Source organism: Staphylococcus sp. ACRSN (assembly GCF_022346615.1).
Classification (GTDB): Bacteria; Bacillota; Bacilli; order Staphylococcales; family Staphylococcaceae; genus Staphylococcus.
The window spans coordinates 115,344-173,014 of record NZ_JAKRNS010000001.1 but is presented as its reverse complement, the minus strand read 5'-3'; the positions used below and the strand labels follow the sequence as shown (position 1 = coordinate 173,014).

General features: G+C 31.5%; 53 protein-coding genes (1 of these 53 only partly in view). 22 read left to right on the top strand and 31 right to left on the bottom strand.

Features of this window, described 5'->3' with window-relative positions; translation table 11 throughout:
• The 6 genes from srlE to MHZ36_RS00810 all read right to left on the bottom strand — a co-directional run.
• On the bottom strand, positions 1–336 hold the beginning of the coding sequence (srlE, locus tag MHZ36_RS00835) for a PTS glucitol/sorbitol transporter subunit IIB (RefSeq protein WP_239228992.1). The gene continues 672 nt to the left of window position 1, outside the view; only the first 336 of its 1,008 coding nucleotides appear in the window; its start codon is at positions 334–336; its stop codon lies off the left edge, out of view.
• 10 nt (positions 337–346) lie between these two features.
• Entirely contained in the window at positions 347–898 is a 552-nt protein-coding gene (gene srlA, locus MHZ36_RS00830) for a PTS glucitol/sorbitol transporter subunit IIC (protein ID WP_239228991.1), read from the bottom strand.
• The gene (locus tag MHZ36_RS00825; RefSeq protein WP_239228990.1) at positions 882–1,355 is read right to left on the bottom strand and encodes a transcriptional regulator GutM; all 474 of its coding nucleotides are present in this window, start codon (positions 1,353–1,355) and stop codon (positions 882–884) included. Before MHZ36_RS00825 ends, srlA begins: the two co-directional genes overlap by 17 nt.
• 1 nt (position 1,356) lies before the next feature.
• Positions 1,357–3,231: a BglG family transcription antiterminator gene (locus MHZ36_RS00820; RefSeq protein ID WP_239228988.1), complete on the bottom strand. Its 1,875-nt coding sequence runs from the start codon at positions 3,229–3,231 to the stop codon at positions 1,357–1,359.
• Between the two features lie 23 nt (positions 3,232–3,254).
• A complete protein-coding gene (locus MHZ36_RS00815) occupies positions 3,255–4,049 on the bottom strand; it encodes an SDR family oxidoreductase (protein ID WP_239228987.1) in 795 nt (264 codons plus the stop codon).
• 890 nt (positions 4,050–4,939) lie between these two features.
• Positions 4,940–5,857, bottom strand: a complete 918-nt coding sequence (locus MHZ36_RS00810) for a ketopantoate reductase family protein (RefSeq protein WP_239228986.1) — start codon at positions 5,855–5,857, stop codon at positions 4,940–4,942.
• A gap of 142 nt (positions 5,858–5,999) precedes the next feature.
• Between MHZ36_RS00810 and MHZ36_RS00805 the strand changes: the two genes are divergently transcribed.
• Positions 6,000–6,518: a TetR/AcrR family transcriptional regulator gene (locus MHZ36_RS00805; RefSeq protein WP_239228985.1), complete on the top strand. Its 519-nt coding sequence runs from the start codon at positions 6,000–6,002 to the stop codon at positions 6,516–6,518.
• 229 nt (positions 6,519–6,747) lie between these two features.
• Here the strand turns inward: MHZ36_RS00805 and MHZ36_RS00800 are convergent, their stop codons facing one another.
• Entirely contained in the window at positions 6,748–7,425 is a 678-nt protein-coding gene (locus MHZ36_RS00800; RefSeq protein WP_239228984.1) for an SDR family NAD(P)-dependent oxidoreductase, read from the bottom strand.
• A gap of 152 nt (positions 7,426–7,577) precedes the next feature.
• On the opposite strand from MHZ36_RS00800, the gene MHZ36_RS00795 reads away from it, so the two are divergent.
• Positions 7,578–8,126: a TetR/AcrR family transcriptional regulator gene (locus tag MHZ36_RS00795; RefSeq protein WP_239228983.1), complete on the top strand. Its 549-nt coding sequence runs from the start codon at positions 7,578–7,580 to the stop codon at positions 8,124–8,126.
• 188 nt (positions 8,127–8,314) lie between these two features.
• On the opposite strand, the gene MHZ36_RS00790 is transcribed toward MHZ36_RS00795, so the two are convergent.
• Together MHZ36_RS00790 and MHZ36_RS00785 are read right to left on the bottom strand one after the other, a co-directional pair.
• Complete coding sequence (locus MHZ36_RS00790) at positions 8,315–10,123, bottom strand: solute:sodium symporter family transporter (protein WP_239228982.1); 1,809 nt, start codon at positions 10,121–10,123, stop codon at positions 8,315–8,317.
• A gap of 102 nt (positions 10,124–10,225) precedes the next feature.
• The gene (locus tag MHZ36_RS00785) at positions 10,226–11,527 is read right to left on the bottom strand and encodes an LLM class flavin-dependent oxidoreductase (protein WP_343237194.1); all 1,302 of its coding nucleotides are present in this window, start codon (positions 11,525–11,527) and stop codon (positions 10,226–10,228) included.
• A 277-nt stretch (positions 11,528–11,804) separates the two neighbouring features.
• On the opposite strand from MHZ36_RS00785, the gene MHZ36_RS00780 reads away from it, so the two are divergent.
• Entirely contained in the window at positions 11,805–11,900 is a 96-nt protein-coding gene (locus tag MHZ36_RS00780; RefSeq protein WP_239228980.1) for a type I toxin-antitoxin system Fst family toxin, read from the top strand.
• A gap of 371 nt (positions 11,901–12,271) precedes the next feature.
• Here MHZ36_RS00780 and isaB read toward each other — a convergent pair whose 3' ends face one another.
• From isaB to MHZ36_RS00765, 3 genes are all read right to left on the bottom strand, one after another.
• Positions 12,272–12,856 carry an immunodominant staphylococcal antigen IsaB family protein gene (isaB, locus tag MHZ36_RS00775; protein WP_239228979.1) on the bottom strand — a complete coding sequence of 195 codons (585 nt, stop codon included), beginning with the start codon at positions 12,854–12,856 and terminating at the stop codon, positions 12,272–12,274.
• A 212-nt stretch (positions 12,857–13,068) separates the two neighbouring features.
• Entirely contained in the window at positions 13,069–13,272 is a 204-nt protein-coding gene (locus MHZ36_RS00770) for an XRE family transcriptional regulator (RefSeq protein WP_239228978.1), read from the bottom strand.
• Between the two features lie 249 nt (positions 13,273–13,521).
• Positions 13,522–14,139 (bottom strand): aggregation-promoting factor C-terminal-like domain-containing protein, encoded by a 618-nt coding sequence (locus MHZ36_RS00765; RefSeq protein WP_343237184.1) that lies wholly within the window; start codon positions 14,137–14,139, stop codon positions 13,522–13,524.
• Positions 14,140–14,725: 586 nt separating this feature from the next.
• On the opposite strand from MHZ36_RS00765, the gene glpT reads away from it, so the two are divergent.
• Positions 14,726–16,087 (top strand): glycerol-3-phosphate transporter, encoded by a 1,362-nt coding sequence (gene glpT / locus MHZ36_RS00760; RefSeq protein WP_239228977.1) that lies wholly within the window; start codon positions 14,726–14,728, stop codon positions 16,085–16,087.
• A 93-nt stretch (positions 16,088–16,180) separates the two neighbouring features.
• Positions 16,181–16,966 (top strand): arylamine N-acetyltransferase family protein, encoded by a 786-nt coding sequence (locus tag MHZ36_RS00755; protein WP_239228976.1) that lies wholly within the window; start codon positions 16,181–16,183, stop codon positions 16,964–16,966.
• Between the two features lie 90 nt (positions 16,967–17,056).
• Here MHZ36_RS00755 and MHZ36_RS00750 read toward each other — a convergent pair whose 3' ends face one another.
• On the bottom strand, positions 17,057–17,557 hold the full coding sequence (locus MHZ36_RS00750) for a GNAT family N-acetyltransferase (RefSeq protein ID WP_239228975.1): 501 nt from the start codon (positions 17,555–17,557) through the stop codon (positions 17,057–17,059).
• A 332-nt stretch (positions 17,558–17,889) separates the two neighbouring features.
• Here MHZ36_RS00750 and MHZ36_RS00745 point away from each other — a divergent pair, with 332 nt between their 5' ends.
• A complete protein-coding gene (locus MHZ36_RS00745; protein WP_239228974.1) occupies positions 17,890–18,807 on the top strand; it encodes an AEC family transporter in 918 nt (305 codons plus the stop codon).
• Positions 18,808–18,824: 17 nt separating this feature from the next.
• On the opposite strand, the gene MHZ36_RS00740 is transcribed toward MHZ36_RS00745, so the two are convergent.
• The 8 genes from MHZ36_RS00740 to MHZ36_RS00705 all read right to left on the bottom strand — a co-directional run bounded on the left by MHZ36_RS00740 (position 18,825) and on the right by MHZ36_RS00705 (position 28,019).
• Positions 18,825–19,571: an SDR family NAD(P)-dependent oxidoreductase gene (locus tag MHZ36_RS00740; RefSeq protein WP_239228973.1), complete on the bottom strand. Its 747-nt coding sequence runs from the start codon at positions 19,569–19,571 to the stop codon at positions 18,825–18,827.
• 279 nt (positions 19,572–19,850) lie between these two features.
• Entirely contained in the window at positions 19,851–20,834 is a 984-nt protein-coding gene (locus MHZ36_RS00735) for an aldo/keto reductase (protein ID WP_239228972.1), read from the bottom strand.
• A gap of 221 nt (positions 20,835–21,055) precedes the next feature.
• Positions 21,056–22,330, bottom strand: coding sequence for a hypothetical protein (locus MHZ36_RS00730; RefSeq protein WP_239228971.1), 1,275 nt, complete (start codon positions 22,328–22,330; stop codon positions 21,056–21,058).
• Between the two features lie 20 nt (positions 22,331–22,350).
• Positions 22,351–23,424, bottom strand: coding sequence for a hypothetical protein (locus MHZ36_RS00725; RefSeq protein WP_239228970.1), 1,074 nt, complete (start codon positions 23,422–23,424; stop codon positions 22,351–22,353).
• 245 nt (positions 23,425–23,669) lie between these two features.
• Positions 23,670–25,244, bottom strand: a complete 1,575-nt coding sequence (locus MHZ36_RS00720; protein ID WP_343237193.1) for a BCCT family transporter — start codon at positions 25,242–25,244, stop codon at positions 23,670–23,672.
• Positions 25,240–26,553, bottom strand: a complete 1,314-nt coding sequence (locus tag MHZ36_RS00715; RefSeq protein WP_239228968.1) for an NtaA/DmoA family FMN-dependent monooxygenase — start codon at positions 26,551–26,553, stop codon at positions 25,240–25,242. The genes MHZ36_RS00720 and MHZ36_RS00715 overlap by 5 nt, the downstream gene beginning before the upstream one ends.
• A gap of 657 nt (positions 26,554–27,210) precedes the next feature.
• The gene (locus tag MHZ36_RS00710; protein WP_239228967.1) at positions 27,211–27,480 is read right to left on the bottom strand and encodes a hypothetical protein; all 270 of its coding nucleotides are present in this window, start codon (positions 27,478–27,480) and stop codon (positions 27,211–27,213) included.
• A gap of 65 nt (positions 27,481–27,545) precedes the next feature.
• Entirely contained in the window at positions 27,546–28,019 is a 474-nt protein-coding gene (locus MHZ36_RS00705) for a DUF805 domain-containing protein (protein WP_239228966.1), read from the bottom strand.
• 196 nt (positions 28,020–28,215) lie between these two features.
• Between MHZ36_RS00705 and lepB the strand changes: the two genes are divergently transcribed.
• The 8 genes from lepB (at position 28,216) to MHZ36_RS00665 (ending at position 35,527) form a co-directional block, all read left to right on the top strand.
• A complete protein-coding gene (gene lepB / locus MHZ36_RS00700; RefSeq protein ID WP_239228965.1) occupies positions 28,216–28,800 on the top strand; it encodes a signal peptidase I in 585 nt (194 codons plus the stop codon).
• A gap of 242 nt (positions 28,801–29,042) precedes the next feature.
• Positions 29,043–30,551, top strand: a complete 1,509-nt coding sequence (locus MHZ36_RS00695; protein WP_239228964.1) for a flotillin family protein — start codon at positions 29,043–29,045, stop codon at positions 30,549–30,551.
• A 222-nt stretch (positions 30,552–30,773) separates the two neighbouring features.
• Complete coding sequence (locus MHZ36_RS00690; protein ID WP_239228963.1) at positions 30,774–31,967, top strand: GTP-binding protein; 1,194 nt, start codon at positions 30,774–30,776, stop codon at positions 31,965–31,967.
• Positions 31,968–32,262: 295 nt separating this feature from the next.
• The gene (locus MHZ36_RS00685; protein WP_239228962.1) at positions 32,263–32,544 is read left to right on the top strand and encodes a hypothetical protein; all 282 of its coding nucleotides are present in this window, start codon (positions 32,263–32,265) and stop codon (positions 32,542–32,544) included.
• Between the two features lie 26 nt (positions 32,545–32,570).
• A complete protein-coding gene (locus MHZ36_RS00680; protein WP_239228960.1) occupies positions 32,571–33,905 on the top strand; it encodes a hypothetical protein in 1,335 nt (444 codons plus the stop codon).
• Positions 33,898–34,512 (top strand): ATP-binding cassette domain-containing protein, encoded by a 615-nt coding sequence (locus MHZ36_RS00675; protein WP_239228958.1) that lies wholly within the window; start codon positions 33,898–33,900, stop codon positions 34,510–34,512. The genes MHZ36_RS00680 and MHZ36_RS00675 overlap by 8 nt, the downstream gene beginning before the upstream one ends.
• A complete protein-coding gene (locus MHZ36_RS00670) occupies positions 34,509–35,018 on the top strand; it encodes a hypothetical protein (RefSeq protein ID WP_239228956.1) in 510 nt (169 codons plus the stop codon). Before MHZ36_RS00675 ends, MHZ36_RS00670 begins: the two co-directional genes overlap by 4 nt.
• Positions 35,015–35,527: a hypothetical protein gene (locus MHZ36_RS00665; protein ID WP_239228955.1), complete on the top strand. Its 513-nt coding sequence runs from the start codon at positions 35,015–35,017 to the stop codon at positions 35,525–35,527. The genes MHZ36_RS00670 and MHZ36_RS00665 overlap by 4 nt, the downstream gene beginning before the upstream one ends.
• Positions 35,528–35,637: 110 nt before the next feature.
• Here the strand turns inward: MHZ36_RS00665 and MHZ36_RS00660 are convergent, their stop codons facing one another.
• Both MHZ36_RS00660 and MHZ36_RS00655 read right to left on the bottom strand, forming a co-directional pair.
• Entirely contained in the window at positions 35,638–36,312 is a 675-nt protein-coding gene (locus MHZ36_RS00660; protein ID WP_239228954.1) for an MFS transporter, read from the bottom strand.
• Between the two features lie 139 nt (positions 36,313–36,451).
• Complete coding sequence (locus MHZ36_RS00655; protein ID WP_239228953.1) at positions 36,452–36,805, bottom strand: zinc ribbon domain-containing protein YjdM; 354 nt, start codon at positions 36,803–36,805, stop codon at positions 36,452–36,454.
• A gap of 281 nt (positions 36,806–37,086) precedes the next feature.
• On the opposite strand from MHZ36_RS00655, the gene MHZ36_RS00650 reads away from it, so the two are divergent.
• Entirely contained in the window at positions 37,087–38,382 is a 1,296-nt protein-coding gene (locus tag MHZ36_RS00650) for an oligosaccharide MFS transporter (RefSeq protein WP_239228952.1), read from the top strand.
• Between the two features lie 28 nt (positions 38,383–38,410).
• Positions 38,411–39,835, top strand: coding sequence for a glycoside hydrolase family 32 protein (locus tag MHZ36_RS00645; RefSeq protein ID WP_239228951.1), 1,425 nt, complete (start codon positions 38,411–38,413; stop codon positions 39,833–39,835).
• A gap of 306 nt (positions 39,836–40,141) precedes the next feature.
• Here the strand turns inward: MHZ36_RS00645 and MHZ36_RS00640 are convergent, their stop codons facing one another.
• The 3 genes from MHZ36_RS00640 to MHZ36_RS00630 all read right to left on the bottom strand — a co-directional run bounded on the left by MHZ36_RS00640 (position 40,142) and on the right by MHZ36_RS00630 (position 44,576).
• Positions 40,142–42,646: an MMPL family transporter gene (locus MHZ36_RS00640; protein ID WP_239228950.1), complete on the bottom strand. Its 2,505-nt coding sequence runs from the start codon at positions 42,644–42,646 to the stop codon at positions 40,142–40,144.
• Between the two features lie 103 nt (positions 42,647–42,749).
• The gene (locus MHZ36_RS00635) at positions 42,750–43,370 is read right to left on the bottom strand and encodes a response regulator (protein WP_343237192.1); all 621 of its coding nucleotides are present in this window, start codon (positions 43,368–43,370) and stop codon (positions 42,750–42,752) included.
• A 30-nt stretch (positions 43,371–43,400) separates the two neighbouring features.
• The gene (locus MHZ36_RS00630; protein WP_239228948.1) at positions 43,401–44,576 is read right to left on the bottom strand and encodes a sensor histidine kinase; all 1,176 of its coding nucleotides are present in this window, start codon (positions 44,574–44,576) and stop codon (positions 43,401–43,403) included.
• A gap of 235 nt (positions 44,577–44,811) precedes the next feature.
• Here MHZ36_RS00630 and MHZ36_RS00625 point away from each other — a divergent pair, with 235 nt between their 5' ends.
• Positions 44,812–45,789: a LacI family DNA-binding transcriptional regulator gene (locus MHZ36_RS00625; protein WP_239228947.1), complete on the top strand. Its 978-nt coding sequence runs from the start codon at positions 44,812–44,814 to the stop codon at positions 45,787–45,789.
• A gap of 154 nt (positions 45,790–45,943) precedes the next feature.
• Here the strand turns inward: MHZ36_RS00625 and MHZ36_RS00620 are convergent, their stop codons facing one another.
• Both MHZ36_RS00620 and MHZ36_RS00615 read right to left on the bottom strand, forming a co-directional pair.
• The gene (locus MHZ36_RS00620) at positions 45,944–47,440 is read right to left on the bottom strand and encodes an MFS transporter (protein ID WP_239228945.1); all 1,497 of its coding nucleotides are present in this window, start codon (positions 47,438–47,440) and stop codon (positions 45,944–45,946) included.
• A gap of 113 nt (positions 47,441–47,553) precedes the next feature.
• Positions 47,554–48,369: a MerR family transcriptional regulator gene (locus MHZ36_RS00615; protein ID WP_239228943.1), complete on the bottom strand. Its 816-nt coding sequence runs from the start codon at positions 48,367–48,369 to the stop codon at positions 47,554–47,556.
• 388 nt (positions 48,370–48,757) lie between these two features.
• Between MHZ36_RS00615 and dcuS the strand changes: the two genes are divergently transcribed.
• From dcuS to MHZ36_RS00590, 5 genes are all read left to right on the top strand, one after another.
• Positions 48,758–50,362, top strand: coding sequence for a DcuS/MalK family sensor histidine kinase (gene dcuS, locus MHZ36_RS00610; protein WP_239228942.1), 1,605 nt, complete (start codon positions 48,758–48,760; stop codon positions 50,360–50,362).
• On the top strand, positions 50,362–51,075 hold the full coding sequence (locus MHZ36_RS00605) for a response regulator (RefSeq protein ID WP_239229217.1): 714 nt from the start codon (positions 50,362–50,364) through the stop codon (positions 51,073–51,075). Before dcuS ends, MHZ36_RS00605 begins: the two co-directional genes overlap by 1 nt.
• Before the next feature lie 205 nt (positions 51,076–51,280).
• Positions 51,281–52,651 carry a 2-hydroxycarboxylate transporter family protein gene (locus MHZ36_RS00600; protein WP_481867118.1) on the top strand — a complete coding sequence of 457 codons (1,371 nt, stop codon included), beginning with the start codon at positions 51,281–51,283 and terminating at the stop codon, positions 52,649–52,651.
• Between the two features lie 43 nt (positions 52,652–52,694).
• A complete protein-coding gene (locus MHZ36_RS00595) occupies positions 52,695–53,879 on the top strand; it encodes an NAD(P)-dependent malic enzyme (RefSeq protein ID WP_239228940.1) in 1,185 nt (394 codons plus the stop codon).
• A 180-nt stretch (positions 53,880–54,059) separates the two neighbouring features.
• The gene (locus MHZ36_RS00590; RefSeq protein WP_239228939.1) at positions 54,060–54,533 is read left to right on the top strand and encodes a GNAT family N-acetyltransferase; all 474 of its coding nucleotides are present in this window, start codon (positions 54,060–54,062) and stop codon (positions 54,531–54,533) included.
• A gap of 52 nt (positions 54,534–54,585) precedes the next feature.
• On the opposite strand, the gene MHZ36_RS00585 is transcribed toward MHZ36_RS00590, so the two are convergent.
• The 3 genes from MHZ36_RS00585 to MHZ36_RS00575 all read right to left on the bottom strand — a co-directional run bounded on the left by MHZ36_RS00585 (position 54,586) and on the right by MHZ36_RS00575 (position 57,610).
• A complete protein-coding gene (locus MHZ36_RS00585) occupies positions 54,586–55,242 on the bottom strand; it encodes an HXXEE domain-containing protein (RefSeq protein ID WP_239228938.1) in 657 nt (218 codons plus the stop codon).
• A 218-nt stretch (positions 55,243–55,460) separates the two neighbouring features.
• Positions 55,461–56,357, bottom strand: a complete 897-nt coding sequence (locus MHZ36_RS00580) for a PhzF family phenazine biosynthesis protein (RefSeq protein WP_239228936.1) — start codon at positions 56,355–56,357, stop codon at positions 55,461–55,463.
• 41 nt (positions 56,358–56,398) lie between these two features.
• Entirely contained in the window at positions 56,399–57,610 is a 1,212-nt protein-coding gene (locus MHZ36_RS00575) for a CynX/NimT family MFS transporter (RefSeq protein ID WP_239228935.1), read from the bottom strand.
• Between the last annotated feature and the right edge of the window lie 61 nt (positions 57,611–57,671).

The following is a 57,671-nucleotide window of genomic DNA, read 5'->3' as shown; positions in this document are numbered from 1 at the left end:
TACATTTGATACGTAGATATCTTCAGTAATATATTGTCTTAATGGACCACTTTTTCCTGTTGCCATAATATTTATGGTTGGAATACGTTTTTTAGGATAAATACCACATCTTAATGTACCACCACAATCTATAATAATCGCCATCATTTCATCTTCAGGTACAGAAGTTTCAAATCCATTCACAGGTTCTGCCCCTGTAATTTCAGCTATTTTATCTACAATGGCTGGCTTATGGCCACCTGTAATATATACTAATTTTGTCTTATTTCCTTCTACACCAAAAGTTAATGGACCACCAAAACCACCTGATCCCTTAGATACTTTTACTTTCTTCATTTCTTTCACCTCAACCTTCTAATTTTATTTCTTTGCTCAATTTCACTTTTTGTTGTTTTTCTACAAAACTTGTTGTTAAATCAGTTATCCAACCACCGATAAAGTTCATTACTAGGCCAACCAATAAGTAACGTACTGCTAGATCTGTAGTTGGTAATCCTAATTTTTGTATGCCATTTGCTATACCTAAAAATACAAATAATTCAGCTGGATTTATATGTGGAAATATTCCATTACTTGTATGTGCAAATTGTGCAGCTGAAGCAAAATAACTCGGCTTATACTTTTCAGGCATAAATCGACCTAAGGAATGTACCATTGGATTCGCCAACATAAATGAACCTAAAAATGGTAATACTAAATAACGCATAAGTGGATTTTTAGCAGATTTTTGAGCTATTAAATTTATTCTATCTTCACCAATTAATTGTATTAATGTATTCATAGCAATTAACAGCATGAGTACTAAAGGAACGATTGTCCCCATCCATTCTATAAAAGTATCTGCACCAGTTTGGAAAAGTTTTATAAAGCCTTCGGCAAATTTAACGATGTAATCCATGTTTCATTCCCCTTTCATTTTTTATTAATTTATTTACTTTTTTAACCGCTTTCATCATAGGAGACGGAATTTTTTCAACTTCTCCTCCATTACTTACTACATTAAATGTATGTTGAGCATCTAATATTGCTTTTATCAGTAGCTTATTATAATTGTTAATTTCTTGATCTGTGATTTTGTTTATTTTCAATCCATTTAATCCGTCTAACTTTTTGAACTTACTAAAAACTGTAACACCTTGCATAAATCGCGCTTCTTCAATCTCATTTTTCCCATTCAATTGCAGTAAGACTAAAGTACCTGCTTTCAATATCGCAGGTCTCCTGCCTATCGCTACCTTACCTTGTCGTCGTAACTCAATATAATGTTTTGTAAAATTTTTAATTTGCAACCAACCTAATAAATGTTGTATTACAAATCCTACTGCTGCTAATATAATAAGTAATAATATGAACATTTTATCCCTTCATTTCTTGATTTAATAATTGCGCAAATGCTTGGAAATTAGTGTCTTTAGATAACTTACTAATTAAATATGCATTATTAGAGATTGCCAAAACTTCTTCATAGACTCTAATAAGCAATGTTTCATTCACCATTTCATCGGGTGTGGCAACCAATATAACTATTTTTAAATTCGGATAATCAATGCATCCTTCATCTAATAAACCCACTTTAATACTGATTGTCGTACCTGAATGTGATGTATGTGGAAACCCCAAATGCTTATCAATTGTTGATTTATCTTGTTCTCTGATCATCAGTCTTTGTTTAAATTCAGAATCAACTTTTTCTTCAATCACTAATTTGTCCGCTAAATTTTCAATCAATGATTTATATGACCATTTTTTATTATAATGTTCAAAATCTTCAGAATTAATAAGGTCTACAATGACACTTTTATTAAAAACATTGTTGTGTTTTAAATCTTTATATATTAAAAACTGTTCAATTTTCAGCTTAAGTTGCTGCTCATCAAATACATTTTCTAAATATATTATTTTATTAAATAACCTATTTAGTCGAATAGTAGAAATTATTATCTCAAAGTCATTTACTGCAAATTCATCAAAATTTGATTGTTCAATTATAATAATCTTTACATCAGATCCAAAAATTTTCATAATATTGTTTTGTAATAATTTTTGAATACTTAGACCGAAATCAGTAATAATAGCAATTTTAGATATTGATTTTACTTCCCTTTCTATTTTCTCAAGATAGATACTAAAATAAATGGTAAGATAACTTAACTCCTCTTCAGAAACTTGTATTTGTATATATTTTGTTATATTTTCTCCTAATATTTTTGATAACTCAAAGGCAAATGGAAATCTTTCTTTCATATCATTAATACTTTCGTCATTAATATTTATATTAAATATAATGCGATTTATTAAGTATTTAATGTGTAGTCTAATGTCTTTTGTAAACAATCCATCATCTAACTCTAAACCATAGTATTCGTATACATCACCTATTGTTTCATCAATAATTGTTTGTATGACAGTAGCTTCAGAAGAAGTAATTAACTCATCTAAAATGGAAGCGCGTCGTCCCAGTAATGCTATTACAACGAGAATCATTTCTTTATTTACATCTATGTCTGTAAAGTGGTTACTTAAATAAGTTTTTATAAATGCTATATTATTGTAATCTTTTGAACTATACACATGATTATCAATATTTATGTCATCATCGATTTTAGAACCTTTCTCTAACCGATCAATTGTAGCTTTTATAGTTAATATTAATCTCTTATACGACTGTTCATCTAATTTAAGTGCTACTTTCAGATTTTCTAACTGTACAAGTAATTCATTATCAATATCTGTAGTACTGTATTGTTGATTGAAGTATTCAATTATCAATTTTCTAATATCATATTCCTTACCATCAATATACAAACCTACATTGGGTTTCCCAACAATCGACACTTTATACTTCTCAATAATCTGCTTCATCTCTTTCAACAAATTATTGATACTTGTTTTACTCATAAAGTTAAATTCAGCTAAGTCATCAATAGTAATTACATTTTGATTCAAAATTTGAAAGAAAATGTTTTCCATTTTATTAATTACATCATTTTGCGTTGATTTTGTTAATATATCAAATAATTTTAGAAACTTATTTTCGTCTTCAACATGTAGTATTAAATTATGATGTTGTTTAATAATACTCATCGATTTACTAAAATAGTCATTTATTTGTTTAACATAATTAAGTAACGTTTTTTCAGAAATATTTAATAAAAATGATACTTTTTCGATTGAAGTATGTGATTCAAGCAATATTTTAATTATCTGTATATGTTTTTTATTAAGCTTCATTATACTCCCCTAACTTTATGGGATTATCCTCGAGATTTGCCTCCTGAGATATTGATAGTGGTTCCAGTAATATAGTTAGATTTACTAGAACTTAAATAACACACTAAATCGGCTATTTCACTTAGTTTCCCTACCCTTTTTAATGGTATCGATTTCGAATAATCCCCATTTAGTTGATCAACAGTTATATTTCTACTATAAGCTAATGCACTTTCATATTCTGGTGTACGCAACCCAGTCTCTTCTATAATACCTGGCGCAATTGCAGTTACATTAATATTATGTTTCCCAAGCTCCTTTGCCCAACTCCTCGTCAAACCAATTAATGCAGCTTTGGTTGCTGAATATAAACTTTGACCTTCAGATCCTTCTTGTCCAGCTTCACTTGAAATATTAATTATCTTACCTGCTTGTTGTTTGATAAAATATTTAGCAACAGCCTGGCTAAACCATATTGGACCTTTCAAGTTCACATTAAACATAAAGTCCAAATCACGTTCATTAATTTCATATTCTGGATGTGTACCTTGAGTGTCTGATAATAATCTTGGCAAATTCACTCCGGCATTATTAATTAAAATATCTATTCTTTTTTCGTTATCGTATATTGATTTCACTGCTTCTTGAACTCTATTTTTATCTGTAACATCCACTTCGATAAAATTGTAGTGTTCATGAATTTCATCACTATTTTTCAAATCAGCGTTATAAACGATAGTGCCATTTGCTAATAATGATTTAACAATAACACTCCCTATGCCTGAACTACCACCTGTAATAATTACAACTTTGCTATCTATATCCAACCAATTAGACATTGTCCATCCTCCTATTTAGATGTTTCATTTATTACATTGTATTTGTATTCGCTTACATAATTAATACAATATTTTATGGCATTTTACGAAATTTGGTGAATAATTGCCTACCTATAAATCAAAAACCCCTCAAACTATAATCGAATGAGGGGTTTTGATGCTATAGTATTTCCCAAGAAATAATTTGTACAAATGAAATTTGCTGAATCATTCTCATTTTGAACCTTGAAATTTTCTTTCAATATAAATATAAAGTCTGCTAAATAATGCATTAAAGTACCTGCCACGACGGCAAGTAATACAAGAAGCCTTAAGCTAAAGTGTTCATACATATTTGTCACACTCCAAATAATGCAACATAAGCCTACTAGAATTCCATTTAGTTTGCTGCTTTTTATCGTACATATTAAAATATTTCTTCTTTTACGGTTCAATGGAGAATATTTACTAATGCGACTTATCTTTGGTTAGATTTTTGGTGAAATATTGAAAACTTGCCATTATTACTGCAAATATCAATGTACTTAATAGTACTTGCACAACATTGAACCCGCCTAAAAATAGAATATAACTTATGCTAGATAATACAAAAAATATAATGAAGTTAAGTACAAAAAACTTTAAGAAATACATTTATATTCCCAACCTTTTTATTTTTAAAATATCAATAATTTATATTATTAGCAATGCGCTTTTCCACTTAAATATTCATTTGAGTTTCTATAAAACGCTAATTTCTTCCAATTTTTGCTCTGAATTTATTGCTCATTCGTTAAGCATTTTCAAAATATTTTCATGCAGTTGTTCTATTTCATAAGAACTTATTACCTCACTTTGATAATCATAATTGGGATTTTCCCCCTTTGATAACTAAAAAAATCATTTTCTTACTATTCACTCACACTCATTGTTTGTTGATACAATGAGTCCAAATTGACAGTTGAAATAGCCGTATTGTTACTTAATTTTTTGAAATCCAAATATAAAGCATCTAATTCTTTTGTGGATCCTTTGGCCTGATATAACAGTCCTGATTTAAACAGTAATTTAATTAGGATAGCTGAAGTTCGTTTAAAATGCTTAAATAAAAATGCTGGCGCTTTAGGAATAAGAGCATATCCATTATTTTCTATTAATCGATATATTTCGTTATATGCTGCCACAGTTTCTTTTAACAACTTATTGTTCATACCATTTTGTTCTCTTACAACAGTTGCCATATTTAAAGGTAAAATAAATGCAGCATGAGACAATAACCATTCATCAAATTGCTTTTGATATGTCAATTTCATGCTTACATTTTCAAATGTATGGTCTAATACTTGATTCAACGTTTTACTTTGTTTTGAAAATCCAACTTTAAATTCACCTTTATTAAATCTCAGTACCGTTGCATAGTCGTCTATTTTTTCGCCACCTGTCATCAGAAATCCAAATCCTATATTTTTAACTACTGTAGATTCCTCTTCAACAGATTTATATAATGCTTGAGGATTTGCATTATTGCCTACAAACACAATATTTTTACTGTTATTTTTCGACAAACTAGGCACAACATTATAAAAGTCCGAATATTTCATTGTTACAAAAATAACATCATAAATATCATTTTCCTCTAATGAGTCAATTAAGTTAAAGTGATCATGCGTTACTTTGTTTTGTATCGTGTGTTTAAGTTTGATCCCATTTTCTTCTAAAATACGCTTCGTCTCATTTCTTGCAAATAAAGTTACGTCATTATTTGTACTGTTCAATGCATGTGCTAAAAATCTTCCTTGTACACCTGCTCCATATATTAATACTCTCATATCTAATTTCTCCTTTTAATAAACAGTTGTTCAATATCTTGAAGTTAACATCAATAATGTATATACTCAATAAACAAAATATACTATTTGGTGATTAATCAACAATTGGCCATTTTTGTTGAGTTAATCGAAAGGGTTTACTATGGATAAACGAAAAGAAAAATCACAAAAACTAATTTTAGAAACCTTTATGACACTATTAAAAAAGAAAGATTTTGACAAAATCTCAATGAATGACATTGCACAATTAGCTAATATTAACCGTGGTACTATCTACCTCAACTTTATGGACAAATACGATATTTTGAATCATGTCATAGATCACACGTTAAGTGAGGCCATTGAGAAATGTGAAACATATAAGCTCACTCCTGAAAATAATCAATTTATACTACAAGAAATTTTATATGAAATTGATAAACAGTATGAAGCATTGAAAATACTTATAGTTAAATCTGACTTAAACTTATTGAAAAAGTTATTATCTGATAAAGTGTTAAATAATCTAACTCGCCTTAATAATGAAATAACAGCACAATTTCTATCATCCGCGATAGTTGGAGTAATAATTTGGTGGATAGAGCAATCAAAACCATGTAGTATAAATGAATTAGCCGAGGAATTAACGGCATTATTAGAACCCTATATGGATAACTTATAAATTATTTTATGGTGATACTTCTCATCTATTTTTGTAAAACATATAAAAGAAAAAACACCTCCGTGTGATTCATTTTAAATGAATTCAGCGGAAGTGTTTTTATTGTTTTTATTTTATTCCCATTAGTGGGGTCCAGTTCCTTCAATAGAATTGGACATTTTTACTAATTATTATTTAACGTCTTAGTATATTTTGATTAATATAACAATAATATGAAGTTATTAACCAATTAAATCATATCAGACTTTTTAATGCCTTGTGGAAAAGTTTCTTCAAACTTTCCTTCTGTAGTATATAAATCATACCAAGCATCTGCAATTGTATCTGGATCACCTATGGTCCCAGGTTCAATCGCAGTTCCTATGGAAAGATGTCTTACAAAAATCCCCTTATCTTCCACTGAATTGTAGAGATTTTCAGCATAGCTTCTTAAACCAGAACCTATAACGCCCGCATTTCCAGCAAATGGTAACGGAAATATTGTAGCTACACCTGTTGTAAATAAAATTGACCCGCTACCTTTTTTTATCATATCCGGCAAAACTTCATTAACTAATTGAATTGATGGAAAGAGATAACTATTTAACATTTCCGAAACACTTTCTGGTGTTGTTTCTAATATATTGGTAAATTGGTGCTCCTTTGCATTTGGGCTAAACTCTATCACATCAATAGAACCAAAATCAGCTTTAATTGATTGGATCGCTTGCTTTAATGATTCTAAGTTCATAATATCTGCTACATATGTTTTTACTTCTATATTTAAGTTACTCAAATTTTCATGAATAATTTTTAATTTTTCAGCATTTCGTGAAATAGCTGCTACTTTAAAGCCTTCAGCTCCAAATTTCTTTGCTAAGGATAGACCTAATCCTGTACCTGCACCAACAATAGCAATTGTTTTCATTTTAATTCGCTCCTTTTCTATGCTAACTTAAAGCAATATAGTGTTGCTTTAATTAAAATATAAAGCTAAAGAAATGATATAACAATCAACAAAGTATACTTATTTGTTGCTATAGCAACAATTCACTTAAATTATTGGGGGAGAATATTCAAATGGCAGATAAAGTTAAAAATATAAGAATGACTCATACTAAACAATCCATAATTAACGCCTTTTTTGCATTAGTTAGTAAAAAAGATTTTGAGAAAATAACTATCGCCGATATTACAAACGGAGCTCAAGTGAACAGAGCAACATTTTATGCACATTTTGAAGATAAATATGCTTTGGTAGACTACATTGTAGAAGATTTTGCTACAGTGTCTTTTGAAAACCACATTCCAGATCCTATGATTTTTAATCAAGAAAATGTAAGTAACTTAATCCTTGCAGTTCATGATTTTTATCAAAAACCTAACGTTGAATGCCGGAGTAGCTATGCTGGATTAGCTTTACCTCAAATGAAAGAAAAAATATTAGATCAGTTAAATATCGTTTTAAAAAATAGTTTTAAAAATACTTACGCAAGTAATGATCAAGAAATATTTATCCCTATTTTCGCACAAATGATTCACGAAGCAGCTTTACAGATAGCTAATAATAATATGGAAAAAGAAGCGTTGGCTAAGAAAATCGCACTATTTATAATTGGAAGGTATTAATTTTAAATATCGTTCAAATATATATGCTTTAATTCCATAACTTAGCCCTTCCCTTCCATTTGACATAATTTCACTGTAAACGCTCACTTACGCTCTATTGAAATAAGCTGATTTCCAATAATAATTGCTACTTACTAAAATTTAGTGTCACACAAAAGCACTTATAACAATCTATTAACTTTACACAATTAAGTTAATTGCTTGTTTGCTTGGTTTTCTAATTCTTTATTATCATAGAATGGTTGGACAATTTCTTTGTTGTACTCATTTTTCAAGAAATATTCGTATTTAACACTCCAATATTTAATAGCTAAGTAATAACAACTAGCTACAATAATCATCAATAATACAACAGCTGGCCAAAACCATATTGATACAATGTTGTGAGCTGAAGCCAAACCTATTGGTGAAAATAAAATATAAGTGAAAACGATAGTGCCTAATAAAATGACAGTCACTGGAATCGTATATTTCCATGGTTTCATATCAATCTTTGCATTAGGTTTAAAAATAAATGGGTTCTCTAAAGGTTTAATTCTTCCTATAAGTAACATGATACTTATTTCAATTATAAATAAAAGCCCTTGTATATATATAAAATTAATTGGCATATTAATATTAAAAATCGTTGGTAGTCCCCATATCAATAAATAATATGTAATAACATGGGTAATTATTATTATTTTAGGAGCAATAGCGGGTACTTTTTTGGAAAAGATACCAACCAACACAATCGCAATAATAGGTATATTAAAGAAACCGGTAAACTCTCTAATAATTGTCCATAACCCTTTTGGCGCATTAATTAACATAGGCGAAATAAAGAATGTTACTAAAGCTAATATGATGCCAAACCATTGACTGACTCGTATCATTTGTTGATCTGTCGCATTTTTATTAATAAGTACTTTATATATATCATATACAAAAAGTGTAGACGCACTATTTAGCAATGCGTTAAAGCTTGAAAAAACAGCACCTAATAATACAGCTAGGAAAAAGCCATTTAAAAATGTAGGAAAAATATCTTTAACTAATGTAGGATAAGCCAAATCCATATTTTTCAAACCTGGTCCATATAAATGAAACGCAATGACGCCAGGAATCATCATTAAAAATGGTACTAATACTTTAAGAAACCCAGTAAATAATGCTCCCTTTTGTCCCTCTGCTAAATTTTTTGCTCCTAGTGTACGTTGAATCACATATTGATTAGTTCCCCAATAAAACAAATTAGCAAAAATAATACCAGTGAATATTGTCCCAAATGGCACATCGTCTTTGCTTGAACCAATCGCGCTCAATTTTTCAGGATGGTGTGTTGCAATGGTCTTCATTCCGGATAATAAATTACCATCACCTAAAGTGATAAATCCTAAAATTGGTACTAATATACCAACAATCAATAGCCCAATACCATTTAAAGTGTCTGAAATGGCAATTGCTTTTAACCCGCCTAAAATTGCGTATAGTGTACCTATTATGCCAATTAACCATACAATTGCCCATACAGATTGTTCAAAAGTAATACCAAATAAGTGAGGAATATCAAATATTTGTAAAACTGCAATAGATCCTGAATAAAGCACTGAAGGAATTGTTATAAAGCCGTATCCTACCATAAATAATAAAACAATTAATAAACGTGTTTGTTGGTCGAATCGATTGTTGATGAATTCTGGCAACGTCGTAAAGCCACCCCCTAAATATTTAGGTAGCAATATTGTTGCAAGAATAATAATCGAGACACCTGCAGTAACTTCCCACCCCATACTCGATAAATTATTCTTATATCCTTGTCCATTTAATCCTATCAATTGTTCTGCTGATAAATTAGTTAAAATCAATGCTCCAGCGATAAATCCCCCTGTTAAGCCTCTGCCGCCTAGGAAAAATCCATTCGAACTATTCACAGTATTTTTGGTTTTATAATATGAATACCATGCTACGATAAATAAGAAAAACGCACACGATATCAGTGTATATGCTATGTACATGTATATGCCTCCTATCAATTAGTAAATGATGCTTAAGTATTTTTTGAATATTCAGATATTTTTTAGGTGAATTGGTTTCTTCTATAATTATTTATAAATTGACTATTCAACCGTACTATAGTTGAAATTTAAACCTAATTTTTCACGTAAAGTTCCTGACTTATACTCCAATTGAATTAAATTTCTCTCTTGTAAAATAGGTATTACTTGTTCTATAAACAATTCAAATTGTGTAGGATTGAGAGGTGGCATAATATTAAATCCATCTGCGGCACCTTTTCGAAACCATTCTTCCATTTTGTCTGCAATATCAGTTGCTGTACCAATTACAATATGATGACCTCTTGCCCCTGCAACATGTTTCATTGCATCTTCCAAAGTAAATTGCTCTGATTTTGCAGTATCACTTATTAATTTCACACGACTTTGAATATTATTACCTTCTTGTAGTTCAATTTTTTCAAAAGGTGTTTTTAAGTCATAATTACTTAAATCTAAATCACCTAAATAAGAAGATAATAGTTCTAATCCTACTTCAGGCACTATTAATTCCTGTAACGCTTCATAATTATGTGCAGCTTCTTCCCGTGTATCACCAATTACTGGAAATATACCTGGCATAACGACTACTTCTTGCTGACTACCACGTTGATATTTAACATTACTTTTTAAATGTTTAGCAAATGCTATAGCATCATCTAGATTATTTTGTGCTGTAAAAACTACTTCTGCAAATTTTGATGCAAATTCAGTTCCTTTTTTTGAAGAACCAGCTTGTACTAACAATGGATAACCTTGTGGAGATGTTTCAATATTTAACGGGCCTTGAACAGAGTAAAATTTGCCTTCATAGTTGATTGGTTGTGGACCACTCTCATTTAAAAAATAACCTTTTTGCTGTTGTTCTTCAAAATGTACATCATTCCATGAATCCCAAAGTTGAGTAGATATTTGAATGAATTCCTCTGCTTGCTCATACCTCAAATCATGATCAATATTACTCGTTCCATTAAAATTTTTAGCTGTATCATTAATGCCTGATGTAACAATGTTCCAACCAGCTCTACCCCCACTTAGATGGTCTAGCGAAGATAAACTTCTTGCTAAAGAAAATGGCTCTGAAAATGTAGTTGAACCAGTTACAATTAATCCTAAATCCTTCGTATATGTACCAATGATAGACATGAGCGTTAAAGGTTCAAAACGACTCGCTACGTCAGGATGGGTTTTTTTATCTAGGTATAAAGCATCTGAAAAAAATAGAAAATCGAATTTCACTTCTTCAATAAGCTTTGCTTGCTCTATTATTTTTTCTAAGTTCATACCACCTCTTTTTAATGTTTCCGAATGTCTACAACTTGCTACATGATGACCAAATCCAGTAAAAAAATAGCCTAACTTCATTCTTTTCAAAATGATTCCCCCTTTAAATATATTATTCCGATTTGATTAGTAAGGATTATGTTAGCATGAGCTTATCACTTAGTCAATTTATTCTATAAAATTATTATTTATTATATGTAGTATATAGACTGTTTCTTATATTCTTATTCAAATATAACTATATTCCCATCATTTTCCACATCATATACGCTAATTTTTAATTTAACTACTATTATATACTTAAATCGTCGCCTATCCTCAGGCGTCAATTTGACGTAGAGAGGAAGGTGCACACAATTTGATTAAAGTTTTTGTAGACATCATAACCACAGCATTAAGTGGTTGTCTCGTTGCGCTATTTGCTTATTGGTTAGGCAATCGTAATGATAATTAAACGACTAACCACACCAAAAAAGGTCTGGGACATTAGTCTTTTATTTCATCATAAGACACTTCGTATTGTTTACGAGCCACCTGAGGGAGTAGGGTGAGTGTCGAGATCAAGGCTCAGCCCATCCCCCTAGGTAAGCGAGCAATAACAATACAAAGGTATTGATATAAATAACAAGCCCATCAAAGATCAAAATCTTTGATGGGCTTAATGCTGGTTATTTATGTCCCAGACTCTTTGGTGCACAGATGATTAAACGTTTTTGATAAGTGTATTATAACTCTATAACGAACGATGTGTAATATGAGTACATATAAGAAAATGAGTTAAGATAGGCGATACTATAGATTTCTTAACTAAATACCAAGTCATAATTATGAATGTATTTCAATCTCATATAAATAACCTTGTTTATCAAAATATACATTATAATAACTATCTTTTGTTTCATATCTAACAAAAGTACCTACATCTCCAGGGGTAGTTCCTTCGGTTAAAATATTATTACTCTTATGTGCTTGTTTAAATTCTTTCTTTGTTATTGTATCGGGTTTAGTATCAAATTCTATCATCGCAACTTCATCTTTATCATTAAAGTTAATCGTTGTATCATACACTGTTTTCGAATAATCATATCCTCCATTAGAATTTGGGTCTATTTTATAACCATTGATTGATACGTTTTCATATTTTAGTGCACGAACGAAGTTATAATCTTGTGTGAATGACGGATCATATGTCGTATAACCTTCATAGTTATACCATGGTGTTTCGGCTTTTAAATGAGTATCACCTTCAACATTACCATTGCTAGAACCACCTTCACCGTGTCCCCATTTTTGAACTTGCTCTGCTGCTTGTGCATCTTTACTATCACTTGTAATATATGCTGCTGATGAACCTACAATAAGTGTTGATATAACGACAGTTGCTGAAAGTACCTTCCCTACTTTACGCATAATAAATCACTCCCATTTTATATCATTTTATCAAAGTGTAATTATTCACTTTCATCATACACCTTTTTTGTATAATTTCAATAGAATATAAATTGTGATTTTATATCTAATCATAAAAATACCTCTCACTAGAATTAGTAAGAGGTATTTTTGGCATTAGAGATGTTTATAGGTTAAATATAATACCATCATAACTTAAAAAAATTAATTATTTACAAAAATGATAGCTTTTCTATCGGATACTCATAATAATCACACAATAGTTCTAAATCTTTCTGAGGAATTTGTTCATGTCCATTTTCCCAATTAATGATTTGATAGATTTCATAATTTTTTTCATACTTATCATTAAGTAAAATAACTAATCTCGAGATACTTAAATGTTTCTCTTCACGTAAGTTGGTTAATATTTCCATGTATATTCCTACCTTCTATCATATTTCATTTTATGAAATATTTTTTCTGAAGATAACACGAGATAGATAGGAGTACGAATTTCCGTAAATTAACCTAACATTTACTTGTAAAGTTTCCTTACATAAAAAACAGGTGAAGCTTCACTCAATTGTGAAGTTTCACCTGTTTTACTAAACTGGGAACTTTTTTATTATTTAACTTTTAATTAGACATATCATTTACTTTTTAAATTGCGGTTTGGATTGATCTTACCACCAACCGTTAGCTTCACGGAATTCAATGGCAGCTTCGATAGAACCATAGCGTTCTTTGGCATAATTAATCATACCTTTTGTTTGGGTAGCGACTGAACCCGTACCCCATGATTCTTTTGTTTGACCTAGTCCTTTATATCCTGATGAATTCACTGCATCTGGATCTCCACCTGATTCAGGTAATACAATGCTTTCCCATAATGCTTTCGTACCACCAGCAGCTAAAAATTGTTGATAAACTGAGCTTGTGCTATCACTGCTTGTTGTTGACGAATCTGATGAACTTGAAGTTGTGTTAGATGTTGATTGACTTGATTTTGTCGTTGAAGTCTTATCAGCATTTGTTTTGTCGTTTTGTTGATTTTGTGTCGTTGAAACTTGTTGTGTATTATATTGTTTATTATTGTCGTTGTTAAATTTAACTTGCTTTGGTTGATTGAATTTATGCTCACTTTGGCTGTGTTGTTGCGACATTTGTTGACCATGTTGTGATGCTTGTGGTTGACCATTTGGTCCACAGTTATTATTTTGTTCTGCCGCATGTGCACTTGTTCCTAATCCTGTAGCTCCTAATGAGATTGCTGCTATCGTAGTTAATAATGTTTTTCTCATAATTAAATCCTCCCAATGCCTATCAGTTTGAAAACTGGTAAGCAACAAAATTTCTAATTTGTAATTAGATTACATAAAATACTATAGCGTATAATTCGATTTCATAGGTTACAGCCTATTAATAAAATCGTTGCATAAGTTGTATAAATAAAGACAATTATTGCATTTCGATGTTGTTGTAGAGCCAATTTTGAAATATTTTCTACGACTTTGTACTTATATAGCACCCTCAATATGAAGGGGTTCTAGGCACTATCCTTTGTCTTTAAATTGCAACCAATTAGTTACAAAAGAAATTCAGTTGATACATTACAGTATAATAATATACTTATTAACTTCTTCTCTCCTATGAACTGTTAGAAATGTCCGTTAGATGTACTTCTACCTACTTTTTACTACATCATTCTAATCAAATTTTTATCTAGTGAATAACATTCATTATCTTTTTCAAATCATTTTCATTGTGCATTCTGAATTAATATTTATTAAAAGAAAAGTCAATATAGTGTTGTTAACGCTTACACATTCATATAAAATTAACATTAAATTAATAAGTTTTTTACAAAATTATATAGGAGGTCTACATATGTTTAATTTTTTAAAGCCTGCCCAACACATTGAGCCACTGCCAAATGAAAAGGTAGACGAAACATATAAACGCTTAAGGCTACAAGTTTTCATCGGTATTTTTCTAGGGTATGCAGGTTATTATTTATTAAGAAAAAACTTTTCACTGGCTATGCCATATTTAATTGATGAAGGTTTTAGTAAGTCCGGCCTTGGAATTGCCTTATCTGCAGTTTCAATTGCTTATGGTATTAGTAAATTTGTAATGGGTACCGTCAGTGATCGAAGTAATGCCAGAACATTTTTAACACTCGGTTTGATTTTAACGGCGGTTGTGAATTTACTATTAGGATTTATTCCAGCACTAACATCTAGTATTTTTATAATTTTTGTAATGATGTTTCTCAATGGTTGGTTCCAAGGCATGGGTTGGCCGCCTTCAGGTCGTGTACTTGTTCATTGGTATAGTGTTAGTGAACGTGGTAGTAAGACTGCCATTTGGAATGTAGCACATAATGTCGGTGGCGGTTTAATGGCACCACTAGCTTTATTCGGTGTGACATTGGTCGGCACATTTTCATTTGGTTATTTAAAAGGGTTTGAAGGTACCTTTATACTTCCAGCACTTGTAGCTATTGTAATTGCAATTATTGCATATATATTAATTAGAGATACTCCCCAATCTCAAGGCTTACCGCCTATCGAAGCATATAAAGACGACTATGATAATAAGTCTAAACAAACTTTAGAAACAGAGCTAACTACTAAAGAAATATTGTTCAAATATGTACTGAACAATAAATGGGTTTGGGCCATTGCTATCGCTAATATTTTTGTCTATTTTGTACGTTATGGCGTATTAGACTGGGCACCTACTTATTTAAGTGAAGAGAAAGATTTCAACTTAGAAGCATCTGGTTGGGCATATTTCTTATATGAATGGGCAGGTATACCAGGTACATTATTATGTGGGTATATTTCTGACAAAGTCTTTAAGGGACGTCGTGGTCCAGCTGGATTTATTTTTATGTTAGGTGTGACGATTGCCGTTGTAGTTTATTGGTTAAATCCACCAGGTAATCCATTAGTTGATAATATAGCGCTTATTGCTATTGGTTTCTTAATTTATGGGCCAGTAATGTTAATAGGCTTACAAGCTTTAGACTATGTTCCTAAGAAAGCAGCAGGTACTGCCGCAGGTTTAACTGGTTTGTTTGGTTATTTAGGTGGTGCTGTTATGGCAAATATTATCATGGGTCTGTTAGTTGATCACCTTGGTTGGGATGCTGGATTTATGTTACTTACTGTCATTAGTGTCTTAGCGATGATTAGCTTTACATTCACATGGAACAAACGTGGTCAAGAAACGGTTAAACACTAAGCATTTAGTTAAGCAATGTACTTTTCTTGTTAAATTTAATCATAGTTTTACAATATAAAGTGTAATCTATAAATAAAAAAGTGGGTTGTTTTTATGAATATTAAAAAACTAGAAAAGCATTTAAACATTGATACCAGTATATATCCAAAGCCTTCTGTTCACGCATTAAATTATTATATGCAACGCTTTATGTTTACAGTACCCTTCGAAAATATTGATGTTCAAAATGGTGTAGCAATTTCTGTGTCGATTGACGATATTTTTAATAAAGTGGTTAATCACCATCGCGGTGGTTTTTGTTACGAACTTAACAGCCTTTTCAAAGCATATCTTGAAGCCAAAGGGTTTACCGTTGATATGGTTTCTGCAACGATTCATATCCCTGGTGGTGGAAGAAGTTTAAAGGGGTCACATGTATCACTAATTGTAACAGTTGATGAGCAACGATACGTGACAGACGTTGGGTTTGGTGATTTGCCGATTCAGGCACTACCTATTTCCATAGAAGAAAATGAGCAAATTATCGATGATATCAATGGTCAATATCGTGCTATCACTACTGATAATCAAATAATTTATAGTCAAAAATTAATTAAAGGCTCCTGGGTTACACAGTATGAAGCTGACTTAATCGCAAAGTCTATTGAGACATTTAACTATAACATTGATTATAATCAGTACCATCCCGATTCAATTTTTGTTCAAAAATTGTTGATTACACAACCACAAGACTTTGGTCGAGCAACCATGTCGCACGAACAACTTACATTGACCAAAGGCCAACAGAAAGAAAAATATCCGGTAACTTCAAGTAACTATAAACAACTGCTACAAAAATATTTTAATTTAGATGTAACGATTAATAAATTAGAAAAATAACAAATAAAGAGGACACTCAAAGTTTTAAGTTTGAGTGTCCTCTTTATCTATACTGTAAATAATATAAAGCCTTGAAATTGTATTTATATTTTAGTATTCACTTTTAATGATAGCAAAAATCAACGTATCTCTATAACCATCTTCGATCACTTTGTCTTCACGTAACACTGCTTCATGCTTCATATTTGCTTTCTGTAACACGACACGTGCAGCAACATTTCTAGCATCTAATGAACCCCAAATTCGATTTAATTTCAGAACTTTAAAGCCATATTTAACCATTGTAGCAGCAATATCTGAAGCGATGCCTTGTTCCCAATAATCAGGATGTACAATAAAGCCTATTTCTGCACTTTTATTTTCATTATCAACTATGAGTTGAACGATACCAATAATTTTATCTGTATCTGGATTTATAATTACATTATAAATCCAGTTTTCTTCTTTTTCTAAAACTGAACTAATAAATTGTTCCGTTTCTTCATAGGTCGCAACATCCCATAATTGATATTTTGCCACCTCTGGATGCGCATATAATTCATATAATCCATGAACATCACTCGCCTGTAAATCTCTAGTATAAAAATCCATATTGTGCCACTCCTCAATTTATCTGTAATTACCTATTGTTTATAATGTGCTAAGCGGATTTAAAGCTAACCTTGTAAGTCATCCAACATCTCATTCACTACACTTTATTTTCAATTTTATTTAAATAGAAAAAATTAGATTTAATTTATATTGATAGTTACCAAGGTAAATAATAATTATAATTTTCAGATTAACATACAATCATCAAAGTTTAATACCTACAATTCATCTTTAAATTAAAAATTAATAAAATACTATTATAAAAGATTGTTTATTCTTATTATCTTAAAGTAATTTCATATGCTACATTATTACTAAAAGAGGTAATATCTATGTTTTTGTTCATCATACTAGAAGTACTTGTACCTATATTATTACTCATCCTCTTAGGTGTCGTACTTCAAATTAAATTTGAATTCGATTTACGTCAATTTTCTGCTTTAATTACCTATTGTTTGATGCCTGCTTCGGTATTCGTCAACATTTTAAATGTCGATATCAAGACAGATGTGTTACTACAAATCATTTATTATGTAATATTATATAGCTTCATATTAATCATTTTTAGTCACATTATCTGTAAATTTTTAAAGTTAGAACCTGGGCAAGATGCCGCACTAAAAAATAGTATTTCATTGATGAATTCGGGGAATTACGGTTTGCCAGTAAGCAACTTAATCTTTAGTCATAATCCTATTGGCGTTTCCATACAAGTATTTATCCTCATTTTCCAAAATTTATTGACGTATACTTATGGTATTTATAATATCCTTTCAACAACGAAAACCATTAAAGAAATTATTATTTCCTTTTTACGCTTACCTGTATTTCATGCATTGATATTAGGTATTATTTTCAATTTCTTTAAATTATCTCTTCCTAAGCCAATACTGTTACCATTAAACCACCTTGCAGATGCATTTATTGCCATTGCTTTAATCGTATTAGGTGCACAACTCGCTAAAATCAAAATTAATTTCTTTCAGCGTGTTATCACGTGGTCACTTGTTGGTCGTTTAATCATTGGACCGGCACTTTCTTTGGCGCTCATTTATTTATTGCGTATAGATGGTGTCGTTGCACAATCCTTATTTATTGCGAGTTCGTTTCCAACTTCGAGAAACACCTCAACAATCGCAATGGAGTATCAGGTAGAACCAGAACTACATGCACAAATCGTACTTTTTTCAACGCTGCTAAGTGCTCTAACTGTAACGACTGTGATTTACTTCTCATATATTCTGTTCTAACTCAATGTTAGAACAGTTTATTTATGGTCTTTTGTCCCTAATGTCATACCGCCGTCTACTACTATTTCTGCTCCCGTACAATATGCACTTTCTTCAGAAGCGAGGAATGCGACTGCTTGTGCAATATCCATCGGTTGGCCGATTCTCTTTAGTGGTATATGCTCATAAAAATCCAGTCCTTCACTACTATCAGAGAACATCCCTGTATTCACCCCACCTGGATGTACCATGTTCACACGTACACCATACTCTCCAAGCTCCATGGCTGCCGCTTTTGACATCGTTGTCACCGCAGCCTTAGTTGAAGCATACAGTGAAGAGGCTTGAATAGGTGAAAATGAAGAAATAGATACAGTATTTATAATGGAACCTGATAGTTGTACTTTCATTTGTTTGGCAACATGTTGCATACCCAAAAATGTACCGATTTGATTCGTTTGAATCAATTGTTTGTATGAAGCCAATGTTGTCTCTAAAAATGACTTATTCAAATAAATTCCAGCATTATTAACAAGAATATCTATCTTCCCAAATGTTTTTACTGTTTTTTGTATAGCATATTTCCAGTCATCCTCATCAGTTACATTTAATTGAATCGATAAAGCTTCATTATCTAACGTTTCTTCAACATCTATCGCATCTCTTAAATTACGTGCTCCCACTACAACATTGGCACCTAATGCGTCAAAGTGCTGAGCAATAACCTTTCCTTGTCCTCGATTGGCACCCGTAATTAACGCAACTTTCTTTGTTAAATCCGGCATAAACATCCCCCTTGAACGTTCTGTTAATTATCAAAAGTATAACAAACAATAATTATATTTACTCGTATTTATAATTATGTATAGAATTAATCTTTTTAGGAATCTAAATATAATAAGTGTGATAAATAGTCCTACTGGGTCACATGTTCACGTATCATCATTCGTATTTAATAAGCATTATAAAACGCAAAAAATCCATCGATTTAAATAAACCGATAGATTTCATGATTCAATAATGCTTTGGGGGATGAGTTTATCCAATCGCTTCACTCTGCTATATTAATATACACCTCTAATGTGTTCTGCTACCTCATCTTGATAAAACTGTCTCAATTGTTCATGCTCTGCTTCAGAAAATGATTGTGTATTTAATGTTTCTATATTGCCTTTAACTTGCTCTAAATTTTTAAAGCCTGGTATCACGGCAGTAACGGCTTCATGGTCAAGAATCCAACGCAGTGCTGCATTTGTCATTGATGGTCGATCATCAGCAATCCATCTTAATTGATCTGCTAACTCAACACCTTTTCTTAATCCAAGACCAGCAAACGTCTCTCCCACATTAAATGATTCACCATTTTCATTAAAATTACGATGATCGTCCGCTTCAAATGTACTATCGACAGTAAATTTACCTGTTAACAATCCACTTGCTAATGGTAAGCGCGTAAGTATACCAACACCTTGTTGATGCGCTTCAGAAAGCAAGCGCTCCAATGGTTTTTGTCGGAATATATTAAAGATGATTTGTAGACTTTCTACATTAGGATACTGTAAACAAATCAGTCCTTCCTCAACTGATTCTACACTCACACCATAGTGCTTAATTTTCCCTTCTGCTTTCAATTGATCTAGAACTTTAAAGACACTACCTTTTCTTAAAATTTCAGTTGCAGGACAGTGAATTTGAAATAAATCAATAGACTTTCTATTTAAACGGCGTAAGCTATCCTCACAATACGCATTAACCTTTTCATAAGTGTAATTATTTGGATCTGCAATATCTCCTTGTCTACAAAACTTTGTGGCTATATAGATTTCGTCTTCTTTTCCTTTTGTTGCTTGTGCTAATAACTCCTCACTATGACCATCGCCATAGACATCTGCAGTGTCAAAGAAATTCACCCCTTGCTCAATGGCATACTCAAGTGACTCTAAAGCAGCTTCATCATTTGTTTTTCCCCATGCTCCACCGATGGCCCAAGTTCCAAAACTTACCTCACTAATTTTCATACCTGTCTTTCCTAGTTCACGATATTGCATTTTATTTAACCCCTTTTCCTTTGAAAGTCAATTTATGAAATAGATGCTGAAAATATCTAGTAACTGAATACCTACTGCAGATTACAGCCCACACATAAAGTGTTTTTTGTCCGTACAACCCATAAATTTAATCCGATTATATCAATAAATATTACAATGACAAATGAAATTGCTTTGAGTACTGAATATAAAAAAATAACCTATTGGACTGAACCAATAGATTAATAATACAGTTTACTTTCTACTCCATATTCTATCGATAATTCACTTAGTAGATGTGCAATTTCATTTTCTAGCACTGCAGTTTCACAGTTTCTTATAAAATTCATACACAAATAATTATTATAACTAATAATTCCACAGTTATAAGGAGTCTTTGATCTAGTGTTTAATATACAATCAAACCGTTGGATATATTTTTTCATTGAATCAGGCATTTCCACTATACCCAAATTAGATACAGTTAATGCTGTAGACTTTTCACTTGTTTTAAATGCATATCTTAATACCTTTTCCTTTAAAGGTAATGGTATTATTTTCACTAATGAATTATTTTGTATTTTAACATTTTTTTCAATTCTAGTTTCTAAATTCTCTTTTTTCAAACCTTGTTTCATTTGGTTTTCTATCGAACAAATAATATCACTAAATGCAGATTTTGATTGATTTGGATCAATTTCGGGCTTAATATAAAACACAAAGTTTCGCAATGTATTTTTACCAAATATATTGCGTAAATCTATTGGTAAAAACAGTTTAACTGTTTTTTGTTCTTTCATGTCCATTTCTGCTCGTTGTATGTTTATTATAGATTTAGCAATAATAGATGTTATAAGCACAGTTAAGCTAACATTGTAACTTTTAGCTACTGGTTTTATCTTATTTATATCAAAATTGAAATTAGTCAGACTTAGATGAGTGTCATTTTTACTTTTAAATTGAAATATATTATTCTTAGTTTCTTTGATATTGGACGAAGGGCTATCCGCAATTATTTCCTTATATTCATCTCTAAGTTCACTTTGTAAAGGTGAATCTTCCACATTTAAAATGTCCCAAGTTTCTAATTTTTCTACATTTATATTTTCTTTAAGTTTAAGATACTCAAATAATAGGGACTTTAAAAAAATAACTCCCCCTTTACCATCTGTTATTGAATGGAACAATTCTACAATTATTGATTTATCTGAATACATTACGCGTGTAGCACAACGTTCAATTTCTTCTTTTGACATTGGTTTTAATAAATATTTCTCTTTTGAGACAACAGGGTATGACGTAACCGCTTTTTGATAATACCAAAGCCAGCCTTTGTGTATACTTGCTATAATAGTTGGAAATCTATGCGTTATATTATATAAAGCCTTTTGTAAAATATGCGGATTAACCACATCATTTAAATTCACCGATAGTCTAAATATGTTTGACCAATCATTATTCTTTGAAGCCATATGTATTAAAGCTGTATTATCTAGTTTTATTTTTTGGTTATTCAAAATATATCGTTACTCCTCTTCTATATATCTTTAAAGTTAATTTCATAACAAAATTCTAATTTCCTATAGTAGTCATTTTCTACAAAATCTGTTGGTTTTACTTTTGTATTTACTGATTTAAAATAAGCTAAACCACCCACTTGAAGTATGCTATATATAAATTGAGAGCAAAACATAATATTAGGTCTGATGGAAACTTTTGTAATTAAACCGACCAAATTATATGCACTACCCGTTTCATTGATTTCTTTTATTTTTTCTATAATACGTTTTTTATTTTCTACTGGGGCATTTATTTTATATACCATAATACTTGCATCATCTTTTTTATGAAATGAATTTAACTGTTCCTGATTCAAACCTGGTAACGTCACATTTTCTCCGCCGTTATAACTGATAGTTGTTCGTAAATCTTTATCAAAACTTAAAGAAACATGATTATATGCTTTTTTAGTAAATAATGAAATCAATTCACTTGCCGAACTTCCTGTACTAGATAAGACAATATATATATTTTCATCAGATAAGCTTTTTTCACATTCTTCAAAATATGTTTCACTCAGACTACCCTTACTTAGGTATTTAAAATAACTATGTCTTGGTATATCCTGAGCAATTTCAGTTATATTGTCCTTAGACAAAACCACTTTCCCTTTGTTCAAATTATTTCTAAAATCATTTTTCCTTCTATTTATTACAGTCAACATATCAAATGTTATATTAGAATTTTCACTTATATTGAATTGATGCTCTAGCCTATACAAATAATGAATATAACGAATAAAATATGGTAAAAAGATGGCTATAATACCTATTATTTTTTTTATAAGTGTTACTAACCACAAGTCATCATTTAGAAAAACCGCATTATTAATATATATTTGTTGTAATACTAATATTAGAATATATATCCCACTAAATATGAACTTTATTTTTAATTTGAATTTAGAAAAAAGTGTATGTATCAATAATAGTGCTGCTGTCAAAGCATAAATAATCACATAAATAACAGGTGTATTGGCAAAAACCAAAAAAACAAATAATAAAAATACTAATAGTTGAATCGCTATTTTATAATGCTTTTGTATTTCCATTTTAATTCTCCTTAGTTTCCAGTTAAAAGGTTCTGTAATTTTTAATATATAACATATCGTAAATTTCACTTCTGTGAATTCAAGTTATTTCCATTCTATATATAATAACAAATACATAAATCTTATGCCCTCATAAACATTATAATGACAAACGAAATTACTTTATTCGATTTATATAAAAAATAACCTATTGGACTGAACCAATAGGTTACTAATACAGTTGAAACATATCAACAATGCTTTGTTTAATCTTTACTAATTATCTTCTCTTTATGCTTTTTAGGTTGTTTTTCAGGAACGAGATTTTGTGCAACTGCTAATTTATGCGCAATCTTAGGTGCTGTCCATACCACTGGTAACATGATAATAGATATCGGTACCGCGGTGACTATGATAAAGGACTGAATCGCATCAATACTGCCTTCACCTATATTTATTAATATAATAGAAATGACTGCCATTATCGCTACCCAAAATACTCGAACCATCTTAGGTGGATCTCCCTCACCAGTAACAGACATCGAAATTGAAAACGACATTGTATCTGCCGTTGTGATGACGAATATAAGCGTTAAGATCAACAATACGATAACTAAAACAGTACCCAATGGTAAGTGATTCGCTATTGAAATAACCGCTGCAGGCAAGCCTTTTTCAGATAATGGATTACTTATAGCGCCACTATCTTTAGTTTCATAAAATAACCCACTACCGCCCAGAATCGTAAACCAAACATGTGATACAACACTCGCAACGATTGATACTAAAATAAATATCTCTCGAATTGTACGTCCTTTTGACACACGAGCAACTAACATACCCATTAATGGTCCATAACCAATAAACCAACCAAAGAAGAACAACATCCATGAGCCAGCCCATTTATTATCTCCTCTAAATGTACTTATTTCTAAAAACTTCGTTAAGTACACACCATACGATGAAATCAGAGTATCTATAATAAATCTACCGGGACCAATTAACAAGATAAAGACTGCTACGCCAATTGCTAACCAAACATTTAATTTACTAAGAAATTGGATTCCTTTTTCAATTCCTGTAGTAGCAGAAATCGTAACGATAATCATTAAACCTACCACAGAACATACTTGTGTCATCAAATTATCTGGAACGCCTAAAATGCTATGTAACCAATAACTAAATTGGAAACCAAAGAAACCAATCGTTCCGATTGTACCAGCAACGGCACCTAGAATACAAAACACGTCGATGACTGACCCTGTATAATTTCGTTCAATTTTATCACCAAATATTGGATAAAGTAATGTACGTGGTCTTAATTTCAAACCTTTATTATAATGTGCATACATAATGACAATGCCACTGACTGCACCATAAACTGCCCACGCTGTAAAGCCCCATGAAGTAAATGACTGTGCCATTGCAGCAGGAACTGCAGCCATACTTTTATCTTTGATGCCACCACCCATAGTTGGTGGTACATCAATAAAATAATACATCGGTTCAGCTGCTGCCCAGAAAATAGCTCCTGCGCCTAATCCTGATGTAATAACAATTGCGGCCCATTTAAAATAACTCATTTCCGGTTCAGTAGCATTACCTAAACGAACATTTCCATATTTTGAAAATGCTAAAAATAATCCTACTGCAAATGTAGCTAATAATAATATTTGCCAAAATGCTCCAAAATAAGTGATTGATAATTGAAATCCTGACTTAACTACGTGTGTTGTTGCTTCGGTAAACAATGATGACATAATAACAAATAATACAAGTATGCCACCACTAACGGTAAATACTGGCCAATCTATTTTATCTTTCCAATTTGAAAATTTAATGTGAAGTTACCTCTCTTTTTATACGTTCTCTTAATGTTTTCTCAGTATACTCAGTTCTAAAAATGCCTCTTTCTTGTAATATAGGAATCACTTTATTAACAAAAGCTTCAAACATATCAGGATATGTTGGTGGCATTAGGATAAAACCATCACAGCTACCACTTTCAAACCACGTTTGCATCATATCCGCAACCATTGTTGGATCACCAACAATCGTCTTATGTCCCATCCATGTATCTACGCGTGTAATTAAATCTCTAAATGTTAATCGTTCAACCTCCACTGCTCGTTGTATCGCTTGATAACGTGCTTTCGACCCAACCTTTACGGTTAATGCTTCATAAGGAGGCAATTGAGGGACTGGTCCATCCAATTGCCACGTTGTTGTATCTTGACCGATACTTTGTTCTATTTGTTGAATTTTCTTATCCATATCAGTATATGCATTTAATTGCGCAGCTTTTTGCTCAGCTTCTTCGATTGTATCAGCAACATACACCGATAATCCTGGTAATACCAATGGACTATCTACATTACTATCGAGTTGTGCTACTCGCTGCTCTATGTCTTCTTTAAATTGCTTCGCATCTTCTTGATTCCAAGCAATAGAAAAAATCATATCCACATGTTGTGCTGCCAACTTTCGACCTGGTAGCGATGTACCAGCTTGGCACAATACTGGATAGACTTGAGGGCTTGAAGGTAAATTAATCGGTCCTTTGACTTGAAAATACTGACCATGATGATTAATCTCTTGAACAAGTGAAAAATCAATACCTTTACCTGTCGCTCTATTATGAATTAATGCTTTATAGTCAAATGACTGCCATAACTTTTTCAACACAGTAACAAATTCTTCCGCTCGTGCATACCTTTGCTCCAAAGGCGGCAACACTTCCATTGAATGATTCTGACCTTCAATATCAAGTTGCGAGGTTACTATATTGAGTCCCGCTCTACCATTACTAATGTGATCTAGACTACCTAGTAGCCGAGCCACATTGTAAGGATCATAGAATGTAGTCGAAATCGTACCAATTAAACCAATATGCTTCGTGACTTGAGAAATCGCCGTTAAAGCTGTGATTGGTTCTAAAAAATATGATAAATGACCTGTCTGTTCACCTGATATATATTGTCCGTCTGCCAAAAATATTGCATCTAGACAGCCACGTTCTGCAATTTGCGCTATTTCTTGTTGGTATCCAATAGAACCGATTTGTTCAATTTTCGAATCATCTAACCTCCAAGATGCTGGGTGCAAACCAGTACTATATACAAGTGAAGCCAAATGCATTTGCTTCTTCATAATAACCTCCTGATTGGGTCACAAATTAAAAAACTTACGTATTAGTGTAACAAACTTATATAGACTAATGACGAGTTATTTAAAAATAAATTAATTTTTTTAAAAACAAAATTTAATTGTAAGCGTAATCATTATAAAGATTACAAAAACTAAATATTTATACATTTTTTTGAAAAACAAGACTTCCGGATGTCTTATATTTTAAAGATATAAGTCGGTTTTTTCTGAAAATAAATAACCTCCAGCTAAATAGAATTTACCGGAGGTTTTTGCTTTGAAATTTAATTGTTATGTATATGCGTATTTGATACTGTCGTCGACTTCTTATAATGATGTTCAATAATACCTAAATAAATAGCATTAATCAGGGCAAACAGAGTCCACAATACCAATTTATCCATGATTTCATCCACATTAAAGTATAGTATCAACCCTACTATCATAATATTGAGAAAAGCCAAGGCTTGAAAATTGAAAATAAAGCTACGTATCTGTTTATCTCTAAACTTTCCACATGTATACAATATGCTGTTCAATATCAACAATACACTGTATATACATATAATTGTGAATTGGTTATCCGCATAGTTCCCAAAGCCCATCGCATCACTAACAATGAGATTTATCATCGACACAATAAAAAAGAGTATTACTAAACTAATTCTGATCTTTCGCTCCCACTTTAATATCTTTGGAGCTTCCATACATTAACCCGCCTTTAAATTTGATTACTGGGTCTTTCGTTTGAACATTGACTACAAATTTCTGAATTAAATATCTTATTACAACAGACAAAAGTACAAATATAATAAATCCGCCTATCTGTTGAACTATCTTAATATCAAATACCGTCATAATACAGAGTAATCCCCATATGCCAACACACCAAACAGCAAATATGATATTACCTAGATATGTTCTATTCATTTTCTTTTACCTTCATTCAAAATAATTTCATTTCCGATATAAATTACCGATTAAGCGACTAGTAGCTATGCATATTTTGGATTTTTACCATATTGGTTTGGCTCTTTTTGTCCACTTGTCGCACAAAGTGCAATTGAAATAATACATAATACTAGAAAGACTATCCCCACAATCACCCCTATTATCATAGACACAAACTCTGGTATTGGGATGCTGCTCACTCCTTTATATACAGGGCCAAATTCTAAAATACTAAAAACTATCGTTAGTCCATAAAGTACCGTTGCAAATTTCATTGTCATACCGATATCGTGATTACGTCTTACCGTCACAGTAAACATCGCTATAGTCGAAGCAATATTAAAAATAGTTGCCACTGATATAGCAAACCAATTTGGTAATGCCAAGACATTATTTATCAACGAGCCTACTATAGATACGATGATATTCATAAGCACCGGATACCAAAATTCTTTCCGTCTTGCTCTGCCATTAAGTTTAAACATATTAAGCCAAAACAACTTGTAATAATGAAACATAATTCTAATCCTTTCCTCACATAATAATGTTTCTTTCAACTATTTATGATATAACAGGAATATACACAATACAATAAAATATAATAATTATATTTATTGAAAAATTATAAATGTTTATATATAGACTCCACACATTTTTAATAGTAGACTTTTCTTATAAATACAAGTAAAAAATGATGAAAACAGGGTGGAATAGTTGATGAAAAATATTATTGAATGGATTGTTTCTATTGCAATAGGTGTGGCGGTTGCTTGGATTGTAACTGCATTTTTATTAACGGGCTACACCGTAAGCGGAAGCTCAATGGCACCTACTTTCGAAGATGGTGATAAACTTGTCGTCAATAAACTATCAACACGTATGAACACAATTGATAGAGGCGATGTCATTATTTTCCATGCCACGAAAAAAGACGATTATATCAAACGCTTAATCGGTAAACCAGGAGACACGGTTGAAAGTAAAAAAGATAAACTTTACATTAACGGTAAACTCGTAAAAGAACCATATTTAACGTTAAATAAGAAAAACAAAATTGAGAAATATCTCACTGAAAACTTTGATGTATCAGATACAAAACACTCCGGCGGCAAAGAGAAAATACCTAAAGGAAAATACTTAGTCCTTGGAGACAATAGATTTGTGAGTAATGATAGCCGGAAAGATTTAGGCTTAATTTCAAAAGATTCTGTTGTAGGTAAAGTATGGTTCAGATGGTTACCGATGAGTGAAATGAAATTTAATTTTTATCCAAAATCATTCGACAAAGTGAATGACTAATACTTTCTATACGCGATACTATAGAACTTAAAGCATCCCCCCATTATTTATGGAGGGATTTTTTTCATACCACCATTAGCCATTACTATTAATTTTATGCTTGATATATTTATACTAATAAATTTCAAAATATTATTTTTAACATACAAACTCTTTAATAAACTATATACTTTATAATATTTTTATAATAAAATTGTATATATAAATATTTTTAATTAATAAAGAATTAGGAGCTTATACATATGAATTTATTAGTATTAATTGGTATCGCAGTCATCATAGGTCTTGTATTACTAGGCGCCATCGTCTGGTACCTTTATATGAAGGCAAGATTTAAAACTGTACCATCAAATGAAGCATTGATTATCACAGGCCCAAACATTGGTGATCCAAAGACAGAATCAAATGTCTATCAAGATGATGAAGGTCGACATTTAAGAGTTGTTCGTGGTGGTGGCTATAGAATGAAAATGTTCCAATCATCAACACGTATTTCATTAAAATCATTTCAGCTCGAAATTAAAACACCACTTGTTTGGACCAAAGCAGGTGTTGGTATCGAAGCTGAAGCTGTAGCAACTGTAAAAGTAGCAGATCAATTAGAAGGTATCGTAAAATATGCTGAGCAATTTTTAGGTAAATCAAAAAATGAGGTCTCTGACGAAATTTCACAAGTATTGAATACGAACCTTAGAGCAATTTTATCTAAAATGACTGTTGAAGAAATCAATTCTGATAGAGAAGCCTTTAACAATAAAGTAACAGAAGTTGCACAATCACAATTGAACAACATGGGATTCAGCATCACTTCATTAGGCTTATCTGATATTAGTGATAATGAAGGCTACCTAGAAAACTTAGGTAAGCCTGAAATTGCAAAAATTAAGAAAAAAGCCGATATCGCCGAAAGTGATGCATCACGTGAAACTGAAATGAAATTAGCTGAAAATACTGAACTGACCGAAAAAGAAAAAATTTCTCGTCAGATGAATGTCGCTGACTCACGTAGAGAAAAGGACTTAAAAGAACAAGCAATCTTGAGCGAGACAAACAAAGCTCAGGCTCAAGCTGAAGCTTCTGGTCAATTAGAAAGAGAATCTAGAGCTTTAGAAATTAAAGAAAAGCAATTGAATGTAGAACGTACGGAAAAAGAAAACGAGTTACATTTAATTCAAATGGAACGCGAAAATGATGTACGTATTCAACGTCAAAAAGATGATGTCCGTCGTCAACAATCAGAAACTGACGCAACAATTCGTATTAAACAAGCTGAAGCTGACTATGAAGCACGTATTAAAGAAGGTAAAGCTGAAGCTGAAGTCATTAGAGAACAAGAAAAAGCAAAAGCCGATGGTTTAAGAGAACGTGCAAATGCACTTGCAGAAAATAAAGATGTTATATTAGCAGAATTAATGATTAAAACTATGCCTGAATTTGCTAGAGCCATTGCAGAACCGCTATCTAATGTTGAAAATATTCGTATCTTAGACGGTGGAAATGGCGAAGGTGTCAACTCACTATCAAACGGCATTATTGCTCAAATGGCTAATGCTGAAGAAGGACTAAATCAGATGACTGGTTTTAATTTAACGCAAATGCTAGAAAATGTCTCAAATCAAAAGAAAACCTATGCATTTGAACAGCAGGAAACAAATAAAGCTTCTGAAGATGATGCTACTTTGCCACGCGAAGACACTGGCTCTACAGTTGAAAATGAACATACTGCTGACACAAACAGTGCCGAAAACTAGCTTTTCAATCACTGTACTTCATTTTTATAATATAAACTGATTTTCCAGTGATAATATTAATATTGAATCCCCCTTACTCGCTATATAGTAAAGGGGATTTTTTATGTCTACTTCTTTCTTCACTGATAAGGATGCCATTTCAAACTATTGTTATTTTAGAATAATTATAATATAATCTATTAAATCGTAATCGTTACGATTTAATAGATGAGGAGGATTTTTATGAATGAAATACCAGTAACAGTGCTAAGTGGTTATTTAGGTGCTGGTAAGACTACCGTTCTAAATAATATTTTAAACAACCGCCAAGGCCTCAAAATTGCAGTTATAGTTAATGATATGAGTGAAGTTAATATAGATAAGGACTTAATTGCTGATGGTGGCGGCATTTCCAGAACAGATGAAAAATTGGTCGAACTATCAAATGGTTGCATCTGCTGCACTTTGCGCGAAGATTTACTACAAGAAGTTGAGAAATTATGTAAGCATGGTGACATTGAGCAAATTGTTATTGAATCTACAGGGATTTCAGAACCCGTTCCTGTTGCACAAACATTTTCATATATGGACGAAGAAATGGGCATTGATTTATCAAAATTATGTCGTTTAGATACAATGGTTACTGTTGTAGACGCAAATCGATTTATTAATGACATACAATCTCAAGATTTACTTAATGATAGAGATCAAGGTGTTAGTAATGAAGATGAGCGTACCATTGCTGATTTATTAATCGATCAAATTGAATTTTGTAATGTCCTTATTTTAAATAAAACAGATTTAGTTAGTTCAGAAAAATTAAACGAACTAGAACAAATATTACGTAAATTACAACCTGAAGCTAAATTTATTCGTACGACTCATGGCCAAGTTAATTTAACAGATGTATTAAATACTCAAAGATTTGATTATGAAACTGCAAGTGGTTCTGCAGGTTGGATTAGAGAGTTGACACAGGGCGGCCATGAAACACATACACCAGAAACTGAAGAATATGGTATTTCCTCATTCGTATACAGTAGGAGATTGCCATTTCATGCTGATAGATTTAATCATTGGATTGAAGCAATGGGCAAAAATATCGTTAGAGCTAAAGGCATTGTTTGGCTAGCACAATATAACAATGTCGCTTGTTTATTCTCACAAGCAGGTTCAGCAGTAGAACTTAATCCTGTTACATATTGGGTTGCGTCTATGGCACCATCCGCCCAACGCACTATTTTAAATGAACGAGAAGATGTAAAAGAAATGTGGGATTTAGAATACGGAGATCGTAATACTCAATTCGTTATAATAGGAACTAATTTAGACAGAAAACAAATTGAACATGAATTGGATCAATGCCTATTACAACAAGATGAAATTAATTTGAACTGGAGTACACTAAATGACCCATTTGGATGGGTACTACAGTGAAATAAACTAATTTCAAATAGTTAATAATCACTCAATATATACAACAAATAGAGTTTAATTACTTACACATAATAAATACAGCTCCTTATTCTATCACTTAGATTAAGGAGCTGTATTTATAGATAATTCCTAAAATGATTTGTAAAAAATAAGGACAAAATATCATATTATACTTTTTTAATTCGAAGTAAATAATTATTTATAAATTTAAATTCTTATTGACCAGTATATATTGTAATTATATACTTAACTTAGAAATAGCACTATTATCGATTACATTAAAGGAGGCATTTTTATGTTTTTAAGATTGAAGAATCAAAGAGAAGAAATAAAGATTGCTGTGTTTATTGTAATATCCTCGTTAGCCGTTTTGTTAATTGGACCTTTATTTAATGCTGCTGCAGCCATGGGGCTTAATGCAGCAACTGCAACATCATTGTATTATGCTTTGAATTTCATTGGTTGGGGTGCAACTGTAGCGAGTATTGTTGCCTCATTTGTTTTAGCTAGTATAGGTGCATATACAATATGGGCTGCTGTTAAAAGAATGGCTTTAAGATCATTTATAAAATGGTAACTCTAATTTAATGGGGGTGGGTTCATATGCTAAAGTATGTTGTAATGCAATATATCCGCCAAAAAGAAAGTAAATTGAGCGTATATTTACAAAGATATTTTATAGAACTTGAACCTTACGCTCTTCTTTTTGTTAAATCAAGCATTTGGATGAATATCATTTCTTTAATAGTAGCCGTATGTATGATATTGTTCGTCCCAATTAATGCACAAATGCTTCTAGATAAGTATTCAGTAGACATCAACGATTTAAATTTTCAAATATTTATACTTTCATTTTTAATCATATTAATTACAAAGTTAACTGCTGTGCTCATTTCTATAAATAAAAAAACTGTCATAAATAAGCGATCATTTTATTTAAATATGATATATAAAATTATTTTTGGTCAAGAATATTTAGCTTCCATCATTTTAATTTTATGTGCAATAAGTCGATTCTATAATGTGTGGACCACATTACTATTATTAATATTCATACTTATAATAGTTAGATGTTATCATCAAATATTTATAAATTCAGCTTATATATTTTTCACTGGACTTTGCTTATACAATGTTGCTATTTTCTTTAGTTTAAATATAGAATCACGTATTTGGTATGGTGGCGAAATGATCACCCTAATCGCAATTTGTTATCATCTGTTAGTTAATAAAGCGTTTAATACTAATAATAGAAAATCCCAACTTATAATATTCAATCATATATTCAAGGTTAAATATCCTGTGTTTTTAAATGTTCCAGTACTTTTATTAATCGGTCAATACCTTGCTATATCACTTCCTAAAGCTTTATCCATTTCCCTAACTCAGATACAATTTATCGGCTATATTTTACTACTATATTGTATTTCAATAATTACTATACAAATTCAAAATCCTATACTTATTAATATAGATTGGTACGCTAACTTTGTTAAATATACGCTTAAACCAATAACTACAGAAGTAGATTTATTAAAAATATTAGAACGCAATAATTTAATAATACTTATTTCAATGGCTTTTGTATTTTTTATAGAAAGCATATATCTATTTAATCACTGGCTATGGTGGTTATTTCCTTTATTATTCTTAATTTGGCATATAGACAGTGCATTTTCATTATATAGCTTTAAAATATTATCTATTTCCCAAAGAGAAAATTTAAGACAACACACAAAAAAACAATTACCTTATATTTTTTTAATAGGTATAAGCATCATGTTAATAACTACCAAAAATATTTCTTATCATCTGACAAATAAATTAACCATAGTTACCTTTATTTCATACATATTATTAGTCGTATTAGCCATTATATTTAAAAAAGAAGGAAAAACTAACTTTAAAAATAGAATTGAGGCGAATATCCATGACTGATATTAAAATCTCAAATTTAAATTTTCAATATGCAGATAAAGTTATCTTTCAAAACGCCAATTTTACCATTAGCAAAGAAACTATAAATAGAATTGATGGAGATAATGGTATCGGAAAAACAACTTTATTCCACATATTATCTGGAAATCTTCAAACTAATTTTGCTATTTCCCCAAATCAAGATTTCGAATTTATCACTACCGAATGCTTGCCATTTAATGAATTAACCGGTAAAGAATTAATATTACTATTTTTTAAATTAAACAATAAAAAAACTGATGAATTTGTCGACTATATTCAAATATTTCAAGCATTAAATATACAGCCACTGATTACAACAAGATATAAAAATATGTCCTTAGGCCAACAACAAAAATTAACTATCATTATTTCATTTATTAATGAAGATAAAATCGTTCTATTGGATGAACCTTTTAATGCATTAGATAAAGCATCTAAAGCATCGTTATCGAAAATTTTTATTAATTTATCAAAAAACTTCAAAAGAACAATTATTTATATCTCACATAATGATATTGAGGTCCCAATTGCTAAAAGATTTTACATATCAAATTTTAAAATTATTGAGATGGATAAATATTTATGATTAAACGTCATAATGTATTATTACTTTTTTTAGCATATAGCTTAATCATAATAGTACCGATAATAATTTCAATTGCTTTTTGCCTATCTATTGAATTACCAAAAAGTTCTCCTTTTATAGAAGAGAAAAATGTATTAAATATATTTATCCATAATATGTTAATAGGCTTATTATTAATTATCCTAACAGATATCACTGCTATTCTAATCATCGTTATCAATAGTTTTTATCTCGGAATTATTATAGGAAGTATCATGAAGTCTACTAACTTAGAACATTTATTATTTTCGACTATTCATATCCCTTTCGAGTTAATAGGTTGGGTATTAATTTTATATTTCTCTAGAAAATTTAGATTTATTTTATTTAAGTTTATTAAAAAGGAAAGAACAAAATTTAAGGAACTTGTTACTAAAATACTCGTTTATCTATTTCCACTTTATTGGATATCTGCAGTAATAGAATCGCTTGAAATTTATTTATCTTTGAAAGGATGGTGCTCATGATTAAACTAACAAAGTATCAAATTGTTTTAACTGTTGTATTTGTCATTATTTATACAGCTACTATTCAAATATCCGCTAAATCAATTTTAGAAAATAAAGTAGCACATATGCCATTAGATATACATATAAATTCCGTATTAGCATTATTTTGGTTAAATATTTTAACAGTCCTTTGTGGACTCATTCTCATTATTTTTCAGTCTTTAATTTATAAAATTATCGTTGGTGTATTAGGTACAAAGCAAAAGTTCTCTATTGGTTTAAATGTTTTTCTCTTTATAACTTCAATTTTACCAGGTGCGATAATTACTGCTGTATTAACACTACTAAACGATGGTGTTAGTGTTTCTCAAAATCCCATACTTATAATCTTCACAATACTATTATCTGCAGCATTATATAGTGTGATTTTATGGTGTTTTTCAATTATTGATAAATCTAAAATAAAATTAATATTTTTAATTATCACTATATTAAACACACTCGTTATTTTATTTAAATTACTGTAACTACTTAAACAACAATTTATTTTACGCAAAGTATAAGAACCCCAAAATCTAACACATTAGATTTGGGGTTCTCTGTCATCATTGATTATTTTTCTAAATTTACAGTGATGCTAATTTACAGTATCTTTTAATAAAAATGCTGGCAGAATCGTTATTAAAGCTAAAACACCTAACGTAACTAGTACAGCTGAAAGGTTATACAAATCCCCTATTTTACCAAGTAACGGTGTTACAATTCCTCCAACGCTAACCGATAACCCTAGACTAACTCCAGAAGCTAGACCCATACTTTTCTTTAAATATTGCTGCGCTAATATTACGATTGGACTGTAAGAAATAAAAATAAGTATCCCGATAGGTATTAATAATATATAAAAAAGTAGCATATTTTTTGCCACCACAAATATGAATATAAATATCGGAAGTAATATAAAGTCATATTTAATAACTTTGCTATAACCTAAGCTATCTCCGAGTTTCCCACCTAAAAGTGTACCCAAAGCACCAACAATAAATAATAATCCTAAAGCAAAACTGCCCGAAGTTTGACTTTGGTTAAGCTCTTTAATCCAATATAAAACCAAAAATGTGTTAAACCCATAAAATATAATAGATCTAGCAAATAAAGGTCCTAATAAGATAATGAAATAGCTCCAGTTATTCTTAATATTTTCAGAGATATTACTCTGCTGTAGATTATTTTGACTGATACCTAGTTGACTATTATTTACTACTTTTAAGCTAATGAATAGTAATAATGCAATGCAGAGCATTGGTATAATCAATAAATTAATTCCTTTAGTTTATATTTTTAAACTATAATGATTCTTGTACGTTATCTCTGTATATGTAGAAAATTAAAACCCCAAAAGTTAGATTTCATCTAACCTCTGGGATCCATTTTTGTTTCAATATAACAATAAGTTATTTATTCACTTTTTTAACTACAGAAGATTTCAATCCAACTTGGCCAATACCTGGCACTTTACAGTCAATATCATGACCATCCTCTGGATCAACTAGTCGAATACCTTTTACTTTAGTGCCTTGTTTGATTACAGACGAAACACCTTTCACTTTTAAATCTTTAACTACTGTAACATCATCGCCATCACTAAGTACTTGACCATTTACATCTTTAATTTCATTTACTTCAGCAGTAGTGTCATCTTCATCAGCTGACCATTCATGATTACACATTGGGCAAACCAATAAATTTCCATCCTCATATGTGTATTCTGAACCACATTCAGGACAATTCGGTAATGTTGATTCCATCATTCAACCTCCAAAATATATTTTCTAAACTAATTTACCACAAAATATCTATGGAAGGACGAATTATTTTCATATATTTTTTTATTCTTGCTTTATCATTTGCAAATCGTTGCAATGCCTTACACCCCATCATCTTATACACTTATCTATAGACAAAGTTCACAATTTAAACAACTGTAACTTCTGACACGATATGTCAACCGGTTGACATATACAAAAAAACACTTTAAACTCCTAAGAAAGCGTTTACAAATATAGGTAGTCGAAAGGGGTAATGTAATTTGAAGATTTCTAAATATGTTCAACCTTTTAAAAATGTGTCTTATATTCAAAGTTCATTAACGATGTTTTTATATTTTGCATCTTGGTCTATATGGTGGTCACTTTTTCAAATTTGGCTTGCTTCCAAGGATAGTGGTTTAGGTTTATCCGGCACTGAAATTGGGACAATTTATTCAGTCAACTCACTATTTACGATAGTCTTATTATTTGTCTATGGTTTAATTCAAGATAAATTAGTAATCAAAAGAACTTTAGTTATCTTTTGCGCATCAGCGTCTATTCTTGTCGGTCCATTTTTCACTTTAATTTATAAAAATTTAATTCAACAACATTTCATTTTAGGCGTAATCGTTGGTTCCGTTTTTTTATCAGCAGGATTTCTATCTGCATCTGGTGTCTATGAAACCATTTCAGAAAAGCTAAGCCGCTTCTTCAATTTTAAATATGGACAAGCTAGGGCTTGGGGTTCTGTTGGATTTGCAGTATCTGCTCTTATTGCTGGACATTTATTTGTCATTAACCCGGATTTTAATTTTTGGCTAGGTTCTGTACTAGGATTATTTTTGCTAATCAACTTATTGTTACTCAAACCTAAAAAAGAAAAAGAAATGATTAATAATTTACGCGATAATCCTAAAGATGACTCGATACCTACCGCTAAAGATATGATTGCTACTTTGAAGATGAAGCACCTCTGGGTTGTTATGCTCTTTATTATGTTTACAGGTACTTTTTATGGTATTTATGACGGGCAAATGTTCCCAGATTTCTATACAAAGTTATTCGATAATGAAAAAACTGGTCAAACTATGTATGGTAATCTCAATTCTCTACAGGTATTTTGTGAAGCAATCATGATGGGAATTGTACCAATCATTATGATGAAAATAGGTGTAAAACCGACATTAATGTTAGGCGTGACAGTTATGTTCACTAGAATTGGCTTAAGTGCTTCAACCGATAGTCCAATATTAATGTCGATGATAAAAATGATGCACGCTTTAGAAGTACCACTATTTATGTTACCGACCTTTAGATATATCACATTACATTTTGATCCAAAGTTATCTGCCACTTTATATTTAGTAGGTTTACAAATTTCAGGTCAAATTGGTTCAGTTTTACTCTCTACTCCACTAGGTATGTTAAGAGATACTATCGGTTATAACTACACCTTTATTATTATATCCATCATCGTTATGATAGCAGGCGTTTTTGGTTATCTATTATTAAAAAATGATAATGAGATGGTCGATGGAGATCCGTTTTTAAAAAATGCACAATTAACCAATTAAAAATTATTTAGAAAGTAGGTTTTATTTTATGAACAAAGTACAATTAACTTCAGAAAAATTCCGTTTAGGATATCATGTTATGGCACCATCTGGATGGATTAACGATCCTAATGGTTTCTGTTATTTTAAAGGCTACTATCATATTTTTTATCAGTATTATCCTTACAGTGAAAATGTAGGTAGTCCCATGCATTGGGGACATGCAAGAAGTAAGGATTTAGTTCACTGGGAGACATTGCCTATCGCATTAACACCAGGTGATCCTGAAGATAAAGACGGATGTTTTTCAGGCAGTGCTATTGTTAAAGGTGATACTTTATTTCTTATCTATACTGGTCATCATCTCAACGATAGTGATGAACCTGAAGATTTTTGGGAAAATCAAAATATGGCCTATAGTACAGATGGTATTCATTTTACAAAATATGAACATAATCCTATCATTGCAACGCCTCCTTCAGATAATACACAGCATTTTAGAGATCCTAAAGTTTGGCAATATGAAGATGCATATTACATGATTTTAGGCAGCCAAAGTAAAGATGGTCTTGGACGTGTTATTTTATATAAATCAAAGGATTTGAAACACTGGTCCTATTTAGGTGAAGGAGATAAATCACAAGACTTAACTAAAGAAGGCTTCATGTGGGAATGTCCTGATTTATTTCAATTAAACAATCAACATGTGTTGTTAATCTCACCTCAAGGTATTGCAGCAAATAATAAAAAATTTCTAAATTTATTTCAAACAGGATACTTTGTAGGTCAACTCGATTATACGCAACATCAATTTAACAGAGAAACATCCTTTGTAGAGTTAGATAACGGGCATGATTTCTATGCGGCTCAAACAACTACAACCCCAGATGGTCAAACTGTATTAATTGGCTGGATGAATATGTGGGAAAACGACATGGTTGAACAAGAAGATGGATGGTCAGGTGCACTGACATTACCAAGAGTTCTAGAAATTAAAGACAATCATTTATATATGAACCCTATCGACACTGTCAAAAGTTTAAGAGTAGATGATGGACAAACACGAAACTTGGAAAACGAACAAACCATATTATCCACTGGAGATAGAATGTTTGAAACAGAATTATTACTCGATATCAAAGACAAAGAAAATATAAAATTATCACTGTTAACACAAGACGATACACCACTAATCACATTAGATTATTCAGCAGCTAATCATCTATTTACATTATATCGAAAAGACTATGACGATTATCGCTATGCTCAAGTAACACCTTCAAACCAACTTAAATTACGGATATTCGTTGATAAAAGTTCCTTAGAAATATTTATCAATGACGGTGAACGGTGCTTTACTGAACGTTATTATTATCCAGACAACCCACAATTGGTTCTTGAAAATACAGATAATCAAACACTATTAGGAAGTGCAACAGTTTATAAACTTAAAGGAGATGCTATTCAATTTTAATATTAAAATAGATTATTTTTGAAAAATGATTATTTGAACTAACAACAAGCAATTAAATAACATAACTAGATCAAAGCCCCCTCACTATTTTTAATAGCGAGGGGGCTAGTCCATTAAATTATGTTAATTTAATTATAAATCCATTACTCCCTTAAAAGTAGACTATTAACAAATAAAAACGCTTAAGAGCATTTTCCTATGTTTAAAAATTATTTAATAGCTATTTTTATCGGGTTTATATTCCAACACCTTAACCGCTTCAAAATCAAATTTGTAACAGTAATTATAGTAATAAAAAAGTTTAATCTAATCCTTTTCTATTACTTTCAATAAAATTCTATTCACCATGTTAATGTTTTCGCTTTGTTTATTTAAAAGGTCCATTAACTCTTTATTATTGGCATTATTTTTTTCAGTAGTAGTTCCTTGTGTTTCAACTGTGCTTTTAAAATCTGATGTGAATTTTTGATATATACCATAATCGATTTCTTTAGAATATTTAAGTAATGCCTTAAACATTAAGTGCTCATCATATAGCACATTATTTAATTCATTATATAAGTTAAGTGTTTTTTTATTGATCTTTATTGTCTTAATCTGATTAGTTTCTTTATTGTATAATTCGTATGAAGAATTAAAGTTCGGTGGCGAATAGTCACCATCTTTTTCTATATTATTACCTTCTATATCAATACTTGGTAGGATATTATCAAGCCACTTAGGTAAATACCAAGACCATTTTCCAAGTATAAACATAACTGCAGGGACAAAAGTCATCCTTACGATGAAAGCATCAAATAATACTCCAAATGCAAGCGTAAGTCCCATTGATTTAATAGTAATGTCTTCAACAAAAATAAAACTAGCAAACACTGCAATCATAATTAATGCTGCTGCTGTTACAATTGGACCACTATGTTTCATACCATATAAAACTGCATCTTTAGCATTTTTTGTTTCTATATATCTTTCTCTCATCCTACTTACTAGGAAAACTTCATAATCCATAGCTAATCCGAATAATATACCAGTAATTAGAATAGGCATAAAGTTTAATAGTGGACCCTTTTCAGCTATTGAAAATATGTTATTCAAATGTCCTTCTTGTAATACTAATACTGCAAAACCAATAGTTGCAGTTAATGTCATTAAGAATCCTAAAACTGCTTTTAAAGGCACTAATATGGATCTAAAAACAAAAGTTAACAAAATCAAAGCAAATATAGCTATGATAGATACAAACTTCGGTACAGCTTCGCTAAGTTTATCAGATATATCTATATTTACCGCTGTTGAACCTGTAACCATTAACTCATTATCATTAATATTTTTGGCCTTTTTTTGTATAGAATGAACTAACTTTTTAGTTTTTGTGTCATTTGGTCCTGTTTTTGGTTGGATGTTTACCATCGCAACATTACCTTTTTTATTAGGTATTATTTCACTCATGTTTTCTATATTAGGTAGATTTTCTATATTATTTTTTGTCTCAGAGAAAAATTTATTTGCCTTTTTTTCACTAGAGCTTTTCATCACTACAACTAAGGGTCCATTAACGCCTTCCCCAAATCCCTCTGACATTAAATCGTAAGCTTTTCTATTGTCAGTATCTTTAGATTTCATACTATCATCCGGAATACCTAAATCCATTTTAAGGGCCGATAAACTTAATAAAACAGCAAGGACAATAGTTATAATAATCGTTAATGTTGGTAATTTAGTTACAATACGTCCCCACAAGTTAGAATTCTTTTTACTTTTTTTAGAATGAGACCATGATAACAACCTATTTTTTTTGCTAGGTTTTATTTTATAACCAAACATTCCTATTATTGCAGGTAAAAGCGTAATAGCGATTAATATAACTATAAACACGCTTAACGCAGCTGTTAATCCCATTGCTGTTAAAAATGGAATGCCAACAATAGATAAACCACAAAGCGCTACTACGACAGTAAGTCCTGCAAAGACTACTGCACTACCAGCTGTTGCTATAGCACGAGAAATTGACTCTTGAACATTCATCCCTTCACCCAGATGTTGTCGATACCTAGAAAGGATAAATAACGCATAATCTATTCCTACAGCTAAACTGATCATAACAGCCAAAGTTAAACTAACTGATTGTATGGGAGCAAAATTAGTTCCTATAGCAATGGATAACATACCTATTACCAAACCTATAATAGCTGTTATTATAGGTATACCAGCTGAAATAAATGATGCAAATGTAAAGGCTAGTATAAGGAATGCTATAACTATCCCTATAACTTCAGAAGCTCCCCCAATATCAGTAGAGGTGAATTCTACGTTGCCACCTAACTCTGTTGTTATATTACTAGCTTCCAAATGCTTTTTCACTTGCTTAATTTTATCTTTAGAGGAATCTTTAACATTTTCTTTTTTATTTTTATAAGTGATATCAGCATAAGCAACTTTTTTATCTTTACTTATAGTTCCACCTTCATAAGGTGAAGTTACTGATTTAACATATTTATCTTTAGAAATATCACTTAAAGATTTTTCTATTTTATTTTGGGTTGTCTGAGTTGTCATTTCTTTATTTTTAGGTGCTTTAAAAACCATTTTTACTTTTCCAGCATCTTCTTTTTCACTTGAAGGAAATTCCTTATTCACCAAGTTCATAGCTTTCTCAGACTTAGTCCCTGGTATAGACATATTTTCATCAAAATTTATTCCTAAATTTGCAAGTAAAATTCCTAGAGCTATGATAATTACAATCCAACTAGTTAACACTTTTCTTCTTTTATTATAGGACCAATTTCCTAATTTATATAAGAGGTTTCCCATTACATAACCTTCCCTTTCATCAAAATATAATCTTTATATTAATGAAAAGTTATTTCTTATGTAATGTACTTTTGGGCATTATTATATTGAACTTTTGGGCAAATTATATAATAATTTTTTTCTTAAAAGCCATCGCTACCGCTTCAGAGCGAGAAGAAACTCCTAATTTTGTATAAATATTAGTTAAATATGCTTTTACTGTTCGTTCAGATAATTTTAAATCCAATGCGATTTTTTTACTCGTATCCCCTTGAGCAATAGCTTTAAGAATAATTTTTTCTTTTTCAGTAAATACAAATTCTTCTGAGGCACTTTTGTCTCTTTTTTCACCAAAAGATGATATAAATTCATTTAATATATTTGATGACAAAACTGTTTCACCTTTTACGACGGTATTAATTGTGTTAAATAATTTTTCTTTTGTCGTATCTTTCAACAAATACCCTTTCGCGCCTAACGTTATAGCTTTTTTTATTAGATCTTCCTCATTATATGTAGTTAGTATAATTATTGGTGTATTGATTCCTTTTTTATTCAAAATTTCTATAACTTCTGTACCATCAATTTCTGGCATTTTCAAATCTAACAATATAATATCAGGATTATATTTTTCTATTATTTTCAATCCTTCTTTGCCATTACTTGCTTCTGCAACTATTTCGTATTTTTCTTCAATCTCTAAAATCATTTTCAATCCTTCTCGCACCACTAAATGATCATCAATTAAAACGATTTTTATTTTATTAATATAAATCTACTCCTTTATAGGTAATATTACGTTGATTATCGTACCTTTGCCTTTTGTACTAAAAATATTTATTTTTCCATCCAATATTTCAACACGTTCTTTCAAACCTTCTAAACCATAATTATTTTTTAAGTGTTTTATACTATCAACTTCAAATCCAACACCATCATCTTCTACTCTAACCCATATCTCACTTGATTTATTTCTTTGTATATCAATCTTAATACAATGAGCTTGAGCGTGTTTTTTAATATTTGCTATAGATTCTCCAATAATTTTTTTAATATGCTCAAATATAAATGGTGAGATTGTATCTATGTCTTGAATATTAATTTTATATTCAAAATTTTCATTACTAATTTTATGTTCAATATAATCGTTTAAACTTTGAGAATAATTTATTGTTGAACTCGATTGTAACCGTAAATTATCAATAGCTTCTCTTGCTTCATTAAGTGTTTCTCTTGCAGTAGATTTAGAATATTTTACAATTTCTTTGCTTTTTTTAATATCATTATTGTTCAAATAATTCTCTAAAGCTTCTAATTGCATGATATAACCTGCGACCCCTTGTGCGAGGGTATCATGTAAATCCCGAGCTAACCTTTGACGCTCATTTAAAAGTGTCAGATATTCTACTTGTTGATAAGCTAACTCAATCTCATTCAATGTATGTTCTATTTCTAATTTAGCATTTACTTGTTTATAAAACATAAAGGAAAAGCCAAGAACACTAGTCATTATAGGTATAAGTATAATGAGGTACATAAATAAGTTGTGTGAGTTTCCAGTAATTAAAATCATGAAGCATATTATAAAAAGAGAGCTGATTAAGTGTATGATTATTTTCCATTTTTCCGAATAAAGACTGACGCTCTGGCCAATCAAAAGTGAATATAATCCGATTAGTATAGCTGGCATTGCTTCATCCATCAACATAGAAGCTACTAAAATTAAGATATTCATAATAATTATATACATATATGGAATATTCTTTTTGAAAAAATATATAGATGAATATAATAAATATATTCCAAAAATCAGAATAGTAAATAGTATGCTATTTATGATTAGTGGATTTTCTATTGTTTGAAGAATTATAGCTCCCAAATAAGTGATTAATATCCAAGTTAAGACCGGCAACTTACTTTCGTTAGTATAATCAAAGTTTGATTCATTCAATTGATTTACACCTCTAAATAATTTTTAAATGCCTTGTAAAACATTCATTATTGATTATCCTATCATATTTTGACAACAAAAATTTTACAATAGATATTAGAACCTCAATACTTATTTCTCTTATTTTTTTGCAACTAATACTTATCTCAACGTTCAATCTAAAATGGACTTTCATTTTACTTTCTAAAATAATTGATTACACTATAAGTAATGAAGTTTGATTGAGGAGGTTTATATGAAACCTAAATTAGAAGATGTGGCTAAGTTAGCAAATGTATCTAAAACGACTGTATCTAGAGTGCTGAATAAAAGAGGCTATCTTAGTCAAGAAACGATTGATAAGGTAAACGATGCCATTAAAACTTTAAACTATAAACCCAATTCTGTGGCACGACAATTGTATAATAAACAGACTAAAATCATTGGATTATTATTCCCTACGGTCGCAAACCCTTTTTTTGGAGAGCTTGTAGAGGCTTTAGAAATAAAATTATATCGCCAAGGTTACAAGGTGATTATTGGCAACTCTATGAATGATCCTGAAAAGGAACGCCATTATCTTGAACAGCTATTATCCAATCAAATTGATGGCCTGATTGTCGGTACACATAACCAAAATATTGAACAGTATGAAAACACCCAGTTGCCTATTGTTGCTATTGATAGGATTATGAACGAGGATATTCCTATTATTGAATCAGATAATTATAACGGCGGAAAGCTAGCAACTGAACGTTTAATAAATCGTGGCCTGACAAAAATCTTACATATTCATGGTCCTATAGATTTAGAAACTCCAGCACATCGTAGAAAAACTGCCTATATTGACACTATGATGGCACATGAGTTAGAACCAATTTGTTATGAAGTCGATTTTAGTCTAACTGAAACCAATAAAAAGTCCTATTTCAGAGAAATCCTAAATAAATACCAAGATATTGAAGGTGTTTTTGCATCAAATGATGTTGATGCTGCAATCATTTTACAGCTTGCTTATGAAACGGGAAAACAGGTTCCTACAGACTTTAAGATAGTAGGATATGATGGTACTCAGATTATGCGTCACATTCAACCTGACTTAACGACTATTATTCAACCTATTGATCTTATGGCTGATACTGCACTAGATATCTTGAAAAAACGTTTGGAAAATGAAACTACAGAAAACGAATATGTCCTCCCCGTCGAATTATGGGAAGGTAGCACAAGTTAAGACTAACTACCATAAAGTAATAATACAATTAACATTAATGCCTTGAACATATGCAATAATCCCCTCACTAATCTAATAGTGAGGGGCTATTTAGTATGGCAAATCGCCTATTCTATTTCTTTCAAACAGCTGATTGCGCTTTAATATTTAAGATTTATTCAATTACTGATGTTTGTTGTCTATTTTTATAATCTAATAGCATCAGTAAAATAATGGTCGCGCCGATAATGATACTACCAATAATCATAATAATGGAAAATGACTGATCAAACGCAAGTTTACCTGCTTCAATCAATGGTTTGCTGATATATTCTGGTTGTTGTTCTGCCTGAATTAATGTTTCATCAAGACTACCTTTAGCTTTAGTTAGATTAATACCACTTTCTTTAAAGTTAAATGATAGGCTATAAAACATTGAAAATAGACCGCCGAGTACTGCAATACCCAATGAACCACCAAATTCGAATGATACTTCCTCTATAGAGGCAGCCATACCTGAATTTTCATCGGATGTATTTGTCATAATAGCAGTAGATGCTAGTGTCATAGCACCACCTAACCCTAAACCTACTAACATCAGTGTAATAATCTGAATCACTAGTGAACCGTCGAGTACCCAATAAAATATGATAACACCAATCCATGCAATGAGTAATGTTATCCATTGTAACTTTAATGTGCCATACTTCGTTAGAATCATTCCGATGCCGATTGCCCCTACTAATGATGCTACTGCCATCGTCATAACAATTAATCCTGCTTGAAATGCTGTTAAATCTAAAACAAGTTGTAGCCTCTGGGACAAGATATATTCAAATCCCATCATCGTAAATGCTGTGACGATAGCAACTAAAGTCCCCACAGTAAAATGAATATTTTTAAAGATTTTCAAATTAATTAACGGTTGTGGAATCTTATTTTGTCTTGTAATAAATAAGGCTATTGCAATCAAACCTATGACCAAAGTTATTCCAGCTAACAAGATATTAGGATCTTGCTTCGTAACTTCTTTGATTGCATATACGACACTGATAAGCCCAATCATTATTTGAATAGAACTGATAACATCCCAACGTCCTGTCTTTTGAACAGGATAATTTGGTACAACTATATAAGATAATATTAAAACAATAATTACAATCGGTATATTGATGATAAACACAGAATGCCAAGAGAAGTATGCTAACAGTCCTCCTCCTATAACAGGACCAAGTCCAGCACCAGCTGCTGTAATTGCAGACCATACGCCTAATGCAAATGCGCGCTCTTGTTCATCTACAAATGTACGTTTAATAATTGAAAGCGTAGGTGGCATCATTGCTGCTGCACCAATCGCTAATACTACTCTGGCGACGATTAACATCTCGGGTGATGCTGCGCTTGCAGCTAACAATGACGCGCCCCCAAATATCGTTAAACCTGTTAAAAACATACGCTTATGACCTACAAAGTCACCTAATGTACCTAAACCTGGTAATAAACCTGCTACAACGAGCGCGTATGCATTTACAATCCATAATTTTTCTGTTGCTGAAGCATGTAAATCATGCGTTAATATCGGTAATGCTGTATATAATACGGTCATATCTATGACGATTAAGAATAATGCACTGGATACTAAGGCTAATATTGCCATTTTTTTAAGTGTCATTGTGCTCACCTACTTTCTCTACAATAAAAAATATAAACTATATGGTAACCGTATAGTCAATAAGTGAGATTTACTTTTTTTAAAATTACCATTAACAATTAAGCTGTCTTAAATTAATTATTCTGTTTTACCGGAATACATACTTTTGTGACATATTTATCTGGACCGTCTGTACTTATCTCATCTACAACATATTCTTCGTAACTGTCACCAATCATATGATAGTGATCCGCCTTTAAAAACTGTTTAATTCTTTGATGCGTTTTATAAATTGTATCATCGTGACCTTCGTGGTAAGCAACAACAAATTGCCCCCCTGGTCGTATATGATGTGCCTTGGCAATGTCATAATCTATCTTAATATAGAAATATTGATAGCCATCGTAATCATCTTTCATGATATGTTCTTTAGCGAGCAGTGCGCCGATAGGGTGACCGAAGTCTAACTGGTTATCTCGGATAAACCGCATTAATGTATGTGAACCAGCCTTTAATGACTTACCTGCAATACTTTCGCTAAATAAGTAATAACTTTTCGGTAATGTAACGATTTCAATATTTTCAAAGTCCGCATCATTGGATTCCTTTAGATTCTGTCTACGGTTTTGTATTGATAATTTAAGTTGTTCCATTGCTTTAATCTGCCGATCAATTTCATGTTCTTTAAACTCTAATAACTTAATTGTTTCAGTAATGGATCTTGCATCTAAAAATGTTTTGATTTCAGTAAGTGATAATTGTAAATCTTTCAAAATTTCAATAACACTAAATGTTTCAAGTTGCTTTAAAGAATAATAACGATATCCTTTATCATTTCTATACTCAGGTTTCAAAATTCCGACTTCATCATAATGGAACAAGGTTTGCTTTTTAACATTACATAATGTCGCAAATTCTCCTGTTGTAAAAATTGTTTCTGATACACTCATCATTTATCTCCTCAATCTTTGACAGATTCTATTCAACGCTTGTAAAAGACATTTCTATCACATAGAATAGCGTCACTCTTTATCGCTATAATTTCACAATATTTACTTCTAGTTTAACCGATTGTACTTTGATAATAAAAAGCTAACCATCAGTGAAAACTTACTTTCAATATATTAAATCTAAATTGCTTTATGTATTTAAAAACTAAATTAACTAAATTTTCTAATTAAAGGTTGTAAAATTATAATTTTAAGATATTCTTATTTAGGAGAAATAAGTACATAATTTAGCAACTATTTATGGTGTAAACCAAAATTAAAATTAACCATTATTAAGAAGAAAATCTATTACATTAGTTGCTTAAACAAAGTTAGGATGGGCAGTATTTTGCAAAAACGACAACTCAAACTTAGCACAATAATCATTATATATGTCTGTTTAGTAGTAATATTTTCACTATTAATCACCAGCCTTCTGATTAGTAATACGGTGCGGCATGCCGTGCATAAAACAGCTGAAGAAAAGTCAGACGTCATTTCACGTACGATTGCGCAATCAGATATCGTCAAGTCAGGCTTAAACAACAAAAAAGATGAACAAGCTATTCAAAAATATACTTCTGAAATTCAAACAGCTACAGGCGTACAATTTATCGTAGTCATGGACATGGAAGGTATCCGGAAATCTCACCCTAACCCTGACCTTATAGGTAAGCGGTTCCAAGGAGGGGACGAAACAAAAGCATTACAAGGGCATAGTACTTCCTCTATTTCAGAGGGAACACTCGGCAAATCATTACGTTCGTTTACACCTATTTATGACAGTAACGATAAACAAATCGGTGTCGTAGCAGTTGGTGTACCTATGAAACATGTTAACGAAGCATTTGCCGATGGTAATAAGAAAATTTTAATCGGAACAATTTTAGGTATATTCGTTGGTATCATCGGTGCCTTTATGGTATCTCGGTATATCAAAAAAACATTGCTCGGATTAGAACCTTCTGCAATAGCTAAATTGCTAGAAGAACGCAATACTATGTTACAGTCTGTACATGAAGGTATTGTAGCAGTTGACCATGAAGGTAATATCAATTTAGTGAACCGTTCAGCGAAAGAAATATTCCGGAAGGCTGGTCTTCCAGACAAGGCGATTGGTGTCAAAATTAATGACTATATGCAGTCAACGCAATTACCAAAAGTATTGGAAAATGGTCGACCTGAAGTCGATGAAGAACAGAATATTAATGGTATTAAGATATTAGTCAATCGTGTGCCGCTCTATGTAAATAATGAAATTGTCGGGGCGATTTCAACATTCAGAGATAAGACAGAAATCAGTCAACTCTCTGAGCAATTAGTTGGTGTAAAGACTTATGCAGAAACGTTACGAGCACAGTCACACGAATTTAGTAATCGTCTACATGTCATCTTAGGCATGATTCAAATGGAAAATTATAATGATTTAAAGCAATATATTTATGAAATTGTCGAACATGGCACCCAAGAAAATGAGAATATCGCAGTCAATATTAAAGATGCGGCATTGGCAGGCTTTTTAATCGGGAAATTAAGCTTAGCTAGAGAACATAATATTGAACTTGCAATCATCAATCAGACCGTTATTCCGGAACCAAAACATTCATACTTAACACATGATACGATTACAATTATCGGAAATCTTATCGACAACAGTCTAGAGGCACTATCTGTTACTGAACTAAAACATAAATCAATCGAAGTCTATTTACAGTATGACAACGATAGCTTAACTATAGATGTCATAGATTCAGGTCATGGCTTATCTGAATCATCAGAGAAAGATATTTTCAAGAAAGGCTATTCTACTAAAGGGGATCATAGAGGCTATGGATTATACCTGGTTAAACAAAGTGTCGATAATCTAGAAGGCCAAATCACCCTCCAGCCTAATAATGAAGGAAATACACACTTTACAGTAGTGGTGCCATATGAAGAAAAGAGGAATCAATGATGATACGAGTGCTTATAGTGGAAGATGATCCAATGGTAGCGCAACTAAACAAACAATTTATAGAAAAAGTTGAAGGCTTTGACTTAGTCGATATTACACATAATGTAAAGGACGCTATTTCTATCATCGAAACACAGCCTGTTGACTTAGCATTACTAGACGTCTATATGCCAGATGAAAATGGTTTAACGCTATTAACTTATATAAGAAAACATCACTATAAGATAGACGCCATTTTAATTACTGCCGCTTCTGATGTTGATAAAATTCAAACGGCAATGCGTTATGGTGCTATTGATTATCTGATCAAACCATTTGAATTTGAACGCTTTAAACAGTCACTGTTGCAGTATAAACACAAGCATCAATTTTTCAGTGAAAATCAAAGCTTAGATCAATCAACATTAGATAATAGATTGTTCAATAAGACACAAACAGAGCCTGATGGCACCGTTGCCTTACCTAAGGGGTTAACGAAAGGTACGCTTCAAACTATTATCGAAAAAGTGAATCATTCTGGAAAACAAATATTTTCAACTGATGAGATAGCTGAAATTGCTGACATTTCAAGGGTATCTGTTCGAAAATACCTCAAATTTCTTGCCGATATTAATGTGTTAGAAGAGTCGCTAACATATGGAATTGGTCGCCCAGTATATCAATATAAATTTAAGCAAGATAATTTGCATTATTTAACACCTTATTTAAATTAATATGCTATAAATCAATAAATTATTTAACAGCAATAATTAGCAACAGTAACCTAACATGCTATAGACCATTGATATATGGTGTATAAAAATGTGACATGTACTGTTGCTCTTTTTTTAATTACAAAAAGATTATTAAACTTACATAAACTGTGCATGTTCCCTAATTAATCCTATGATATGCATATGATAAATAAGGGGGATTCATATGATTTCTAAAAGTGAAATGAAAGCGCTTACTACTGATGGTGAAGAACAATCAAATTACGCTGTTCCAGAAAGTAAGTCAAAGGGGCTCTGGGCTAAACTTGTACAAATGAAAATTGGTGTCGTACCTTTACCTCTTTACGTAGCACTTGCTGCAATTATTTTTGCTGCATCAGTTTATAATACATTACCACCCGATATGATTGGCGGCTTTGCTGTCATTATGATTTTAGGTATTTTACTTGGTGACTTAGGTAACCGTATACCAATATTAAAGGACATTGGCGGTCCCGCAATATTGGCATTACTGATACCTTCTATTTTAGTTTTCTTAAATTTAATTAATCCAGCTTCAATGAAAGCTGTAACAACTTTAATGAAAACTTCTAATTTCTTATATTTCTATATCTCATGTCTTGTAGTTGGAAGTATCTTAGGCATGAATGGAAAAGTATTGATTCAAGGCTTTACACGTATGTTCGTACCTTTAGTTGTCGGCACACTGTCCGCTGTAGGTATGGGCATATTAGTCGGTCTATTATTTGGATATGATATTAAACACACGTTATTCTTTATCATTGTTCCAATTATCGGTGGCGGTATCGGTGAAGGTATCTTACCTCTATCAATTGCATATTCATCTATTTTAGGAGAATCTGCAGAATCTTTTGTGGGTCAAATGATTCCAGCCGCTGTTATCGGTAATATTCTTGCAGTCGTATGCGCAGGATTAATGATGCGCTTAGGCGAAAAGAAAACACATCTTTCAGGTAATGGTTCTTTAGTAAAAGCCGACAAAGGTGATGATTTATTAAAAGAAAAAGACGCGAGCGATAAGCCTGTAGATTTTTCACTAATGGGAGCTGGCTTATTAATCGCATGTACATTCTTTATCGTTGGTACACTCGGTCACAAATTCATCGGAATTCCAGGGCCAGTTATTATGATACTATTTGCAACATTTATTAAATGTTTAAGCTGGATGCCTAACAAAATGGAAGAAGGCGCACACCATTTATATAAATTCATCTCAACAAGCTTAACTTGGCCACTCATGGTCGGTTTAGGGATGTTATATATTCCTTTAGGTGATGTCGTAAAAATCGTCACACCTGCATATGTGGTCATTTGTGCAGCTGTAGTGTTAACAATGATTACTTCTGGTTATTTCGTTGGAAAACTCATGAAAATGTATCCTGTGGATGCAGCAATCGTAACAGGTTGTCATAGTGGTTTAGGTGGTACAGGTGATGTTGCTATTCTGTCAGCATCTAAACGTATGGCGTTAATGCCTTTCGCGCAAGTTGCTACAAGAATCGGTGGTGTATCAACAGTTATATTAGCCACTTTATTATTAAAGTTATTCAGTTAACTTAGCAACATGAATATAAAAGATTAAATAAGGAGTAATAATTATGTCAGTAGAAGAAGAAAAAGTAAGTCCAGTTCAATATCACGCGCAACACGCAGGTAAGATTTCAATCACAAGTAAAGTAGATGTACATTCAGAAGAGGATTTAAGTGTAGTATATACTCCAGGTGTATCGGAAGTTTGTACAGCAATTGCAAATGATGAATCCAAGGCTGATACACTGACTGCTAGAGGCAACATGATTGGTGTCATCACAGATGGTACAGCAGTACTCGGACTAGGTGACATTGGTCCCAAAGCCGCAATACCTGTTATGGAAGGTAAAAGTATTCTCTTCAAACAATTAGCTGGTGTAGATGCATTTCCAATATCATTAGATACTAAAGATACTGAAGAGATTATTTCAATTGTGAAAGCATTACAACCTAATTTTTCAGGAATTAATTTAGAAGATATATCTGCACCCCGTTGCTTTGAAATTGAAAAAAGACTTATTGAAGAATTAGATATACCCGTGTTCCACGATGATCAACATGGCACAGCTATCGTCGTCTTAGCAGCATTAATTAACGCAATTAAAGTCGTTGAAAAAGAACATTACGATGTTAAAGTAGTAATCAATGGTGCTGGTTCAGCAGGCATCGCCATTGCCAAATTATTGCTAGAAGCTGGTTACACAGATGTAACACTTGTTAGCTTAGAAGGTATTGTCTGTGAAGGAGAAACATGGATGAACAATGCACAACAAGCAATTGCACAGCATACAAACCTTACACATCAACGTGGTACATTAACCCAAGTCATAGAAAACGCTGATGTATTTATAGGTGTATCTGGTCCAAGAGCGCTGACACAAGATCATATTAAATCAATGAATGATCAGCCTATCGTTTTTGCATTAGCTAATCCAATACCAGAAATCTATCCAGATGAAGCCTTAGCTGCAGGCGCCGCTGTAGTAGGTACAGGGCGTTCTGATTTTGCTAATCAAATCAATAACTTGCTTGCGTTTCCTGGCATCTTTAAAGGTATCTTAGATGCTAAGACAAAATATATATCTATGAATACTAAAGTCGCTGCTGCAGAGGCTATCGCAAGTGTCATCACGGAAGATGAACTAAACCCCGAGTTTGTTATTCCAAATGCTTTAGATAATCGCGTTATTACAGAAGTAGCCAAAGCCGTTCAAACAAATGCATTAAGTGAAATTGCTATACCGACAAAATAATTACTCTATCATTAACCAACGATTGGCGCATATGCTACCAGTCGTTGGTTTTTTTAAAATAAAGATAAGTTCCTAAGCACCTTAATTCGATGTCACCTTTCCCTTTCAGTCGCTGGATAATTTACGAGTGACTTAATTTCAACTATACTAGTCTAAAATCTTAAAAATGTAGGTGATTATTTGAAAATATCTGCAACAAATTTAGAATCGGATGTCAGTACTATTCATGAAATAATGTTACAATCCTTTTCAGAATATCAATATGATGAAACACCATCAAGTGCATTAAAAGAAACTGTAAATACAATAAAAAATGCTTTTAATAAAGGTGAGTGCGCATTAGTAGCATATCAAGATAATAAAGCAATCGGCATGTTACGTTTTCAAACTGAAGCTACACATTTATATTTCTATCGTCTTTCTGTCATCCCTATGTATCAAAGACAAGGAATAGCAAAGTCTTTATTAAAGTATTTAGAAGATTATTGTAAACAACAGCACATTTCAGAAATAAGATGCAAAGTTCGCGCTAATGTTACTAAAAATATTAAATTATACAAACAAAATGGATATCATATCTATAATCAAGAACAAATTTATAGTGATACATCACACCCATTGACCATCATTTCAATGTTCAAACAACTTATCTAGTGCTGATAAATAAGCCCCTAACAACTATAATAAATGTTAAGGGCTTGTTCTTTTATCCTTTTTTCAACTTAGCAAATTTTAGCACTTTGGTATATCGTTCAAGTTGCCAATCCGATATGACATATTTAGAACTTCTACTTTTAAATTTTTCAAATGGTAAAGTAATTGTAAGGAATACTGCAATGAAATAGACCAGTATAGCAATTATCCATGTAAGTATATTAATTAAGTGAAAATGGTATGTATAATACACATAATAAATACTGATCGGTAAGAAAAGCACAATACTTGTTATCATTCCTGGATTATACCATGCACCAAGTGCTCTATTTATTGAGTATGCATGACCAAACAACTGCATTAAATTAAATATCATTGTTGCTAAACCTAACCAGATGAATTGGGGAAATATAAGCGCTAAGATGTATAATACATACACACTCATATTTACTATCAATGTCGATAAAGTATTTCCTGGGTAATGTTTGTAGTCCACTTTTTCTTGAAAACTCACTTTATTAACTACTATAGGTGCACCACCTGGAAAAACAAATTCTTCAAATTGATGTATCGCTAATGAAATCAAGCTATACATCAAAATAACTTGTATCCCATTTAGTTGTTGATGTCCCCACAAAATCATATACGCCACGAGCACAATCACGACTAAAATTGTAAAGTATTGCCAATTATTACTAATCCATTTCATCATTTTCTCTCCAAACACTACAGATATTTAATTGAATTTTTAAATATATATAGTAATTAATGCGCTATATAAATTATAATTTCAAATTAAGTTATCTATACCACTTTTGTTTTGAAGAAAAACAATATCCTCTTATACTTGTATATTTTATTAATGGAAAATATTTATATGAAGCATATTTTTACAAACTAAGATTTCTATCCCACATAACTTATGTATTAATGAACTTCAATCTCCATAGTCTGAACGTATACTGCTGTACCGGTAATTTGAACATTATAATTACCTTCCGTTTTATTTAGATTTACAATGACTCTACCGTCTTTGCCAATTTCTTGTCCTTGTTCAACGACAAAATGATAGACATCTTGTGTTTCACGGTCGACATATTTTGCATAATACGCCCCCATCACACCTGAAGCAGTTCCAGTAACAGGATCTTCTACAGTGCCAGAATATGGAGATGAAAAGTGTCTACCATGCATGTCTGCATATCCATCATATGTTTCAAAGCATACTGGATGGATTGATACTTTAGGCATTTCTGTTAAAAATTCTGGAAACGTTGCAGTGTTAGGTATCATTTTTTGTACTGCTGCTAAAGTTTTAACAGGTACAATGAGCGTCCATAATCCTGTACTTCCATAGACAATAGGTAAATCAGCAACTAAATCATATTCAGATATATTTAATGCATTAACTAATGCCTCTTTTGAACTATTATATGGTTTAAATTGAGGTGCTGCTTGTTGCATTGTGATATTAATATTTTGTGATTCATCACCTTCAAGATGTATAGCTAAAATCCCCGCTTTCGTTTCAATGCGATAATCTTTTTTATCTGGTAATGCTCCTTCTGTTTTTAATGCATATATCGTAGCAATGGTAGCATGCCCACATAAATTCATTTCTTGTCCAGGTGTAAAATACCTTAATTTAAGGTCAGAAATATTAGATTTTTGAACAAATGCGGTTTCATTAAAACCTACCTGATATGCGATGTCTTGCATCAATTGTTCAGTTAAATGCTCTGCATTTAATACAACACCTGCTGGGTTTCCTTTATATGGTTTTGTACTAAATGCATCATAATGGTGTACTTTAATTTTAGTCATTTTCCAAATACTCCTCTCAAAATAAATTATTAATAGGCCAACTATTCATCTTCAATCACTTTATTTTCAGCAGCAAAGTAACCAAATACTGCAAAAAGTAACGACATGACCAATAAGGATATAATCGCAATATTCCAAGTCCCTGTGGCATCATAAGTAAATCCTACACAAATTGGTCCTATGGCACCAATAAAGTAACCTAATGATTGACCAAATCCTGATAAAGAAACACTGCCATCACTCGTACGTGCCCTAATAGAGAAGAATGTCATACATAGACTAAAACATGCCCCCATTGCTAATCCCGCAATGATAATACCTATAATTAATAAAAAGAGTGTATGTGAAAATAGCAGAGTAAACCCTATTAAAAATAAAAATGAAACGATAAAAACTAAAATACGTTGATCTTTTAATTTGTCTGCAATTATAGGAAATGTAAATGTCATCGGAACTTGTGCAAATTGATTGATCATGAATAAATAACCAGCGGTAGTTGGCTCTATGCCTCTATCTATTAAAATAGAAGGTACCCATGCTACGACTGTGTACACAATCATTGATTGAAATCCCATTGTGATTGCTAACATCCATGCTAACCTTGATTTAAATACATTTTTATTACAGTGGGAAGTGGTATAACTTTGTTGTTTCGATGCTTTTTCTAAATGGAAGACGTGAACCGCTTTTGGAAGCCATAATACGATAGCGATAATCGCTAAAATGAACCATACGGAGAGAGAAATTCTAAAACTAAGTGGTGAAATTGTAGATAAAGGGAAACTCAGACCACCGCCAATACCAGCAGTAAAGTGCATTGTGGCACTATATATACCTGTCGCTATACCTATTTGTGTAGGGAAATACCATTTTACAAAACTAGGCAAAAGTACATTACCAAAAGCAATACCTATACCTAATAATACAGTACCTAACAAAAAGATATTAATATCTCCTACAACTCTAACAATAAGTGCAATACTTAATAGCAACATAGAGAGTAAAATTGTTCTCGATACAGTTAATTGTGCCGTAACTTTTGATACCAAAGGTGAGACAATTGCAAAAATAATCAATGGAATCGTAATTAACGATCCAGCCACACTATCACTGACTTTTAATACTGTAGTAATTTCACTAACTACTGGACCTACAGAGGTCAATGGCGCACGCAATGTAGACGCAATAAATATAATAGCTATAATGATACCCCAATTTTCTTTTATCCTGTGTATTCGATACGCTTCGCCCATCACACGCAACCTTTCTTTTTTAAATTTGATAGTTATTCTGCATTTACTTTCTTAATCTTTC

What these genes read in the sequence shown, in the direction of transcription:
- MHZ36_RS00580 (WP_239228936.1), bottom strand. Translation starts at nt 56,357, where the DNA reads ATGACTAAAATTAAAGTACACCATTATGATGCATTTAGTACAAAACCA.
- MHZ36_RS00645 (WP_239228951.1), top strand. Translation starts at nt 38,411, where the DNA reads ATGAACAAAGTACAATTAACTTCAGAAAAATTCCGTTTAGGATATCAT.
- MHZ36_RS00695 (WP_239228964.1), top strand. Translation starts at nt 29,043, where the DNA reads ATGAATTTATTAGTATTAATTGGTATCGCAGTCATCATAGGTCTTGTA.
- MHZ36_RS00665 (WP_239228955.1), top strand. Translation starts at nt 35,015, where the DNA reads ATGATTAAACTAACAAAGTATCAAATTGTTTTAACTGTTGTATTTGTC.
- MHZ36_RS00625 (WP_239228947.1), top strand. Translation starts at nt 44,812, where the DNA reads ATGAAACCTAAATTAGAAGATGTGGCTAAGTTAGCAAATGTATCTAAA.
- MHZ36_RS00620 (WP_239228945.1), bottom strand. Translation starts at nt 47,440, where the DNA reads ATGACACTTAAAAAAATGGCAATATTAGCCTTAGTATCCAGTGCATTA.
- srlA (WP_239228991.1), bottom strand. Translation starts at nt 898, where the DNA reads ATGGATTACATCGTTAAATTTGCCGAAGGCTTTATAAAACTTTTCCAA.
- MHZ36_RS00655 (WP_239228953.1), bottom strand. Translation starts at nt 36,805, where the DNA reads ATGGAATCAACATTACCGAATTGTCCTGAATGTGGTTCAGAATACACA.
- glpT (WP_239228977.1), top strand. Translation starts at nt 14,726, where the DNA reads ATGTTTAATTTTTTAAAGCCTGCCCAACACATTGAGCCACTGCCAAAT.
- MHZ36_RS00765 (WP_343237184.1), bottom strand. Translation starts at nt 14,139, where the DNA reads ATGAGAAAAACATTATTAACTACGATAGCAGCAATCTCATTAGGAGCT.
- MHZ36_RS00805 (WP_239228985.1), top strand. Translation starts at nt 6,000, where the DNA reads ATGGATAAACGAAAAGAAAAATCACAAAAACTAATTTTAGAAACCTTT.
- MHZ36_RS00615 (WP_239228943.1), bottom strand. Translation starts at nt 48,369, where the DNA reads ATGAGTGTATCAGAAACAATTTTTACAACAGGAGAATTTGCGACATTA.
- MHZ36_RS00740 (WP_239228973.1), bottom strand. Translation starts at nt 19,571, where the DNA reads ATGCCGGATTTAACAAAGAAAGTTGCGTTAATTACGGGTGCCAATCGA.
- MHZ36_RS00745 (WP_239228974.1), top strand. Translation starts at nt 17,890, where the DNA reads ATGTTTTTGTTCATCATACTAGAAGTACTTGTACCTATATTATTACTC.
- MHZ36_RS00725 (WP_239228970.1), bottom strand. Translation starts at nt 23,424, where the DNA reads ATGGAAATACAAAAGCATTATAAAATAGCGATTCAACTATTAGTATTT.
- MHZ36_RS00675 (WP_239228958.1), top strand. Translation starts at nt 33,898, where the DNA reads ATGACTGATATTAAAATCTCAAATTTAAATTTTCAATATGCAGATAAA.
- MHZ36_RS00670 (WP_239228956.1), top strand. Translation starts at nt 34,509, where the DNA reads ATGATTAAACGTCATAATGTATTATTACTTTTTTTAGCATATAGCTTA.
- MHZ36_RS00785 (WP_343237194.1), bottom strand. Translation starts at nt 11,527, where the DNA reads ATGAAGTTAGGCTATTTTTTTACTGGATTTGGTCATCATGTAGCAAGT.
- MHZ36_RS00795 (WP_239228983.1), top strand. Translation starts at nt 7,578, where the DNA reads ATGGCAGATAAAGTTAAAAATATAAGAATGACTCATACTAAACAATCC.
- MHZ36_RS00595 (WP_239228940.1), top strand. Translation starts at nt 52,695, where the DNA reads ATGTCAGTAGAAGAAGAAAAAGTAAGTCCAGTTCAATATCACGCGCAA.
- MHZ36_RS00800 (WP_239228984.1), bottom strand. Translation starts at nt 7,425, where the DNA reads ATGAAAACAATTGCTATTGTTGGTGCAGGTACAGGATTAGGTCTATCC.
- MHZ36_RS00690 (WP_239228963.1), top strand. Translation starts at nt 30,774, where the DNA reads ATGAATGAAATACCAGTAACAGTGCTAAGTGGTTATTTAGGTGCTGGT.
- MHZ36_RS00825 (WP_239228990.1), bottom strand. Translation starts at nt 1,355, where the DNA reads ATGTTCATATTATTACTTATTATATTAGCAGCAGTAGGATTTGTAATA.
- MHZ36_RS00815 (WP_239228987.1), bottom strand. Translation starts at nt 4,049, where the DNA reads ATGTCTAATTGGTTGGATATAGATAGCAAAGTTGTAATTATTACAGGT.
- MHZ36_RS00705 (WP_239228966.1), bottom strand. Translation starts at nt 28,019, where the DNA reads ATGTTTCATTATTACAAGTTGTTTTGGCTTAATATGTTTAAACTTAAT.
- MHZ36_RS00755 (WP_239228976.1), top strand. Translation starts at nt 16,181, where the DNA reads ATGAATATTAAAAAACTAGAAAAGCATTTAAACATTGATACCAGTATA.
- MHZ36_RS00770 (WP_239228978.1), bottom strand. Translation starts at nt 13,272, where the DNA reads ATGGAAATATTAACCAACTTACGTGAAGAGAAACATTTAAGTATCTCG.
- MHZ36_RS00735 (WP_239228972.1), bottom strand. Translation starts at nt 20,834, where the DNA reads ATGCAATATCGTGAACTAGGAAAGACAGGTATGAAAATTAGTGAGGTA.
- MHZ36_RS00575 (WP_239228935.1), bottom strand. Translation starts at nt 57,610, where the DNA reads ATGGGCGAAGCGTATCGAATACACAGGATAAAAGAAAATTGGGGTATC.
- MHZ36_RS00710 (WP_239228967.1), bottom strand. Translation starts at nt 27,480, where the DNA reads ATGAATAGAACATATCTAGGTAATATCATATTTGCTGTTTGGTGTGTT.
- MHZ36_RS00640 (WP_239228950.1), bottom strand. Translation starts at nt 42,646, where the DNA reads ATGGGAAACCTCTTATATAAATTAGGAAATTGGTCCTATAATAAAAGA.
- MHZ36_RS00585 (WP_239228938.1), bottom strand. Translation starts at nt 55,242, where the DNA reads ATGAAATGGATTAGTAATAATTGGCAATACTTTACAATTTTAGTCGTG.
- MHZ36_RS00750 (WP_239228975.1), bottom strand. Translation starts at nt 17,557, where the DNA reads ATGGATTTTTATACTAGAGATTTACAGGCGAGTGATGTTCATGGATTA.
- MHZ36_RS00680 (WP_239228960.1), top strand. Translation starts at nt 32,571, where the DNA reads ATGCTAAAGTATGTTGTAATGCAATATATCCGCCAAAAAGAAAGTAAA.
- MHZ36_RS00715 (WP_239228968.1), bottom strand. Translation starts at nt 26,553, where the DNA reads ATGAAGAAGCAAATGCATTTGGCTTCACTTGTATATAGTACTGGTTTG.
- MHZ36_RS00790 (WP_239228982.1), bottom strand. Translation starts at nt 10,123, where the DNA reads ATGTACATAGCATATACACTGATATCGTGTGCGTTTTTCTTATTTATC.
- MHZ36_RS00685 (WP_239228962.1), top strand. Translation starts at nt 32,263, where the DNA reads ATGTTTTTAAGATTGAAGAATCAAAGAGAAGAAATAAAGATTGCTGTG.
- MHZ36_RS00810 (WP_239228986.1), bottom strand. Translation starts at nt 5,857, where the DNA reads ATGAGAGTATTAATATATGGAGCAGGTGTACAAGGAAGATTTTTAGCA.
- MHZ36_RS00820 (WP_239228988.1), bottom strand. Translation starts at nt 3,231, where the DNA reads ATGAAGCTTAATAAAAAACATATACAGATAATTAAAATATTGCTTGAA.
- MHZ36_RS00605 (WP_239229217.1), top strand. Translation starts at nt 50,362, where the DNA reads ATGATACGAGTGCTTATAGTGGAAGATGATCCAATGGTAGCGCAACTA.
- MHZ36_RS00600 (WP_481867118.1), top strand. Translation starts at nt 51,281, where the DNA reads ATGATTTCTAAAAGTGAAATGAAAGCGCTTACTACTGATGGTGAAGAA.
- isaB (WP_239228979.1), bottom strand. Translation starts at nt 12,856, where the DNA reads ATGCGTAAAGTAGGGAAGGTACTTTCAGCAACTGTCGTTATATCAACA.